30 protein-coding genes and 2 pseudogenes are annotated in these 42,733 nt (G+C 38.5%); 26 read left to right on the top strand and 6 right to left on the bottom strand.

The window, feature by feature from the left end:
* Positions 1-28 precede the first annotated feature (28 nt).
* Positions 29-277, bottom strand: a pseudogene (locus VB711_RS04675) (XisI protein); the annotation flags it as partial.
* A gap of 347 nt (positions 278-624) precedes the next feature.
* Here VB711_RS04675 and rnc point away from each other — a divergent pair.
* A complete protein-coding gene (rnc, locus tag VB711_RS04670; protein ID WP_323284569.1) occupies positions 625-1,311 on the top strand; it encodes a ribonuclease III in 687 nt (228 codons plus the stop codon).
* Between the two features lie 187 nt (positions 1,312-1,498).
* Here rnc and VB711_RS04665 read toward each other — a convergent pair whose 3' ends face one another.
* A complete protein-coding gene (locus VB711_RS04665) occupies positions 1,499-1,894 on the bottom strand; it encodes an IS1634 family transposase (protein WP_416233560.1) in 396 nt (131 codons plus the stop codon).
* 190 nt (positions 1,895-2,084) lie between these two features.
* Between VB711_RS04665 and VB711_RS04660 the strand changes: the two genes are divergently transcribed.
* The 18 genes and pseudogenes from VB711_RS04660 (at position 2,085) to VB711_RS04575 (ending at position 28,214) form a co-directional block, all read left to right on the top strand.
* Positions 2,085-4,643, top strand: a complete 2,559-nt coding sequence (locus VB711_RS04660) for a TonB-dependent siderophore receptor (protein WP_323284568.1) — start codon at positions 2,085-2,087, stop codon at positions 4,641-4,643.
* Positions 4,644-4,729: 86 nt separating this feature from the next.
* The gene (locus tag VB711_RS04655) at positions 4,730-5,683 is read left to right on the top strand and encodes a sucrase ferredoxin (protein WP_323284567.1); all 954 of its coding nucleotides are present in this window, start codon (positions 4,730-4,732) and stop codon (positions 5,681-5,683) included.
* Entirely contained in the window at positions 5,684-6,667 is a 984-nt protein-coding gene (locus tag VB711_RS04650) for an iron-siderophore ABC transporter substrate-binding protein (RefSeq protein ID WP_323284566.1), read from the top strand.
* A gap of 64 nt (positions 6,668-6,731) precedes the next feature.
* Positions 6,732-7,580, top strand: a complete 849-nt coding sequence (locus VB711_RS04645) for an Rpn family recombination-promoting nuclease/putative transposase (protein ID WP_323284565.1) — start codon at positions 6,732-6,734, stop codon at positions 7,578-7,580.
* Positions 7,581-7,957: 377 nt separating this feature from the next.
* Positions 7,958-8,953: an AraC family transcriptional regulator gene (locus VB711_RS04640; RefSeq protein ID WP_323284564.1), complete on the top strand. Its 996-nt coding sequence runs from the start codon at positions 7,958-7,960 to the stop codon at positions 8,951-8,953.
* 135 nt (positions 8,954-9,088) lie between these two features.
* Positions 9,089-11,593 carry a TonB-dependent receptor domain-containing protein gene (locus tag VB711_RS04635; protein WP_323284563.1) on the top strand — a complete coding sequence of 835 codons (2,505 nt, stop codon included), beginning with the start codon at positions 9,089-9,091 and terminating at the stop codon, positions 11,591-11,593.
* Positions 11,594-11,640: 47 nt separating this feature from the next.
* Positions 11,641-12,849, top strand: a complete 1,209-nt coding sequence (locus VB711_RS04630; protein ID WP_323284562.1) for an MFS transporter — start codon at positions 11,641-11,643, stop codon at positions 12,847-12,849.
* A 117-nt stretch (positions 12,850-12,966) separates the two neighbouring features.
* Positions 12,967-13,779: a class I SAM-dependent methyltransferase gene (locus VB711_RS04625; RefSeq protein WP_416233559.1), complete on the top strand. Its 813-nt coding sequence runs from the start codon at positions 12,967-12,969 to the stop codon at positions 13,777-13,779.
* Positions 13,780-13,972: 193 nt separating this feature from the next.
* Positions 13,973-15,760 carry an ABC transporter ATP-binding protein gene (locus VB711_RS04620; protein WP_323284559.1) on the top strand — a complete coding sequence of 596 codons (1,788 nt, stop codon included), beginning with the start codon at positions 13,973-13,975 and terminating at the stop codon, positions 15,758-15,760.
* A 204-nt stretch (positions 15,761-15,964) separates the two neighbouring features.
* A complete protein-coding gene (locus VB711_RS04615) occupies positions 15,965-17,701 on the top strand; it encodes an ABC transporter ATP-binding protein (protein ID WP_323284557.1) in 1,737 nt (578 codons plus the stop codon).
* Positions 17,700-17,777, top strand: a pseudogene (locus tag VB711_RS04610) (DUF4351 domain-containing protein); the annotation flags it as partial. The gene VB711_RS04615 and the pseudogene VB711_RS04610, both read left to right, overlap by 2 nt.
* 522 nt (positions 17,778-18,299) lie before the next feature.
* Positions 18,300-20,048, top strand: a complete 1,749-nt coding sequence (locus tag VB711_RS04605; RefSeq protein ID WP_323284556.1) for an ABC transporter ATP-binding protein — start codon at positions 18,300-18,302, stop codon at positions 20,046-20,048.
* A gap of 341 nt (positions 20,049-20,389) precedes the next feature.
* A complete protein-coding gene (locus VB711_RS04600) occupies positions 20,390-22,186 on the top strand; it encodes an ABC transporter ATP-binding protein (RefSeq protein WP_323284555.1) in 1,797 nt (598 codons plus the stop codon).
* A gap of 61 nt (positions 22,187-22,247) precedes the next feature.
* Positions 22,248-22,442, top strand: coding sequence for a hypothetical protein (locus tag VB711_RS04595; RefSeq protein ID WP_323284553.1), 195 nt, complete (start codon positions 22,248-22,250; stop codon positions 22,440-22,442).
* Positions 22,443-22,492: 50 nt separating this feature from the next.
* Complete coding sequence (locus VB711_RS04590; RefSeq protein ID WP_323284552.1) at positions 22,493-23,467, top strand: AraC family transcriptional regulator; 975 nt, start codon at positions 22,493-22,495, stop codon at positions 23,465-23,467.
* 159 nt (positions 23,468-23,626) lie between these two features.
* Positions 23,627-26,203 (top strand): TonB-dependent siderophore receptor, encoded by a 2,577-nt coding sequence (locus VB711_RS04585; RefSeq protein WP_416233558.1) that lies wholly within the window; start codon positions 23,627-23,629, stop codon positions 26,201-26,203.
* A gap of 41 nt (positions 26,204-26,244) precedes the next feature.
* Positions 26,245-27,210, top strand: a complete 966-nt coding sequence (locus VB711_RS04580) for an ABC transporter substrate-binding protein (RefSeq protein WP_323284550.1) — start codon at positions 26,245-26,247, stop codon at positions 27,208-27,210.
* An 8-nt stretch (positions 27,211-27,218) separates the two neighbouring features.
* Positions 27,219-28,214: a sucrase ferredoxin gene (locus VB711_RS04575; protein ID WP_323284549.1), complete on the top strand. Its 996-nt coding sequence runs from the start codon at positions 27,219-27,221 to the stop codon at positions 28,212-28,214.
* Here VB711_RS04575 and VB711_RS04570 read toward each other — a convergent pair.
* Together VB711_RS04570 and VB711_RS04565 are read right to left on the bottom strand one after the other, a co-directional pair.
* Entirely contained in the window at positions 28,197-28,400 is a 204-nt protein-coding gene (locus VB711_RS04570; RefSeq protein WP_323284548.1) for a hypothetical protein, read from the bottom strand. The genes VB711_RS04575 and VB711_RS04570 overlap by 18 nt on opposite strands.
* A 19-nt stretch (positions 28,401-28,419) precedes the next feature.
* Positions 28,420-29,286, bottom strand: coding sequence for an Rpn family recombination-promoting nuclease/putative transposase (locus VB711_RS04565; protein WP_323284547.1), 867 nt, complete (start codon positions 29,284-29,286; stop codon positions 28,420-28,422).
* 84 nt (positions 29,287-29,370) lie between these two features.
* Between VB711_RS04565 and VB711_RS04560 the strand changes: the two genes are divergently transcribed.
* The 5 genes from VB711_RS04560 to VB711_RS04540 all read left to right on the top strand — a co-directional run bounded on the left by VB711_RS04560 (position 29,371) and on the right by VB711_RS04540 (position 35,834).
* Positions 29,371-29,568: a hypothetical protein gene (locus VB711_RS04560; RefSeq protein WP_323284546.1), complete on the top strand. Its 198-nt coding sequence runs from the start codon at positions 29,371-29,373 to the stop codon at positions 29,566-29,568.
* A gap of 189 nt (positions 29,569-29,757) precedes the next feature.
* Positions 29,758-30,744: an AraC family transcriptional regulator gene (locus tag VB711_RS04555; protein ID WP_323284545.1), complete on the top strand. Its 987-nt coding sequence runs from the start codon at positions 29,758-29,760 to the stop codon at positions 30,742-30,744.
* A gap of 321 nt (positions 30,745-31,065) precedes the next feature.
* Complete coding sequence (locus tag VB711_RS04550) at positions 31,066-33,663, top strand: TonB-dependent siderophore receptor (protein WP_323284544.1); 2,598 nt, start codon at positions 31,066-31,068, stop codon at positions 33,661-33,663.
* Positions 33,664-33,876: 213 nt separating this feature from the next.
* On the top strand, positions 33,877-34,845 hold the full coding sequence (locus VB711_RS04545; RefSeq protein ID WP_323284543.1) for a sucrase ferredoxin: 969 nt from the start codon (positions 33,877-33,879) through the stop codon (positions 34,843-34,845).
* A gap of 41 nt (positions 34,846-34,886) precedes the next feature.
* The gene (locus VB711_RS04540) at positions 34,887-35,834 is read left to right on the top strand and encodes an iron-siderophore ABC transporter substrate-binding protein (RefSeq protein WP_323284542.1); all 948 of its coding nucleotides are present in this window, start codon (positions 34,887-34,889) and stop codon (positions 35,832-35,834) included.
* A 302-nt stretch (positions 35,835-36,136) separates the two neighbouring features.
* Here VB711_RS04540 and VB711_RS04535 read toward each other — a convergent pair whose 3' ends face one another.
* Together VB711_RS04535 and VB711_RS04530 are read right to left on the bottom strand one after the other, a co-directional pair.
* Positions 36,137-37,180 (bottom strand): 3-deoxy-7-phosphoheptulonate synthase, encoded by a 1,044-nt coding sequence (locus VB711_RS04535; RefSeq protein WP_323284541.1) that lies wholly within the window; start codon positions 37,178-37,180, stop codon positions 36,137-36,139.
* Positions 37,181-37,603: 423 nt separating this feature from the next.
* Positions 37,604-38,434: a phytoene/squalene synthase family protein gene (locus VB711_RS04530; RefSeq protein WP_323284540.1), complete on the bottom strand. Its 831-nt coding sequence runs from the start codon at positions 38,432-38,434 to the stop codon at positions 37,604-37,606.
* A gap of 635 nt (positions 38,435-39,069) precedes the next feature.
* On the opposite strand from VB711_RS04530, the gene VB711_RS04525 reads away from it, so the two are divergent.
* Positions 39,070-42,552, top strand: coding sequence for an ATP-binding protein (locus VB711_RS04525; protein ID WP_323284539.1), 3,483 nt, complete (start codon positions 39,070-39,072; stop codon positions 42,550-42,552).
* The coding region (locus VB711_RS04520) for a hypothetical protein (protein WP_323284538.1) at positions 42,545-42,733 on the top strand (189 nt) is incomplete at its 3' end. The genes VB711_RS04525 and VB711_RS04520, both read left to right, overlap by 8 nt.

Raw genomic sequence — 42,733 nt, 5'->3', positions numbered from 1 at the left:
CCGATAAGTATTGACTAGCAACTTACGTTAATTCATTTGCTATACCAATCTCAGTTCCATCGTACTGTATCCAAATCTTACCATTTTTGATATCAAGATGTAAAACACAACCATGCTGTCGTCGTCTATTTTTCCAACCAACATACATCAATTGATAATGATCACTAATCGTATCAAAAATAAGTTGTTTTTCAATATCATCATCCCTTGAACCTATTTGTGAGTGTTCTGTGATCACTTGTTGGACATAATTTCGATATTGCTTTAATTTTTCCATTCTACAATTACCTCCTGAATCGGATCATAAACGATAATTTTTAGTTGAGAACGTTGAACCCAATTAGTCGAGGAAAAATTCCCACCTAGATTATTAACGTCAGTTTGTTAAATTAAGTAAGGTGCGTCAGAATGTTAAATTTAGCGATTTTAGCCTAAATTATTCTGTCTGACGCACCCTACAGACTACAAAATATCCGAAAATTAATAACTGGTGTGGATTACTTAGGATAGACAAACTTAGTTTTGAAAGCGTTGGGTTGCATTTCATTTAACCCAACCTACAATACCAAATGCTGCGGGTTTATCATTTTTTAATACAGTTAACTAGAAAAGGAAAATATCAAAATGCACAAACTTCTCATATTTCATAACGAGAAACTTCTCCGTCAAGCACTAACCCACCGTTCTTATGTGAACGAACACCCAGGAGAACCTGAACAAAATGAACGTCTAGAATTTCTTGGTGATGCTATTCTTAATTTTTTGAGTGGTGAATATCTTTATAAACGTTATCCAGAACAAGAAGAAGATGAATTAACCCGTCGTCGTTCTGCATTGGTAGATGAAAAACAATTAGCAAAATTTGCTCTGGAAGTGGGTTTAGATTTTAGAATGCGCTTAGGACAAGGTGCAATTAGAGACGGAGGATATCAAAATCCGAATTTATTAAGTAGTACCTTTGAAGCAGTTCTTGGTGCTTACTATTTGGATAATGATTCTAATATTGAAGTAGTTCGCACAATTATAGAACCACTATTTGATTCTGTTTCAGAAAAGATTGTGGTATCTCGTTCTAATGTAGATTCAAAAAACCGTTTTCAGGAATGGGTACAACGTGAAGTTACTCAAAATCCCCCAAAATACACGACAGAACAAATAGGTGGACTTTCTCATGCACCAGAATTTTTAGCTAAAGTATTAGTAGAAGGAAAAGAGTATGGTGAAGGGAAAGGACGCAATAAAAAAGATGCGGAAAAAGCTGCTGCTGAAGATGCTTTAGCTAAATTGAAAAAAAAAGGATTATTGGAATAAGTCCTCAATGTCAATCACGACAAAATCTATGAACAAATACGCTTCAGTAATTTTAGGGCTAAACCTGCGTGTCATACTAAATAATTCCGCAACAATCCATAGAATTTTGGCTTCCCCCTAACTGAACCGTATTGGAATATAAAAATATGGAATAGGTGTATTTTTGTGGCGAGACAGTCTCAGATATTTAGGAAACCATGAGAGCTAATGTCATAATCATTGCCAGTGCCATGATTCTTTTAGTGTTTTTTAGAAAAACTCGTGAGGCAAAAAATAGAGGATCTTTGATAAAGCGAAATCCCCTTTTCGTAGTTTGTTGTTCCTTGTATTCGTGTAAAATCATATCATTAGTCCACTTTTCTTCATCTAACAAATTAGTGGCTAAAATAAAACGTCCTGCTTGATTACGATGGATATTAATAACGGTTTCATTTTCTACTAAATTTCCTTGAATATGATAAGTATAGTAACTAACTTCATCTCCTAATTTAGGTTTTCCCCGGCGTTGATAATGGGGTTTAGCTAAAATTTCTAGCTCGTCCAATAGATGATAATCGAGGGTTTTCTCAAAATCTTTTGCGATTAAAATACTTTTTTTCTGATTTTACCTGCTGAATGTGGGGTAAACACTGAGCATAACTAATAACTACCAGTATTCAAAAAAATCCGTCAACCGCCGAAAAAAATCCGTCTTGCGACTGAACAGGTATTTTAAATTATAGGCAAATTATTGTAGTCTTCTTGAGATAGATTTTTAATTTATGTGAGAAGTGATGTCAACAAAACTACAGTTATTTACAGGTTTATGGTTAGCTGGGGTAGTGGTTACGGCTAAACCTGTTTGGGCAATCCCTATGGTAAGTCAGTTAGGAACACCTACAACTACAGTCAAAGAATTAGTGTCACAAGCTGCAACTCCCCAATCTCTAATTATTATTAATAGAGTGCAAGCCAATCCCACTGACAAAGGTGTAGAGCTAATTTTACAGACTACTGCTGGTGAGCAACTGCAAATTACCGATCGCAGAGCTGAGAATAGTTTTATCGCTGATATTCCTAACGCTCAACTACGTTTAGCCAACGGTGATGATTTTAGATTCAGTTCCCAAAACCCAGTTCAGGGGATTACTGAAATAACGGTAACAAATTTTGATGCCAAGACTATTCGGGTGACAATCGCAGGTGCGGCGAGTATACCAATTGTGGAGTTACTTGATAGTCCCCAAGAGGGTTTAATTTTCTCGATAGCGGGTGCAGTAGCTTCTACACCATCACTACAACCGCAAGCAGAAGATCCTCAGCGTGAAATTCAAGCAGAACAACCATCAACACAAGGTGATCAGCCAATTGAATTAGTAGTGACAGGTCAGCAAGATAGCTATAGTGTACAGAACGCTGCGACTGCCACTAGGACTGATACACCCTTGCGGGACATTCCCCAATCAATTCAAGTCATTCCGCGTCAGGTGATTGAGGATCAACGCGCTACCCAGTTGAATGAAGCATTACGGAATGTCAGTGGTGTACAGCCATCCAACAGTGCAGGGAGAACACGCGATCGCTTCGTCATTCGTGGATTTGATGACTTCAATTCAGTAATTCGGGATGGTTTCAAAGAAAACACTTCTGCATATAGAGAAACTGCCAATATTGAACGCATAGAAGTGTTAAAAGGCCCTGCTTCTGTATTATTTGGACAACTAGAACCAGGGGGAGTAATTAATATCATTACCAAGCAACCCCAAGCAGAACCCTTTTTAACTATGGGTTTAGAGGCGGGAAGTTATGGCTTTTTCCGTCCGACAGTTGATTTTAACAGTCCTCTCAACGACTCTAAAACCTTGCGTTTGCGAGTTAACGCATCTGTAGAAGTTTCTGAGTCCTTCCGCGACTTCGACAAAGAGACTAGCCGCTTTTTTATTGCGCCTGTATTAGCGTGGGACATTGGCGATCGCACAAATTTAGTGTTTGACCTAGAATATTTAAAAGATTCTCGACCATTTGATCGGGGTTTAGTAGCATTAGGCGATCGCGTTGCTGACATTCCCTTCAATCGCATCTTAGGCGAACCCTTTGACTCTAAAGAAGTAGAAGACTTACGGATTGGTACTCGTTTAGAGCATGGCTTCAATGATAACTGGAAACTCCGCTCTGCTTTGCGAATTGTCTCCACACAAACATCTAGTTTTGTAACTGAACCCGATAGTTTGGATGAAGCCACAGGTTTACTATCTCGTGGTTTTGGTGTAGATCGACCAACACCTGATGAAACCTACGCTTTTCAAACTGATCTGATCGGTAAATTTAAAACTGGTGCAATTGAACACGAACTTGTAATTGGCTTTGACTTTAACCGCCAAACTAACTTCGTTGATGATCGCCGCAGCGCACCCGCACCCGCTATTGATATTTTCAACCCAGTCTATTTGACTGCTAAACCCAATATAGAATCAGATCCGTTTCGGGGTTTATTCGCAGCAGATAACATTGGTATCTATATCCAAGACCAAATTAAACTGGCAGAAAATCTCAAACTCTTGATTGGTGGACGTTACGATTTTGCCGAGCAGAGTTTCCTGAGTATTGTCGATGGCGTGAAATTCTTTGATATATCCGATCAAGCATTTAGCCCCCGTATAGGAATAGTATATCAACCAATTACTCCCCTCTCTATTTACACCAGTTATAGCCGTTCCTTCGCACAAAACTTTGGCATTCAACGGGACAATTCACGTATAGAACCAGAACGGGGGACACAATACGAAGTTGGTGTGAGAGGAGAATTTTTAGATGGTAAATTAATTACGAGTTTAGCGGGTTATCAGATTACTAAAACTAATGTTGCCACCCCAGATCCCGCAGATTTAAACTTCTCTATTCCCGTTGGCGAAGTGCGAAGTCGAGGGATTGAATTTGATATTGCTGGAGAACTGGCTAAAGGCTGGAACATTATTGCTTCCTACGCCTATACAGATGCCAAAATTACAGAAGATAATACTGATATCAACGGCAATCGTGTCAATCGAGTGCCAGAAAATAGTGCTAGTATTTGGACAACCTATGAATTGCAAAGTGGGGCTTTGCAAGGTTTGGGTATGGGTGCGGGATTATTTTTCGTAGGTGAACGTCAAGGAGACTTAAGTAATTCCTTTACCGTTCCCGGCTACACCCGCACTGATGCTGCTTTGTTCTATCGTCGAGACAACTGGAATCTAGGTCTCAATTTTAAAAACATTTTTGATGTTAACTATATTGAGTCCACCACATCCCGCACATCAATTGATGCTGGTATTCCTTTTACGGTTATTGGTTCGTTGTCTGTAAAATTTTAATTGGGGATGAAAGGCTAGAGACTAGAAGAGAAAATGTGTTGTTCACTTTTTCTCTCAGATTCCCTATTCCCTATTCCGTAATGAAAATGAATCACTTTTTTTGTGCTGATGAATCTCGACAAGTTAACGAGGATCCGATTGGTAGTGGTTGCAGACGACAGTGCTATGTGTTGATTGAATGTCCGCCCCCTTGGATGACTCATGAATTTGATTCTAAAGCTGTACCTGAAAATTTGCGATCGCTAGAAGCTGAATTTTACGAAGTCGAACCTGATGGAATTTTACTATTTATCTACAGCGAAGAATTACGGCAAAATTATCTAACCCGTATCCTCATTTTTCGCCCCATGATGGGTTATTCCGGAGGATATACCAAGCAAGAAATTCATGTTTCTAGTCTTGAGGATGTGGCAAATGTTCTCAAAGATTGGTTAGCAGGTAAAGATATTGGTGGTACAGATATCAATCCTCACACTAGAGATATCTTAGTTTGTACTCACGGCACTCATGATAAATGTTGTGCTAAATATGGTATCCCTTTTTATCGTCAGGCTAAAAAGATAGTAGCTGATTTAGCTGTAGAATCTGTACGAATTTGGCAATCTAGCCATTTTAGTGGTCATCGCTTTGCCCCTACTATTTTGGATTTGTCTCAAGGTAGATACTACGGTAAATTAGACTCACAAAGTCTTACAAATATTCTCACCTATACAGGGGATATTCACTGTTTAAAATCCATCTATCGCGGTTGGGGAATCCTCCCGTTTCCGGCGCAAGTCATGGAGAGAGAATTGATTTTTAGGCATGGTTGGCAATGGTTTAATTACAAAGTTAGCTGTTGTTTCATAGAACAAAGTGAAGATGAGTGCTTTAATTACATAGAAATTAGTACCATGCTTCCTAATGGTGATATTAAAACTTATCAAGCGGATGTGGTGGAAGATGAGAGCAAATCTCTTTATCTAATTGGAGATTGTAACGGGACTGAAGCAGAACGAATTTCAAAATACACAGTGAGTAATCTTATCCGAGTAAAATAAATGAAGTATTGGTTCAGAGGTATTAAACTGTTGCTACTATCATTATGTACATTGATTTTAGTTGTAGCTTGTAATAGTAGCACCCCTCAATTACAAAGTAGTGAAACTCCCGAAAATGTTGCATCAAATTGTCGTGTAATTCAACATGACGGTGGTGAAATTAATATTTGTGGACAGCCGCAAAAAGTTGTGGCTCTGAGTCCACCATTATTAGATATTCTGCTGTCTTTAGGGGTACAACCGGCTGGTTATGCAGAAGTGGATTTGTTAAACAGTAAAGTATTTGATAATCCCAGTCAGCAGATACCTTTTTTGGGCGATCGCGTCACAAGTAAACCTGTAAATTTAGGCGATCGCCATAATCCCTCTATAGAAACATTAGTGCAACTCAAGCCAGATTTAATTTTGGGTGAAAAATTCCAATTAGAGTCAAAATACAGGTTATTCTCTAGCATTGCACCAACAGCATTTTTTGACACTGGGGGCAAAACAGGATGGAAATCGGCGATGGAAGCGATCGCCCAGGGACTAAATCGAGAAGCACAGGCTAAACAGGCGATCGCATCTCATGATCAATTGCTGGAAACAGTCAAAAGCCAACTAGCACCAGTAATATCAGGGCAAACAATAATTGTGTTAGGCTGGCAAAAGGTTACTAATGAATCATTTATCTTCGCGCCTGATTTTGTTACCGGATTGTTAGAAGATTTAGGCTTTCAAGTGATTGTCGGAAAATCAAATAGACCAAGTGTTTCCATTGAAGCGATCGCAAATATTAAAGCTGATCACATTTTAGTGATGCCAAGTGGCGATAACACCATTGAGGATGCCAAACAACAATGGCAAAATCACCCCATCCTGCGTTTAATTCCCGCAGTCCAAGCTGAAAAGATTTACTTTATGGACTATCAACTAACTCGTATTCGCGGACCCATTGCGGCGGAGATATTTATCAATCAAATTCGGCAATTGTTGCAGTCTTAGATATCAGATTTTTCATTCTACATGAGATAATAACAATGCTTAATAAAATAGCCATGTATCATCCATGTCTTTCGACAATCTCTGCAAACTGCTATCAGAAAAACATCCAGAAAAATTCGCCAGTTGGGTATTAGGCACACCGCAAACAGGTGTCACAGTCCTGAAAACCGAATTGAGTATTGAACCCATCCGCGCCGATTATGTCACCTTTTTACAACTAGAAGGTAGGATTTTACACTTAGAGTTTCAAACCAAATTGGAATCCTCACCACCCCTACCTCTGCGAATGTTGGATTATTGGGTGCGGTTGTATCGGTTGTATCGCTTACCCATCACCCAAGTAGTAGTATTATTGCTTCCTCCCAAAGATGACATTGAAATTCCTACAGCCTTTACACTGGAAAACACTAGACACGAATATCGGGTAATTAAGATGTGGGAGGAAAACCCGGAACCGTTTCTTCAAGACTCGGCATTATTACCCCTAGCACCATTAACAGCCACCAATCAACCCCCAGTCTTGCTAGAAAAAATTGTGCAGCGAGTCAACCAAGTAGAGACAGCACAACGACCGGAAATTTCCGCCTACACCCAAATCTTAGCGGGGTTAAAATTTAAGCAGGATTTAATTAGAAGATTATTTCGGGAGGGTATGATGCGCGAGTCAGTAATTTACCAAGAAATTCTCGAAGAAGGCGAACAACGAGGGCGACAAGAAGGACGACAAGAAGGACGACAAGAAGGGGAAAGAAGTCTGGTTTTGCGTCAACTCACTCGCAAGTTAGGAGAATTACCCCCAGGGATGCGTGAACAACTGGAAATTCTGTCGTTGGAACAATTAGAAAATCTGGGTGAGGCTTTATTGGACTTTACCACTTTGTTGGATTTGGAGGTATGGTTAACCAATAAGTAGAAACTCAACCCCAAGCAAACTAGGGATTCTTGGGGTTCACTCAGTAACATCCGATAACTGAGGAATCAGGTAAATGATTCACTGGGGTTTAATATTGTTAACCATTATTGATTTAACTTAGGTTTATTAGTATAATTTCTCATTAAGCTAATGGTATTTTATAATGTAACAGAACTTACGCAAAATTATGAGAAAACGTAAAGCCTTCGGCATAGCTTCCGCTTAACCCATAGCGCATACCACAAAGGACACGTAAAGCCTTCGGCATAGCTAGAGCTTTCGGCACGCTACCGCCTTAGCGTCTCCCTTTGGCAGAAGTAAAGAAGGTTTCAGAGAGTTCTTGCGTAAGTCCTAATGTAAGAATAAATGAGGTGAAGGTGAAAGTAACAATAACTTTAAATGATATTCAAGAATTTTTTCCAGAAATTCAGCGCAAAACTGGATGTGACTATCAATCAATAGCGAGCGAAAAAATCTTAAAATTTCCTGAAAAGCTAGGTAAAGGACATATCCATAATTTGCATTTGCGTAACGGGATTGAACTATATTTTCAAAATTTACACTTAGAAGAAGATTTAATTATCCAAGCAAATACTAAATATTCATCTTTAGGGTTAGGTTTTTGTATTTCAGGTAATCTTGGGGCTGAGGTTGTTGGTTCCAAAATCGATCTGAGTGTAACAGCTGGACGTAATTTATTACTTCATAGTAATGCTTATAAAACAATTATGGAAATTCCGGCTAGACAAAATTTATTTTTAGTAGAGATGAGTATTGATCTCAAAATCATCCAATCTCTTGTAGAAGATGAATACGAGCGACTCTCTCCTGTTCTTAGAAGTGTGATTTCAGGTAAAGATTCTGGGCTACATTCTTGGTCAGGAATCACAAATCCGGCTATGGAAATTGCTCTGCATCAAATTATTAATTGTCCTTATAAAGATTTGACAAAAAAACTTTACCTAGAAAGTAAAACCCTAGAATTAATATCCTTAAAGTTAGCTGAGTTAACTGATAGTAAAACAGAAAGTAAAATTTATAAAAAATTACGAGCAGATGAAATTGAGAGGATTTATTTTGCCAGAGATGTTCTCATTAGCAATTTAGAAAATCCGCCATCATTGTTATCTCTAGCTCAGGCTGTGGGGTTGAACGACCATAAACTAAAATTGGGATTTCGTCAAGTATTTGGCACTACAGCATTCGGTTATTTACATCAATATAAAATGGAGCGATCGCGTTTTTTACTAGAATCAGGTTTAATGAATGTCACAGAAGTTGCATCTGCCGTTGGCTACTCTAACTTTAGCCATTTTACTGCTGCCTTTAAGAGAAAGTTTGGCATTAAGCCTAGTGCCTTAAAATCACGCTAAAGCAGAATTTCTGAATTTGTTCGTTTTGGGGTAATTTAAGATCCGTCTGCGGGTAGTAGCGATAATCATTGTCATCATAAACTCTCAACTATCTGAAATTGATGATTTCCAAAAAATGGAAGGGTGCAAAGAAATATGGACACTATACCTAAATCCTTGTGCATAGCAGGCTTGGGAACAATTATACCTGCTTTACTAGCGATCGCTTTCCCAGCCTATGCAGATATGACAGTGAATCGTGAACAAGTTACCACCCAAGCCGTAGAAAGTGAAATTATCTCCATCACCAACGTGAAAGTTAATTCCACAGATACAGGTATAGAAGTAATCTTAGAGACTTCCCAAGGACAAGCCCTAGAAGTATCGTTCGGTAATGATGGCAATAAATATATCGCAAATATTCCTAAAGCACAGCTAGCTTTGCCCAACAACAATACATTTACTCTCGATAATCCCACAGCGGGAATTACGCAAATTCAAGTTATAAATCAAGATAGTAACACTATTCGTGTGACAGTGACAGGCGATGAAAATTTACCCCAAGTCGAGTTATTTGACGATGATCAAGGTTTAATTTTCGGTGTTGTAGCCAGTACATTAGAAACCCAGCCACCAGAACAAGCTGAAAATGAAACCATTGAATTGACAGTGACAGCCCAAAAAACTGAACAAAATTTACAAGATACCCCCATCAGTATCACAGCAATTGGTGAACAAGAAATTGAAGATGCCGGAATTAGCAATATCCAATCAATTGCCAATAATACACCCAATTTTTCGGTATTTTCCTCATCAGGAGGTCGCAACTTTACTTTCTACAGTATTCGAGGTTTAAGTAATAGTAATTTTCTTTCTCGCGGTGATGTTGTTGGTTTTTATGTTGATGATGTTCCCTATGAATATGGCGGTTTTCTGGATCAAGAATTTCTGGATTTAGAACGAGTGGAAGTGCTGCGCGGCCCTCAAAGCACTCTCTACGGTAAAAATTCTCAAGGTGGTGTAGTTAATATCATTTCTAGAAAGCCAACTAACACCCCAGAAATTAAAACATCTGTTAGCTATGGTTCTTACAACTTACGCAATTTGCAACTTTCTCTCAGTGATGCAATTATTCCTGATAGACTATTTTTCCGGTTAGCAGGTGGTTATAAAGCACGAGATGGATATGGACAAAATATTTTAGATGGTAGCAATTTAGGTGAACAATCTTCTATAACTGGACGAGGACAAATCCTGTGGACTCCCTCGCCAGACTGGACTATTTCTTTGAATGCCACAGGTGCTTACAATAACGATAGTGGCTCTGCTCTTGCTGATCTCAATTCCCCAAACCGTTATGATACAGCTATCAATGATAATGGCTTTGTGCAACTGAGTACCAATTCCCAAGCATTGAGAATTGGCTATGATGGTGAAAGATTTCGCGCCACTGCAATCACAGTTCACCGAAAATTTAATCAAGATAGTGGTAGTGATGCTGACCTTTCACCTGTAGATTTAATTCGTAACATCAATAACTTTAGTTCTGATTTATGGAGTCAAGAAATTCGCTTCCAGTCACCTAGTAATGCCAATAAATTGCGCTGGTTGATTGGTGGTTATTATGAAACAACAACCTTTGATTATTTAGAAGCTTATAACTATACTCCCTTGGGTGCAGCTACCTTTGGTTTTCCCACAGTAGGTACTGATAGAATAGTTGCTAATTCCTCCTCTGATACTGTTGCCGCATTTACTCAAATTGACTATAAACCAATTGAACCGCTAACTTTAACAGCAGGATTACGTTATGAATCAGCTAATAGTAAAATTAGCCGTAATCGCAACTTTGAAGTAAATGGTATTTCTGCTTTCTCTACGGGAGCAAATTTTACTGATGAAAAAGTTTCTGGTAGTGAATTATTACCTAAAATTGGGGTGGAATATCGTTTTAATCCTAATCTTTTAGCCTATGCCAGTGCTACTAGAAGCTATAAACCAGGGGGTGTAAATTATCGCGCCGAAGTTGCAGATTCATTGCGATTTAATGCCGAAACTGGTTGGAATTATGAAGTTGGTTTGAAGTCTTCTTGGCTGGATGATAGTTTAATTGCTAATTTGGCAGTCTTTACCACTCAAATCAATAACTATCAAGTTGCACTGCCAGATCAGACAGGTTTTTTCAGAAATGTTGCTAATGCAGGTGTTAGTATTTCTGGGGCTGAGTTTGAGGTAAAAGCCAAACCGATACAAGGACTAGAATTAAGTCTTGGATTTGGTTATACAGATGGTAAATATACAGAATATACTAATCCCTTAACAGGTCAAGACTTTAGTGGTAATCGCCTAGCATACTCACCAGAATATACTTACAACTTAGCGGCACAATACCGCAGTTTAGGAGGAATTTTTGCCCGTTTGGAGTTACAAGGATTTGGCAGTTATGTATTTGATGAAGCTGCGACATTAAAGCAAAAACCCTTCGCTTTAGTTAATGCTCGTATTGGTTATGAAAAAGATAGTTATGGTATTTATTTGTTTGCCAATAATTTGTTTGATACTCGTTATTTAACATCTGCTTTTATTTTCCCCCCACCCAATGTTATCGGCAGATTTGGTGATCCAACTACCATCGGAGTACAGTTGAAAGTAAATTTTTAACTAATTTTTCCTAGTATCTGTGTAGATAACTGATATTAACTCATAACATGAAAACACAACAAAATTTCGGTTTATTGGGCAGTTTATATGTTGCTCAATACCTACCCATCGCTTTCTTTTTTCAAGCCTTACCTGTGTTCTTTCGTCAGCAGGGCGTTTCTCTAGACGCAATCGGTTTAATAATGTTTTTAGCTCTGCCTTGGATGCTAAAATTCCTTTGGTCGCCACTGGTTGATAGATATGGTTGGACGAAATGGGGACATTATCGCTCCTGGATTATTGCCATGCAAAGCCTTTTAGTATTGACCCTGATAACTTGTGCAGTATTTGACATTAAAGAAAATTTGTCAATGGTATTGATTGGCTTATTCTTGGTTTGTTTATTTGCTTCTACGCAAGATATCGCCACGGATGCCTTAGCAATTGGATTTCTCGACCCCAGCGAACGGGGATTTGCTAATGGTATCCAAAGTGGAGGTAACTACTTGGGTGGAATTATTGGCGGTGGTGGTTTGCTCATTTTACTAAATCTCTGGGGTTGGACTAATAGCTTACTGGTAATGGCGTTTTTGATTTTGTTGTTGATGATACCAGTTTTATTACACCAAGAACATCCTATCATCCGTACTACAGAAAGAAGGCCAAACTTTATGACTTTAGTGAATTTTTGTCGCCGTCCCAGAATGGGAACTTGGTTGTTAGTATTGCTACTATACATGATGGGAAGTAATAGCACTAATGTGATGTTTCGTTCTTTGTTGGTTGATATTGGGTTGTCGTTATCGGATATTGGACTATTAACCGGTGTAGTGGGATATAGTGCAGGCTTAGTGGGGGCAATTTTTGCGGGTTTTTTAATTAAGCCGTTGGGAAGAAAGCGGTCGTTGATTATATTTGGATTATTGCAAACAATGTCCGTGGCATCTCTGCTTTTACCTGCCGTGGGTTTTACTGCTTTGCCGGTTTTGTATTTAGTGGCGATCGCATTTCAACTAATTGTGAGTATGGCATATACTATTGTCAGCACAATCATGATGGATAACAGTAGCCAAAATACTCCAGGAACTGACTACACCCTGCAAGTAGCAGTTCTTTATATCGGTAGTTTGGCGATGTCTGGTATTAGCGGTTTTATTGCTGAAGCTATTGGTTACACAGGTTTATTTGCTGTAAGTACAGTAATTTGTTTGGTAAGTGTGGTAGTTACTGCCAAAATTTTTACTACTTTCCCTACTGAAAAGCTAGAAACTATTTAACTTGTCAACTTTAGAAAATACGTTTTGGGGTAAAAAAAATCCGTCTTGGGGTAGTGAGCAGAGTTTTAGCTATTTAAACTTGTAAACAATACAGCTTATCTGTGTATCGAGGTATCCATAATGAAAACTAAAGTCAACCTCGGAATTATCCAAGAAACATTATTAATTCCCCTCTGGGCGAGAGCCGCAGAACTACAACAACAAAACCCCATTATTATAGATCCTAAATCGGCGGAAATTCTCGAATCAATTGATTACAACTTTGATAAATTTGCGACTTCTCAAGATAGTCAAGTTGGCTGTTGCATTCGAGGGATGATCCTTGATAATTGGGTACGCAACTATCTAGAAAAATATCCCCAATGTACTGTAATCGAAATCGGAGCAGGATTAAATACTCGCTTTGAGAGGGTAGATAACGGTAAAGTGCGCTGGTTTGATTTAGATTTACCAGACTCAATGGCAGTCAGAAAACAGTTTTTTACAGAAACAGAACGCCGTCGGTTTATTACAGCTTCTGCCTTAGATACAGATTGGATTGCCGAGGTTAAATCTGTTAGTAATGAACCTTGTTTATTTGTAGCGGAAGGTGTGCTGATGTATCTTTCTGAAGTGCAAGTTAAGGAGTTATTTGCTAATCTTTTAGAACATTTTCCTAGTTCTTCGTTCGTATTTGATTCCATGTCACCGTTCATGGTAAAAAATCAAAAACATCATGACTCGATTAAATATACATCAGCTAAGTTTGATTGGGGAATTGCTGATATTCACTTGATTGAAAAGTGGAATCCTCGTTATCAAGTCGCTGAGGTTTTCAGATTTACGAATTTGTCATCTCAGTATTTGCAGCGTTTTTCTTTGAAAACTCGTTTCTTTTGTTATGTGCCTTTTTTACAAGATTTTTATCGTTTGGCTTTAGTGCAATTTTAGATTTTTTGGCAGGAAGTGAAATTTCTAAATTACACAATTCTATCCCAATTTAACCAGAATTTACGCAAGTACCGCAATTTTTTTTACTTGTAATAAGGGCTTCAGTCCTCACTACAAACTTAAAATAATATGCCGGAATTTACTCTGGATTTTTTATATTCTACCAACGCATAAATTCTTAATATAAAATCAAATGGAATCTACAAAAAATAATCAAAAAGAAACTGGTTTATGGGAAACTGTGAAGCCAGTGCAAGGGCGAATAATTGCAGCTATGTCACTGTCAGTTTTGAATACAATCACAACTTTAGTTGCATTATTAACAATTCCTGTGATTGTGCGGGAGTTATTATCTACTAATATCAATACCCAGTTTCTTTGGTTGTTAATTACAGCATCAGCTATTGCTACTGTGATTACTTTTATTTCCCGGACTTGGGCATTTCGGATTTCGCATATAGCGGCTTTCAAATTAGAAGAAATTATCCGCACGCAAATTGCCGAACATCTAGCGCGTCTACCCCTGGGTTATGTGGTGACAACTGGTTCTGGCACAATTAAAAAGATTGTTCAAGATGATGTTAAAGAACTCCACGCTTTTGTGGCTGATAGTACGCCCTTTATTGCTCGTGCTTATAGCGCCCCTTTAATAACTTTAATTGTCTTGTTTGTTGTAGATTGGCGCATGACATTGGCTACCCTTGCACCTGCGCCCATTGGATTAATATTTATGCGTTTAGCAATGCGAGATCATGCTAAAGAACGCCAAGCGTATGATGAGGCGAATGAGAAAATTAACGGTACGGTAATTGAGTTTGTTCAAGGGATGCAAGTTGTCCGCACTTTTGATGATGGCACAACTTCTTTTATTCGTTACAGTAAATCTTTAGATGATTTTACCCAACGTGTCAAAGCATGGACAGATAAAACTCAACTTGCTGGCCGTCTAGGTTTTTTAATTATGGCATCCTTACCCACTTTACTTGCTGTGGTGACAGTGGGGACTTGGCTAATGATTCAGGGAACATTGGATTTTCCGACTTTCATATTATTTTTGCTCCTTTCTTCAGGAGTGATGGAAGCTTTATTACCCATCATGTGGTTGTCTCAGTTTATCAATAAATCCGCCGCCGCCGCCAAGCGCATTGCTAAAGTGCTTGCAGAAACTCCGCTACCTGAACCAGAACATCCCCAGCAACCATCAGATACATCTGTTCGCTTTCGTAATGTGACGTTTTCCTATGGTGAAACTCATCGTCTAGCTTTAAAGGATGTCAATCTCTGCATCAAAGCAGGTACTGTCACCGCCTTGGTAGGTCCATCGGGTGCAGGTAAAAGTACCGTTGCTAAGTTAATTCCCCGCTTTTGGGATGTGGATGCAGGAACAGTAGAAATTGGTGGTGTAGATGTCCGAAAAATGACTACTGATACATTGATGTCCCAGGTATCTTTTGTCTTTCAAGATACTTTTTTGCTCTATGACACTATAGCAGCAAATATTCGTTTAGGGCGTTCTGATGCCACAGATGCTGAGGTGGAAGCGGCAGCGAAGGCCGCACAGGCACACGATTTTATTTTAGAATTGCCCCAAGGTTACGACACCATTGCCGGTGAACGTGGTACTCGTTTATCTGGGGGACAAAAACAAAGAATTACCATTGCCAGAGCAATTTTACAGGATAACCCCATTGTTATTCTCGACGAAGCCACAGCTTTTGCTGATCCAGAAAATGAAGCCTTAATTCAACAGGCGATCGCATCTCTGACTGTTGGTAAAACCCTAGTTATTATAGCTCACCGTCTCTCCACAATTATCAATGCTGACCAAATTCTCGTCCTCGATGGTGGACGCATTGTCGAAAGCGGTACACATCAAGAACTTGTGAATGCTAATGGACTCTATACCCGTTTGTGGGATAACCATCGCAATGCCCAAAATTGGGGACTGAGAAATTCACAACTGCAAATTACTTCTAAGTAGAGCGACAAATCCCACCCCGGAAATTTAGATTAAATCTGAGTTTTTGAATCACAAATTACGAATTACGAATTACGAATTACGAATCACAAATTACGAATTACGAATCACAAATTACGAACTACGAACTACGAATCACAAATTACGAACTACGAACTACGAATTACGAACTACGAATTACGAATTACGAATTACGAATTACGAATTATGATTAACAGCTTTCGGCGGATGATTGTAGCATCAGGTTCCTACGCCTCAAATTTACAAGAATCTCTCACCCTTTCTGTCATCGCTTCCATGATCCAAGGCATCATTTTTGCCCTTTTCTTTCCCCTCCTCACAGCCCTGATTGCGAATCCCATCGACACTAACCGGGTTTGGACATTAGTTGCTGTCATGGCATTTCTCGTCATCATCGAATTTGCTTTACGTTGGCATGAACTGCGTTTTGGCTGGATAGTTTCCCTTGATGCTGCCCATGAAATGCGATTGAAATTAGGGGAACAATTACGCCAAATGCCTCTAGAACAACTTAACCGCCGCCGTTCTGGTGATTTGAATGTAGTTCTAAGCGGTAATGTCACCGATTCTCTACTTTCTATCGGGAATATGGCAACCATGATCATCAAAACAATGGTTGTCCCCATAGTTATTATCTTTGTTACCTACTTCATTGACTGGCGATTAGCAACTGCTATGCTGGTTACATTTCCTTTAGCAGTTCCCATCTATCAACGCCAACGGGCTATTGCTGGTTCAGAGTTGCGAGAGATAGCCGTTGCTGATGCTAATAGCGCTTCCCGCATCATCGAATATGCTCAAGGTTTACCAGTGCTACGAGCTACCAAACAAATAGGCAAACAATCCCAGCGATTGCGTGAGGCCATTTCTACCCAACGTCAAACTCAAGTTCGCGCCCAGCGTCTGGGTACCATGCCCGCACTGCTGATGTCAACTGTGGTACAAGTGGGGATTATTTTATTACTAGCTTTGGGCGTATTGTACATTCTTCAAGACAGTATTGAGATTCCACAAGTCTTTGCCTTGATTGTAATTGCTACACGTTTTAGTGAACCTGTTGCTATCTTTGGCAATCTCACTACTATCTTTGACTTAATGGAAACCTCTTTGGAAAGAATTGAGGCGTTGATGGCAATTCCACCGTTGCCCATTGCTCAACCACCAACTACCCTAGATAAATTTGATATTGCCTTTGATGATGTCACTTTTGCTTATGCCGATCAAGATGAATCAGTATTACATGGTGTTTCCTTCCATTTACCAGAACGCAGCTTGACAGCATTGGTGGGTAGTTCCGGCAGTGGTAAGACAACTATTACCAAACTGATTGGTAGATATGCTGATGTCAAAAGTGGAACTATCAAAATTGGTGGTGTTGATATCTGCAATGTTGATGTCACTGAGTTAATGAGACATATTTCCGTAGTCTTTCAAGATGTCTACTTATTTGATGACAGCATCTTAAATAATATTCGCCTCGCCAAACCTGACGCAACTGACGCAGAGGTGGAAGCAGCAGCACGGGCGGCTAACTGTCATGAGTTCGTTTCTCGTCTACCCAATGGGTATAATACCAAAGTTGGTGAAGTGGGTGGGGCGCTTTCTGGTGGTGAGAAACAGCGAATTTCTATAGCTCGTGCTATTCTCAAGGATGCGCCGATTGTTCTACTAGATGAACCAACGTCAGCATTAGATACTGAAAGTGAGGTAGCAGTACAAAGGGCAATTGACCAACTTGTGGAGAATAAGACGGTAATTGTCATTGCTCACCGACTTTCCACTGTGACTGGTGCAGATCAGATTTTGGTGTTAGAAGCCGGAAAAATAGTTGAGAATGGCAATCATCAGGAATTGATTTCGAGTTGTGGGCGTTATGCACAACTTTGGCAGGCGCAGCAACAATCTCGGAGATGGAAAGTTTAGTTTGGAACAATTAGAAAATCTGGGTGAGGCTTTATTGGACTTTACCACTTTGTTGGATTTGGGGGCATGGTTAACCATTTGGTATAAATACAGATGGTACGACCCACGGTCACCATTGAAACCTTATCTCAACTGGATGCAGATATTATCATTGTCTCTACTTGGCTTGATCATTGGGATGGAACATATTATGACTAAACACACTTTATTTATTTGCACATCTTGCCAACGTTCATCAGAAGAAATGCCAGAACAAACACTCAGCGATGGTAAACGTTGTACAATACGATAATTACCTGATACAGCGTATTTCGTTCAAATGAGGTACAAGCTGGAATAATAAAACTCTTGTGGTGCAGGCATCTTGCCTGCTAAGTGTGTGCCTCATCACATGGGAAAGTGCTGTAAATATACTAAACACGGCTTAATCATTTGATTCTGTGGGTAAGGGTTTAGCAATGCTAAACCCCTACAAATCTGGGTTTTTCGTCATTTTGTAAAAGTCCATGTCCTAACCGTTTTTAGTATATTCTTTTTTGCCCTCTACTCTCATCTGAAATCAGCCTTCAGAATAGGGCTGGTTGACTGCTAAAACTTTATGAAAATTGGACTACGGCAATATTGGAACTTACTTGTAGAATATCTCAAACCCCAAAAAGCAAGGGTTTTCAAATTTGCGATCGCTCTCCTAGCCAGCATCGGACTACAATTAGTCAACCCCCAAATTCTCCGCTATTTCATAGACACAGCCGTAGCTGGTGGTTCAGGACAAAACTTACTCATATCAGCTATACTATTTTTAAGTGTAGCTTTAGTCACTCAACTCATTACAATTGCTGCTACTTATTACGGTGAAAATGTCGCCTGGAGAGCTACCAACGCCTTACGTGCCGACCTAGTTGAACATTGCTTAAAACTAGATTTATCCTTTCATAAATTCTCCACACCAGGTGAACTATTGGAAAGGGTAGACGGTGATGTTCACACACTTTCGCAATTTTTCTCAAGATTCACCGTTTACATCTTAGGCAATTTACTACTCATGTTAGGAGTAATTGTAGTATTATTTGTCGAAGATTGGCGGGCTGGGATAGCGATCGCCTTTTTTAGTCTCACAGCATTAGGAACTTTAATCCGTCTGCGTTCCATAGCCGTTCCCTACTGGAAAACCTATCGCCAAATTAGTGCTGATTTTTTTGGTTTCGTAGGTGAACAACTTGCTGGGATGGACGACATCCGCGCCAATGGTGCTAAAAGCTATGTGATGCAACGCTTCCACAAAATTTTACAAAGTTGGCTACCCATCTTTCATCAAGCCCGCTTTGCCAGTACAATTCTTTGGGGTACAACCAACGGAATCTTTACATTAGGAACAGCGATCGCTCTCAGCGTCGGCGCGTACCTTTGGAGTCAAAATATTATTACCATTGGCGCAGTATATCTACTCTACTACTACACCAACTTACTCAGCGAACCAATAGAGCAAATTCGCAACCAATTTGAAGAACTCCAACAAGCAGAAGCCAGTATAGATCGCATTCAAAATCTACTCCAAATCAAATCCCAACTTAGTCAAGGAGGCGAAACACAACTTCCTCACGGCGCACTTTCAGTCACCTTTGATCACCTTTCCTTTAGCTACAACGATGAAGGAGATGGGGACTTGGTACTGCAAGATATCTCCTTTCATTTACCTGCTGGACAACTATTAGGTTTACTGGGGCGGACAGGTAGCGGTAAATCTTCCCTAGCGCGGTTATTACTAAGATTATATGACCCAAAATCAGGCTCAATTCACTTAGGAGGCTTACCAATAAACCAAACTCGTTTAACAGATTTACCTCAAAAAATTGGATTAGTCACCCAGGATGTACAACTGTTTCAAACTACAGTTAGGAATAATCTCACCTTTTTCAACCAAAACATTAGCGACGAACGCATTTATGAAACCTTAGAAATATTAGGATTATCACAATGGTTGCATTCATTACCCCAGGGCTTAGATACAAATTTAGGTCCAGATAGTAGCGGTTTATCGGCAGGACAAGCGCAGTTACTCGCCTTTACGCGCGTATTTCTCAAAAATCCAGGTTTAGTGATCTTAGATGAAGCCTCCTCACGCCTTGACCCCATTAGCGAGAAACTGATAGAAACAGCCGTTGAAAAATTACTAACTGGACGTACAGGCATTATTATTGCTCACCGTTTAGCCACCGTCCAAAAAGCCAATCAAATCCTAATTTTAGAACAAGGTCGAATTAGAGAATATGGTCAACGCGAAGAATTAATTAAAAATCCCCAATCTCGTTTTAATCAATTATTACAAACTGGTTTAACTGATTTATAGCCTTTCCTGGCGTTGCTGATTTGAGGTATGACAATGATTTTTGATGATTTAAAAACCCTTCTCGAAACGTTCCATGGAACGTCTCTACACTTACAGCAATTTCCAATTCCAAAAGGTACATCTTAGCCCCCTCCTCGCTTGCGGGGAGGGGGTTGGGGGTGGGGTTCTTGTTCCAGGTTTGATGACAATTTGCTGTAAATTCATACTTGGTTTCAGCAACGCTATAGCCTTTCCTAATCCATCAAGGTACAAAATCATCTGCGTTTTCTTCTTTTTTACTCCTTTTGTACCAGAAGAGGATAGGTAATCTTATACTAATAAGGCAGTAACTACAAATGATTATGGTATCAACAAAAAAGCGTAAACATTGGGAATTGTTATGGCAACTAATTTGCTATAAACCAAAACTATATATCCTGGATAGTATTTACTGGATTTTAATTATGGGTTTGCCAGCCTTACCAGGTTTAATTATCCGGGAATTTTTCAATAGTTTAACAAACAAAACAAAATTGGAATTATCGCCTATAACTTTAATTGCCTTATTACTAGCTTTGAATTTAGGGCATATAGTAGTTATATTTGCCGGGCGAGTTACCAAAACACAGCACCGTTTTCTCATGCGTTCATTACTGCGACATAATTTATTAGACCGACTTTTTCAAAATCCCACAGCCCAGCCTATTGTTGTTAATCAAAACTCGGAAAAATCTGTGTCTCAAGGGGAAATAATTAGCTATTTTCGTGATGATGCCGAACAAATAGAAGATAACGTAGCATGGATATCCGAACTTTCAGGAGAAGGAATATTTGGTATTTTTTGTTTAGTGGTTTTATTAAGTATCAATGTACAGATGACACTGTTTGTATTTCTGCCATTAGTAGGAATGATAGCAATTATTCAACAAGCACAAAATCGAATTAAAAAATATAGAAAAGCCAGCCGACAAGCCACCGAAAAAGTTACAGGAATTTTAGGCGAAATATTTAGTTCAGTACAAGCGATTAAGGTAGCTGGTGCAGAAAAAAATGTATTGGATTATTTTCGGACTTTAAATGACCAACGCCGCCAAACTATGATTAAGGATAGTCTGTTTAATGCTATTCTCAAATCTTCTTTTCAAAATATGGTGAATTTGGGAACAGGAATAATTTTGCTTCTCGCTTCTCAATTAATGCAGAGTGGGGTTAATCAGTTAACAGTAGGTGACTTTGCTTTATTTGTTTATAATCTCTCATTTGTAACTGGCTTTTTTACTTCTGTTGGTGGTTTTATGGCATTGTCTAAACACACAGAAGTTTCTTTTGATCGGATGGCTAGTTTACTATCTGGTGCATCGGCTGATACATTGGTAGCCCCCAATCAACTTTATTTAAAGGATTTGAATAATTATCAGAAAGATTTACCAAAAATAGAACAACCATTGCGGAATGAAAAAGATCATCTTCAAACTTTAAAAGTTTCTCATTTAACTTACATTTATCCTGGTACAAACCAAGGAATTACAGATATCAGCTTTGAAATTCAGCGTGGTAGTTTGACTGTAATTACTGGTCAAATTGGTTCTGGAAAAACTACATTACTGCGTTTATTGTTAGGATTATTACCTATACAAAGTGGGGAAATTTACTGGAATGGAAATATAGTTGAAAACCCCTCCAGTTTCTTTGTTCCTCCTCGTAGTGCTTATACTCCCCAAATTCCCCAACTTTTTAGTTATACCCTGCGCGAAAATATTTTGTTAGGGTTATCTAAAGATGATTCTGACATAGCCACAGCTTTAAACATGGCTGTATTTGAACAAGATTTAGCAACGATGAATGAAAGTTTAGAAACTTTAGTTGGTTCTAAAGGTGTGCGCCTTTCTGGTGGACAAATGCAACGAGTCGCAGCCGCAAGAATGTTTATCCGTCAACCCGAATTAATGGTATTTGATGACCTGTCCAGTGCCTTGGATGTAGACACAGAATTAACATTATGGTCACGGATATTTACTAATAGCAATGAAGAAAACTCTTGGACACCAACTTGTTTAGTTGTGTCTCATCGTCCTTCTGTGTTGCGTCGCGCTGACCAGATTATTGTGATGAATGCAGGTAGAGTGGAAACCCAAGGGAGGTTTGAGGAAATTTTTTAGTAGAAAGGCGATCGCACAGGATACGAAACATCAGGGTTTGAGATTGGGGGCTGACCTCGCAATGACGACAATACGTTCATCTTGCGTAAGTCCTAGTAGAAAGGCGATCGCTATTCATGATCATCTCTCCACAGTTATTAATAATATTTTTTATTTACTCGCCTTTAAGTTTCCGACTATTATTTGGAAAATTGTACATTCTATCACGTTTGTAGTTCTACACATCATCATGTTCTTTTTGAGAAATATTCTCTAAACTTTGCTAATCTAGTTATAAATATTACCTTTAAAAGCGTACAACTAGAGATGAGTGATATCTTATCAATCAAAAATATGGATGAAATGTTTGAAGAAACAGCTATCAATAGTAATTTGCATCATTCATCTGACAATGACATAGTTTTGAACTATTCTGAATCTATTGGTCAAGGATATTGGCAGCGAACTTTCCTGCCTGATGGTATTTCCATAGATATTGAAAATAATCAATTCCTCAACCATATTATCTTGAAAGAACCAGCCGGTGAGGGATGGCCGGAAATAGGTTTTCGTTTATCAGGAAACCGTAAATTGTATACAGGTGAGGTGATGCAAGGTGGTCAAAACTTCTTGCACTTGTCGGATGTTAGTCGCGGAGGGATAACAGAGTGGGGAGGTAATCAAAAACATCTGAAAGTTGATATCAACCTCACGCCGGAAATATGGGCAATGTTGATGAATCAACACTCACAATACTTATCTCCACACCAGCAACTTCCGCTTTTCGGGGCTAAAAATGCACCATACTACGAATTACGAACCACTACACCTGTAATGCAGTCAGTGTTATATCAAATTCTCAATTGTCCCTACCGAGATTTTATCCGAGAAATTTATCTCCAAAGTAAAGCACTGGAACTTGTGGCATTGTGGCTGGCGCAGGAACTAGACTATCAACAGGTTAGCCAATCTACAGTCAAACTTTCCCCAGACGATATAGAACGTATTTACTATGCCAGAGATATTCTGATTACTAACTTACAACATCCGCCAACATTGCTAGAACTATCACGTCGAGTTGCGGTGAATGAACGAAAACTAAAGCAGGGTTTTCGGCAAATATTTGGGACTACAGTTTTTGGCTACCTGCATGATCATCGCATGGAACAAGCTAAACAAATGTTGGCAGAACAAAAATTGACTGTTGCCCAAGTAGCCCATGCTGTAGGCTATTCTCACCTGAGTCACTTTGCTGCTGCATTCAGAAAAAAAATTGGCGTAAATCCCAGTGCTTACCGATAAAAATAGTCCGTTTATGGATAAATAAAATCCGTCTATGGATAGACTCAGTACCCACATAACCATCAAAATACTTTCAGGATAGTTGAAAAATATTCCTAATTAGTAGGTGAAAATTTAGTTTTAATCTGCTTTTTAATGTGATGTAACTGTGGTTTGAGGGTGAGTACGGTGAATCAACAAATTTTGTATAGTCTTTGCTTAACAGGTATTTTATCTACATTGATTGTTCCTTCTGCCTCTGCTGAGGTGGTTCAGACAAAATCGAGCCTTTCGCAAGATACGCACAGAGCATTACGGGAACCTGTTGTTAATGCTAAATTACTTTCTCAAGTACCTAATTCCCCCACATTGGTGGAAGTGACAGGAGTGAAAGCTACTCCCACAGATAAAGGGGTGGAGTTGATTTTACAAACAACTCAAGGACAACAGTTACAAATCACTAATCGCAGTGCCGATAATAACTTTATCACAGATATTACTAATGCTCAATTGCGTTTACCCAGTAGTGATGGGTTTATTTTCCGTTCGGAAAAGCCAACTGAGGGAATTACTGAGATAACAGTAACAAACTTGGATGCAAATACTATCCGAGTCACAGTTATAGGAGAGGCGGGATTACCTACTGCGGAGTTATTTGACAGTGATGAAGGTCTGATTTTTGGCTTGACACCAGTTGTAACTTCTGCCCAGACTCCACAATTACCAGCAGCAGAAACAGAAACTCAAACAGAACAACCATCAACTCCAGACCAGCCGATTGAATTGGTGGTAACGGGTGAGCAAGATAGATACATTGTATCCAATGCTACAACTGCGACGCGAACAGATACACCCCTACGGGACATTCCCCAATCAATTCAAGTCGTTCCCCGACAGGTGTTAGAGGACAGACAGGTGATTCGCGCCTCCGAAGCATTGCGTAATGTTAGTGGTGTGCAGCGAGGAAATACAGTTGGTGGCATATCTGAGGTATTTAATATTCGTGGATTTCAACAATTTGGAGGGAGTCTCCGCGATGGCTTTAACTTTAGAAGTAATTTCTCTATTGCAGAAACGGCAAATTTAGAACGAATCGAAGTCCTCAAAGGACCTGCTTCTGTACTCTACGGAAACTTAGATCCTGGTGGTGTGATTAACTATGTTACCAAAAAACCGCTTTCAGAACCTTTTTATGCTGCGGGATTGCAGGTTGGAAGTTTTGGTTTACTGCGACCAACCATTGATTTATCAGGCCCCTTAAACCCAGAGCGGACACTGCTTTATCGGTTAAATACGGCTTATGAAAAAGGAGGAAATTTTCGGGATTTTGACACAGAAGTTGAGAGATTTTTCATTTCACCTGTAGTTACTTGGAAGATTAGCGATCGCACTGACCTCAGACTTGAATTAGAGTATGTAAATGATCAGCGTCCATACGATCGGGGATTAGTTGCTTTTGGTACAGGCATTGCTGATATTCCCTTTGACCGAGTTTTGGGTGAACCAGACGACTTCAGTGAAAGAACAACTTTTTTAGCAGGATATCAATTAGAGCATCGCTTCAACGGGAATTTGACGCTCCGCAATCGCTTTAGATATTCTTTTCTTGACCAAACCTCTAATCAAACCGAATTACTCAGACTCAACGAAACTACTGGGGAACTGAGTAGAGAATTTTCTCGTAATGAACAGCAAATAACAAATTATGAATTACAAACCGATTTAGTAGGAAAGTTTGCGACCGGATCAATCCAGCATACCCTATTATTTGGTGTTGATCTATCTTGGTTAAGAGACCCTTTCACATTTCGTGGAGAATCTGATTCTTCTTCTAGCATTAATATTTTCAATCCTGTTTATGGAACTGTTTCCAGACCTAGTAGAGATGAATTTCCAGTTATATTTCCTTTTGAAACTCAAACAAATACTCTTGGCTTTTTTCTGCAAGATCAACTTACACTAGCTGAAAACTTAAAACTCCTAATAGGTGGACGCTTTGACACTATCGATCAAAACTCTACTGATAGTGAACGAGAAGACCAGGCATTTAGTCCACGAGTGGGTATCGTTTATCAACCAATTCAGCCAATTTCCCTGTATGCCAGTTTTAGTCGATCATTTCAACCTAACTTTGGAACTCGTGCAGATGGTTCCCTGCTTGAACCAGTGCGCGGTACACAGTATGAAACGGGCGTTAGAGGCGAGTTTCTTAACGGTAGGTTAATTACAAATCTAGCTGCTTATGAAATCACCAGGAGTAATCTTGCAGTTACTGATCCAGATAATCCAAATTTCTCCATTCCATCAGGAGAGCAAAGAAGCCGGGGTATTGAGTTAGATGTTACAGGACAAATTCTGCCGGGATGGAATTTGATTGCTTCCTACGCTTACACCGATGCCAGAGTTACCAAAGATGACAATCTACAGCCCGGTAATTTGCTAGATGGTGTGCCGTTTAATTCAGCCAGTTTGTGGTCAACTTATGAGATTCAAACAGGTGATTTTCAAGGCTTAGGATTTGGCTTGGGTTTATTTTATGTGGGTGAACGCCAAGGTGATTTGAATAACTCTTTTCAAGTACCTAGTTATGTGCGTACTGATGCCAGTATATTCTATCGCCAAAATAACTGGCGGGCTGGTATTAACATTAACAACCTTTTCAATGTAGATTACATCGAAGCTACTGGCCAGCGTCGGGATCGCATTCATCCTGGTGCGCCGTTCACAGTCAGAGGAACGCTGTCAGTGGAATTTTAGATTGTCCTGCACTTCGAGTATAACTAAATCAAGATTTCAAAATGTATAAAATTCGTCGTGGGCTTAGGTTATTTGGGTTAACACTTCTGGCAATTGTGCTGTTTTCTGCTTGTGTTAATAATGTCTCACAAAACTTAACTAGCTCTAATGAGTTATTGCCTTCACAGTGCAGAATAGTCAAACATCTCATGGGTGAAACCTGTGTTCCTAATGACCCACAACGGATAGTAGTGCTAGATGAACCAAGCTTAGAGATTGCATTGACTTTAGGTCTCAAACCTGTAGGTACTTCTGTCTTCTTTGGAGATGTATCTGCTGGAAATATACCTGCTTACTTGCGGAAAAAAGTGCAAGAAGTGGCGATGGTTGGTGAGTCTGGAAAACCGAATTTAGAAAAGATTTTAACGCTCAAGCCAGACGTAATTCTTTCTGTTTCTAATTTCACACAAAAAGGAAGTTTATATAATCAGCTATCGCAAATTGCACCGACAGTTACTTGTGAATGGTGGAATGGTAAAATTGTTCGTTGGCAAGAATGTTTTAAATACTTCGCTGAAACATTGGGTAAATCATCTGAGGCAGATATTGTCGTCAATGATTATCAGCAACGGGTAACAAAGTTACAACAGAGATTAGGCAATTCTCTCAACACCACAGAGGTTTCACTCGTCAGAATTTACGCAGATAGGATTCGCCTGCGGGGAGAAGGACAAGGTATATCTAGCATGATCATTCAGGATGTGGGCTTACCTCGTTCTCCCATTCAAAAAGAGGGAATTGATATGTCGATGGAGAGTATTAAATATGCAGATGGGGATGTGATGTTTCTGCAACGGCATCCACAAGCAGATAAATATCAATACATTCTTAACCATCCTTTGTGGCTTCAATTAAATGCAGTTAAGTCAGGCAAAGTCTATGAGGTAGGTGATGATTATTGGCACGGTGGCAGCTACATCGCCGCCAATCTCATTCTTGATGATTTGTTTAAATATTTAGTGAAGTAATCATCAATATGTCAGCCAATAAAACTCAAAACAATTGTCGTTTTTGCTCCGAGATTTCCCAAGCTAACGGTGAAGACACCATTGGTTCTGCTATAGCAGTAACACAATACTTAATTGTTGAAGCTGCACAACCTTGGCCAGATAACTTCTGGATTGAACCTGACCCTATGCGACAGGGGTTATTAGCAGCATTAAATTTTGTTTGCGAAGATAGTAGAAAAATTCGAGTAATAGCGATCGCACCAGACAAAGAATACTCCAATCCAGGTTATACTCGTTTATTATACTATCGCCGACCAGCCAAATTTTTTGCCCAATTTGAGAAACATGAGTTTATCCTACCTCATGCTTTAGTGGGTTCTTTAGCATTAGCTTTACTCAAAACTCCAGGAGAACTAGCAAACTTTGACCAATATCGCCAACAAACAAATCACATTCGAGAAATACTCGTTTGCAACCACGGCAATGTGGATGTGGCTTGTAGTAGATTTGGTTATCCCATTTATCAAAAATTACGTTCTGAATACGCGACTGCAAATAATAATAACTTACGTTTTTGGCGATGTAGTCATTTTGGTGGACACGAATTTGCACCTACCTTAGTTGACTTACCCCAAGGACAGTATTGGGGTCATTTAAAACCAGAAATTTTAGATTTATTAGTCCGACGTAATGGGTCAGTTAAAGAACTATATCCCTACTATCGAGGTTGGGGTGGTTTATCCTTCTTTGAACAAATTGCCGAACGAGAAATTTGGATGCTTGAAGGTTGGAAATGGCTGGAATATCACAAAGTCGGTCAAGTTTTAGCCAGTGATGAAATTAACGAAGAATGGGCTGATGTTCGCATTGATTTTACCACAGCCGATGGAAACATTAGCAGTGCATATCAAGCGAGGGTGGAGATGAAAGGCTCAGTTATGACAGCCTGGAACTCAGGAGAACAGCCATCTTTAGAGGAAGTCAAGCAGTATCAAGTCCGTAATTTAGTGAAATTGGCATGATAAAAAATGGACACGCGCAGCTTTTCTAACTTCTGCAATGTCTAATTCCAGTGCTTCTGCTACCTGTTCTAAAGTCAAACCCAACTTCAATAACCCAGGTACTGCTTCGAGTTTACCCTTACGCTCTCCGTCTTCCAAGCCTTCTTGGTAAACCCTGGTTTGTTTCAAATCACCTAATCCTAACATTGCCTGAATCTGATAATTACTACTTTTGTTGCTCAGTTGATTTTCGTGCAGCTTTCCTAACTTCTGTAATCTCTAATTCCAGTGCTTGTGCTACCTGCTCCAAAGTTAAACCCAACTTCAATAACCGAGGTACTGCTTCGAGTTTACCCTCAAGTTTACCCTCAAGTTTACCCTCAAGTTTACCCTCAAGTTTACCCTCAAGTTTACCCTCAACGCGCCCCTTACGCTCTCCGTCTTCCAAGCCTTCTTGGTAAACCTTAGTTTGTTTCAAATCGCCTAATCCTAACATTGCCTGAATCTCCGCTTGACTTTTATGAGGAAACTTATAAACAATGATTGTCTCTATTAATTCTACTAATTTTCTCCTGACTTGTTGATCAGGAACTTGTCTACTCCTCTCAATTAAACTTCGCGCTTTTACACTGGCTTGTTCTGGTGGTTCAACTACCAAGGTGAGAGTTCCTAAACCAATTGATTGATTAGTTAAGTCTCTCAACTCATCTAGGTAAATTACTTGCACTCGTTGACTTTCAAAAAACTCCCAATAGCGTATCGGGATACCAGGATCGAGGCGGCGACTCATCCAAATCACAGTTCCTCGCCAATCATTCCGTATTTCCGTCTTATCCAGATACATAAAAATTTCCGTGAGAAGACGAGAATACAGTCCGGTATCAGGTTGAAACTGAAATTCACTGAAATGAATGGGACGTTCTAAGTCTGGCTGTTTTGGTAAAAATGCTCCATCAATCCGAAAAGCTGTTTGCTTGACTTCTACTGATAAAAATTCATAAGCTTCTGCTTCCATTGGAGATTGACCGAGCAATTCAAAGAAAACCCCAGGAAATGTTTTGAATAGTCGGTAAAGAATTGAATCAGTTTTCACACATTCACAAAAACTACATAGCTAAATCAATATATCAAAATATATTCGCACTAAATAGGCATAATTAAGCGGAAAATATGAAAATTGGACTACGACAATACTGGAATTTACTTGTTGATGATCTCAAACGCCAAAAAAGAAGAGTTTTCAAATTTGCGATCGCCCTCCTGGCCAGCATACGGACTACAATTAGTCACAGGAACAGCGATCGCTAATTCCAACTTAGTCAAGGAAGCCAACAATAATTTCCTCAAGCCACTAGACAACACTGTTATATTCTGATACACTTACTCTCAAAGCTATTTGATAAAATTTAGCTATAAGACTTCTTGCAAAAGTCGTGATTTTCAAATTCTTCTTTGCGTCTTTGCGTGAGCTTTTCAAGAATATTTTTGGCGACACCAAAGTATTTATGCAAGAGGTCTATAGCTTCCTCGGTTAATTGAGATAAGGTGTTTTTTAGGGTAGCGCATGACGAATATAATTTCACTCGTAGATTACCAAGAATTTTGGAGAGAACGCAATCAAAATACTCAACAACCAGACCCGTCAGACCCCTCTGATACCATTAATATATGTCCTCAACAATTTGGTACTGGATATGAACGTTGGATTGAACTGCGAGACATTAGTTTATTAATTATTGATGCAGAATTTCACCATGATTTAATGATAGAGAAAAACTATTCAGATAGTTTTATTGGTGGGTTAGAATTTGGATTTCATCTTTTAGGTACTTGGAATAATGTTCATGCTGGAAAAAACTTCTTTCAAAGTGGAAGTCTATACCAAAACAATACATCAGAATTATTGCGATCGCAGCGACTTTTAAAGGTCGATATCCATCCCGAATCCCCTAAATTACTCCAGAGTTTTATTACGAGTGGCTTAGATCTCAAATCTCCAGAAATCCTCAAAAATCTCATTGAACCAGACCAAAATCCACATTTTCAAATAGATTATACCACTCCAGAAATGCGATTTATCCTAGAACAAATTATCAGTTGTCCTTTTACTGGCTTAATAAAAAAAATTTACTTAGAAAGTAAATGTTTAGAAATAATTGCCTTAAAACTGGAACAATTAACAGCCAAAGAAAGTAGTTTCACAAAACCCACCACTTTAAAACGAGATGATATTGATAGAATCCATTATGCCAAGGAAATTTTAACAGAAAATTTAGAGAATCCCCCTTCTTTAATAGAACTAGCCAGACAAGTAGGATTAAACGACTATAAACTCAAGTTAGGCTTTCGCCAAATATTTGGTACAACTGCATTTAGCTACTTGTGCCAACAACGCATGGAAAAAGCACGGCAACTACTTTTAGAAGGTAAAATGAATGTCAAAGAAGTAGCACTTGCCGTTGGATATGCCAATCAAAGCCGTTTCGCCACAGCTTTCCGTAAGCAATTCGGCACTAATCCCAAATCCTATGATTTATTACTGAGAGCCTAGAAAACAACTAATATGCAGCTATCTGCTATCAATTTATAAAAATCCGTTTGAGGCGCAAAAAAATCCGTTTAAGGTTCAATCAGGTCTTCAAAGTGACATCAATTGTAGATTAAACTTCTTGAGAAAGATTCTTAGCTGCTAAAATTACATCCTCTGGAATAAGAAGCTGGTCTACATCAGAAGACCAGTGCAATTATTTGGCGATAAATATTCTGAAAAGAGTAATTATTATCAACAAAGTATTGGATCACAGTTTAGCTGTGAAGATTTCAAAAACTTAAAAAAACTATGTTTACAGGTGTAGGGGAAGGAGTCACAAAAATGAAGTTAGAGTTAATTAACCAGATAAGTTCGGCAGGATTAGCATTAGCTGTTATTGGCAGCTTAATCCAACCAGCCTATGCAGAAAAGCCAACACAAGAAATATCTAGCGTTGAAGATAAACAACATTATTCAACCAGTGCCGCGCAACTATTAACACAAAAGGTAGCACAAACTGGCAATACATCACCCACCAAAATCACAGGTGTTAAACTCAACACCACTAATAAAGGCATTGAATTAATTTTAGAAAGTCCTAATATAGAAGCAATTCGGCCAGTCAATAAAAGCCAAGACAATAACTTTATAGTAGAGATACCGAACACAGTCCTATCACTGGGTACACAAAACTTTTTTAACCAAACAAATCCAATTTCCGGTATTACCAATGTCAGCCTTACTCAAATTAAACCTAACACCGTTCAACTAACAATTACAGGTGAAAAAGGTGTACCAACAGCAGAATTATTTGATAGTGATGAAGGCTTAATTTTTGAAATTACACCCGTTGCAGAAACACCAACAACTCCCCAATCAGAAAATCAAACTCAACCAGAACAACCAACCGCTTCTCAAGAACCAATAGAACTAACAGTTATAGCCACACCAGAAGCAGGTTATTTAGTTCCCGAAGCCACAACAGGTACAAAAATAGAAGTTCCTTTACGAGATGTACCCGCATCTATCCAAGTTATACCCAAAGAAGTAATTCGCGATCGCCAAGTTGTCAGACTCAACGAACTAGCAGATAATGTTAGCGGTGTACGTCCTCAAGGTACTTTAGGTGGACTAGCATCCCAAGGTTATTTTATTCGGGGTTTTAGCACAGAGTTTGAAGCCCTGCGTGATGGTTTTAAAGATTTTGGTTTTACCAGTCCCCGTGATGTAGCCAGTGTTGAAAGAGTAGAATTTCTCAAAGGTCCTGCTTCCGTTTTATATGGAAGTGCTAACAATCCCGGTGGTGTAGTCAACACCATTACTAAAAAACCTCTATCAGATCCCTTCTATCAAATTGGTGGTACATTTGGGAGTTATGATTTTTATCGTGGCACAATTGATCTGACAGGTCCACTCACAGAAAATAGGGCAGCACTTTATCGACTCAACATAGCCTATGAAAATGCTAACAGTTTCCGGGATTTTATTGAAAACGAAAGTACATTTATTAATCCCGTTGTTAGCCTAAAAGTAGGAGAAAACACAGATCTCACCTTTGCTTATGAATATCAAAAATATAACTACACCTTTGATCGGGGTTTTCCTTCCAATAACACAGTAATTTTTGATCTTCCCATTAATCGCTCGTTAGATGAACCAAATATTCAAGATTCTGAATATAAATCCAATAACTTTACCTACGTTTTAGAAAGCCGATTTGGTGACAACAATAACTGGAAATTTCGCCAAGCCTTTAACGTCTTGAGTGTGACTGGTGCTTCCCAAGGTGTACAAGCTGATGCCGTCAATGAAGATGGGCAAACAGTACGCCGCAGATTCCGTCGTTCTGAAAGTGACCAAACAAACATTACTTTTCAAAATGAAATTAGTGGTAAATTTAATACAGGCACAATTCGCCATAATGTTTTAGTTGGATTAGAATTTGCTAATAATCAATTCCAAAGCAATTTTTTCCGGGGTAATATTGCCGACCTAAATATCTTTAACCCAGTCTATGGCGCACAACCAGAACGTATACGTCGGACATATATTGGGGAATATGGTGGGGAAAATGTCGCACTTTACCTACAAAATTTAATTGAACTCACACCCAATGTTAAATTCTTAACTGGTGGCCGTTTTGATTGGGTAAACTCCTACGACCTCTACGAAGATGCACCAGAATTTAACAATAGAAACTCAGATTCAGAATTTTCTCCCCGTTTAGGTATAGTTTATCAACCTACAGACACCACCTCAATTTATGCCAGTTGGACAAATGCTTTCAACCCGCAATATTTTGGCAGAAACCGCAATAATGAACAATTTAAACCAGAAACATCTGAACAATTTGAAATAGGAATTAAACAAAATTTTCTGGATAATCGCCTTTCTGCAACATTAGCCTTTTTTGATATTACCAAGAAGAATGTATTAACTACTGATCCGGTAGATACTGATTTTAGTGTCCAAACAGGTGAACAAAAAAGCCGGGGAGTTGAACTAGATATAGCGGGAGAAATTACACCCGGCTGGAAAATCATTGGTACTTATGCTTACATAGATGCTTATGTTAGCGAAAATAATGATTTAGTCCCCATAGATGATCCGTCAGCTTTATTAAATGATCAGTTACCTGGCGTACCTTATCATAGTGCTAGTTTATGGACTACTTATGAATTTCAACAAGGGAATTTACAAGGTTTGGGACTAGGATTAGGATTGGTTTACGGCGGTGAACGTGAAGCCTCTTTACCCAATCAAATTCAAATTCCTTCTTTTCTGAGAACAGATGCTAGTGTATTCTACAAACGAAAAAATTGGCGATTTGCTCTCAACTTTAAGAACCTTTTCGATACTAAATATTATGAATCTCAAAGAGTCTTTGTTGTTCCAGCCGCTCCTCTTACCGTAATTGGCAATATTACCTTTGAATTTTGATTTATGTAGAGTGGGTATTTCTAAGTCAGATTCTCTATCAAAGAGAATATACTCAAATGCCCACTCCACAGGAGCAGAAAATAATTAAAAATACAAAATTCTTCAGATAAAAATTAGTTCATGAGTAACTAAACTGTTTTAAGGATATAAACTAAGATGATAAAGATTTGCAAAAAGCCGATCGCCCTCAAATTTGATCTGTAAGGATTAACAATGGATACTTTTTTCTGTGCTCAACAATCCCGTCAATTTGGAGAAGACCCAATTGCTAATGCTGGTACTTGGCAAACCTATGTTTTTGTAGAATGTCCTACCCCTTGGCCTACAGAAGCATTGAATTCCAAACCTATTCCTGAAAACTTACGTACTCTCAGACAAGAATTACAAGAGAATGATGATTATATCGAATTTTTCCTCATTTATAATGAAGAAATAAAAAGAGATGATAGTACACGAGTGATCATTTATAGACAAGAAACAGGTTTTGCTCAAGGTTATTATCAATATGAATTTTCTGTAGTGAATATTGATGAAGTAGCCCCAGCTACCAAAACATATTTACTTGACAAATCTAGAGATATTTACTCTTTACGACCTGCAACTAGAGATATCTTTATCTGTACTCACGGTAGTCGAGATAAATGCTGTGCAAAATATGGTAATCCTTTCTACAGAAAAGCAAAAACTATAGTTAATGATTTATCACTATCTAATGTTCGTGTTTGGCAGTGTAGTCACTTTGGAGGACACAGATTTGCACCCACAGCCATAGATTTTCCTAGTGGTAGATATTACGCCAGATTAGATGAAACCTCATTCACATCAATCTTAAAATGTACAGGCAATCTTGATTTTCTTAAAAATGTTTATCGGGGTTGGGGAATTTTACCAATGACTGCACAAGTTTTAGAAAGGGAAATGATTTTTAGGTATGGTTGGGAATGGTTTAAGTATAAAGTCGCTTGTCGAGTCATAAATCAAAGTGATAATGAAGAATTTAGTCGGATAGAACTAAGTTTTATTAACCCAGATAGCAATCTGATGAGTGTAGAGGCTGATGTAGTAATTGATGATAGCAAAACATTAAATCTAATTGGCCACTGTGGTGGGGAAAAAGCAGAATTGGTATCACAGTTTCGGGTTGAAAATTTATCAATAAACACTAAATTAATTCATTGCTAACTATGATGAAAATTCGCTTCTACTTTATCAAACTATGCTTTGTGATAATTATATCAGCATTAATAGTCACTGCTTGTCATAGTGTTAAATATCAAGATTTAACTTTATTGCAACCAAGTTTATCAAATACCGAATGTAAATTAGTAAAACATGAATTAGGTGAAACTTGTGTTTCTCTAAATCCTCAACGTATTATTGTTACAGAACAAGTATCACTAGAAGCTTTAATTGCATTGGGTTTAAAACCAATAGCTACAGTAGATACGGCTTTTATAGCTAGTAAAACTAATTTTCTAAAAGGTCAAATGAATGATATACATTATATAGGTAAAGAGAATCAGTTTAATTTAGAAACTACATTGAAATTACATCCAGACTTAATTATTGGTACTTATGGTATTAATGCAAATAATTATAAATTATTTTCCCAAATAGCACCTACAGTTAAATTACAAAATGTCCATAGTCAATGGAAGGAAACTTTGATAAGTCTTGCTGATATAGTAAATAGAACTGCAACAGCTAAGACATTATTAGTCGAATATCAACAACGTCTAGAAAAATTACGCACAACTTTGGGAGAGAAAATCAATGCACTAGAGGTTTCTGTGGGTCGCTTTCACGGTGGTAATAAAGTTCCTGCATTTCGTTCACAATATTCTTTTCCTGGCAGTATTTTGACAGAGTTGGGAATTTCTATGCCAATTCATCAACGTCAATTAATTAAAAATCCTGATGATACTGTCGTAACACTTAGCTTAGAACGGATAGACTTATTGGATGCTGATGTTTTATTTGTAGCGGTAGATCCTGGTGCTAGAGAAGTATTTCATCAATATCAAAATAGTCGTATTTGGCAAACTATGAATGTGGTGCAGAATCAACAAGTTTATAGTGTGGATTCTAGTTATTGGATTTTTGGAAGTATTCTTTCAGCTAATGCAATATTAGATGATTTATTTAAATATCTTACTCAAGTCAAAATATAAGACCTCTTGCATAAATACTTTGGTGTCGTCAAGAATATTCTTGAAAAGCTCACGCAGAGGCGCAAAGAAAAATTTGAAAATCACGACTTTTGTAAGAAGTCTATAGATAATTAATACTTCTCGGTTAAGGAGTGTAGAGACGTTCCTCATGTAGGGATTCTCGGCTCTACAGGGGTTTTCGGTTCACAAATTTGCTTAACCGAGCAGTATTGTTTTGTATTGAATTTGAATGATTAGGACTGGCAAGGTTTTGACTCTATCCGAATGTGCAATTTAGAAGTTGTTTTGCTTAACACCTTCATTTACTGAATTTTGGCATGAGCCGCCAAAATAATTTTCTCTGTTTCCTCCCAGGAAATACATTTATCAGTTACCGAAACACCATATTGTAAATCCTCACGGTTTCCAGTAATTGGCTGACTACCTTCATATAAATGCGATTCAAGCATCATACCCACGATTGAAGTATTACCATCAATTATTTGCTGAATAATATTTTCAAAAACCTTTGGTTGTAATTTGTAATCTTTATTTGTATTGCCATGACTACAATCAATGACTATTCTTGGTGGTAAATTTGCCGCCTTTAATTGTTCTTCAACAAATTTAACATTCTCAACATCAAAATTAGGCTGATTGCCTCCACGTAAAATTACATGGCCATAGGCATTACCCCTAGTTTGAAAGACACTAACTTGTCCCTTTTGATTAATTCCCAAGAAATTATGGGGACTTTTAGCTGATTGCAGCGCATTTAATGCTACTTGAATATTACCATCAGTTCCGTTTTTAAAACCCACAGGCATAGAAAGACCACTAGCCATTTCTCGGTGAGTTTGTGATTCAGTTGTCCGCGCTCCAATTGCTGACCATGCAATCAATTCGCTAATATATTGAGGAATGATTGGATCAAGCGCTTCAGTAGCTGTTGGTAATCCTAATTCTGCAAATTTTAATAACAAACTACGAGCAATTAATATACCCCGTTCTACTTGAAAAGAATCATCCATATCTGGATCATTAATTAACCCTTTCCAACCTACAGTTGTTCTGGGTTTCTCGAAATAAACTCTCATAATTAGTAGGAGTTTATCCTTAACTTTCCCTGCTAAAGATTTTAATTTTTCAGCATATTCAATTGCAGCTTTAGGATCATGAATTGAACATGGACCAACTACGATAAATTTTCTGCTATCTTGAAAATCAAGAATGTGTTCTATTTCTTGTCGTGATTGTAAAATAGTCTGTTCAGCAGACTTAGTTAAGGGTAATTTTTCCTTAACTTGATTAGGAGTTAATAAGACATGAGAACTTTTAATGTTTGTGTTAATTAATTTGTTGATCATGGCGCAAATCTTTTGATTTGAGTTATTTTATTTTCAGGGTAGTCTATTAATATACACATTTTCGGAAAAATTTACAAGGGAGAAATTATATTTTTAGAACTTATGTAAGTATAACCATGATAGTTGTAGAGCAAGAATAAAATTTATGGTTGTTGCATAATGGTGGGATGAATTGAGATACTTCTAAATATACTTGTAGTAGAAATTGCTTTTGAGGCGGAAAAGAGGATAATAAAATTATGAAAAATACTCACGAGTAAAAATTCAGATTGTAGTTATACTCCGCAAGGGCATAAATTGAGCTTTTGCTTAAAAAGGATATGTGGATTAGGACTTACGCCAAAAACGTCTCAAATCAAACTCCCAATACTTTTTGGTTAAGTAGAGACGTTCCGTGGAACGTCTCCTTTCTCCCTACATCACCTAACTAGCTTTCATCTTCATACCAATCAAATTTTCTAACAGAGCAAAAACATCACTGCGACTAAGTTTTTCCTTACCATTAGCCAAAGCATCAAGAGTACCATGGGCTAAAGTTAAAGGAATTTGGCAAAAATGCAAAGCAGGCCCCTCTGGTAACGAGTTTGTATAAGCATCCGCTAAAGCCAGATTACGACGGGCATATTTTTGGAGATCAGCTTTACTCCATCCATCTGGATAAAAGTCTACACCACGGTTTAGATCCTCAGCATGGTTACGGAGGATATTAACAGCCTGTAAGCCCCGACCAAAGCCAATTGCTTGTGTGCGGTTGCTTTGAGTTCCATCATACCAAGCCCATAAATCAGAGAGTAATAACCCCACTGCACCAGCTACTCCAAAGGTATAACGATCTAAGTCAGACTCTGTTTCAATTTTCCAGTTTCTTTCGGACCAGTAAGCCATTCTATCTGCCATTGCAGCCGTCGCATCCCAAATCCGTGGAGCGATGCTTTCAGGTGCCAGGATAGACCAATCTCTAATGCGTAGACTAACTTCTTCTAAAGAGTTTTCATACCCACTAAAATTCATCAAAAAAGCATCAAGGGCAAAACCATCAACTCCTGCTTGTAATGTCAAGCTAATGGTTTGTAATAAATGCGTCTTCGTAACACGATCCAACTCTGGATGATCTTCTATTTCATCAATGGCGCGCATACACAGATATGCTGATGCAACAGCTTCCTGTAGTCCTGACGGTAGACCACTAATGGGTATATAAAAAGTTCTGCTAGTATCTTTGAGGATTTGCAAGGCATCTCGACGTAAATCCATTTATTCCACTCCTCTCTTAATTTTCACACCATGAGAAAGTTTGTAGTTTTTCGATGACACTGGATATAGTTTTTACAGAAAATTAAAAACTATAAATACCGTGTATTTCATCTAAAAATTAATAGTTTATGGTATCGCAAGTCACCACAATTTGAAATTTAACAAAATCTAGTCTAGTATATAAGCTTTTGGTTACAAGAAACAGACGGTAGAGTGAAAGCTCTCGGTCTTTAGACGAAGGTGTGCGGTCGTAGAGGTAACATTGTTGTCATTTCCATCTGGCAAAAAGCAGAAACTCTCGCAAAATCTATCTCTAGATAGATTACAAAATCAAGATTATGGCATGGTTGAGTTTTTTTCATTAAAGATATATATATAGATAGATTTAAATTTAGTGGCAATTTAGTAATCTCGAAACAGGTGTTGAATAATTGATCAAATTAGGTAGGGTGGGTATTGTCCACAATATGCTGTCCTTGGTATCTCATTTGTCTTTGTTCGTGTAAGTAAGCTCTTGTATCATGGCTAGGCCACACCAGCCAGTCAGCAGTGAACTAAAACCCTAGAAAATCTAATTTCCAGGTGTTTAGATAGGTATAAAACGGTTCGAGAACCTGAATTTAAGGATAAACCAGTTGCAGCCACAAGATTTACATAAAGTATTTGCCCAATCGGAGGTAGCACGAGTTACGAGAGCGTTACCTCAACTCACGGCGGGTATAATTATTTTTTTTGGTAGCTTGGTGCTGCTAGGTTGGGTTTATGAAATTGAATATCTCAAGACTCTTTACTTTAGTGCAATAACCATCAAAGCAAATACAGCCTTGTGTTTGATCCTGTCTGGTGCGTCTTTGTGGTTATTTAATATGGCTGTTAATCAAAGGGATAAAAAAAAACAGCCAAAATCTTTTTATTTATTGCTTTCCCGAATCTGTGCCTTAGTAGTAACAATTATTGGGTTACTTACAGCTACTCAGTATTTATTCGATTGGAATCTGGGTATTGACCAATTTTTTCTCCGTAAATCCTTGGATATAGATGGAACATCCTATTCAGGACGCATGGGATTTGATGTGGCTTGGAGTTTTATATTGATGGGCATAGCTTTAACAATACTGGCACAGAAAAAAATTCTGCAACACTATTGGTATGCCCAAATTTTAATTTTAATAGTCGCGTTGATTCAGTTACAGGGACTTATTGCCCACACTTACGCTGTAAATATTTTTGCTCAAACATTACCCAGTACAACATTTACAAGTTTAAAAACTACATTTTTACTGACAATACTGTGTATTGGGATTTTGTGGACTTATCCAAAACAGGGATTTATGAGGCTGGTGACAAGCGATCGCTATAGTGGTATATTATGCCGTCGCTTGTTATTGGGGGTAGTAGTATTACCTTTTATTCTAGGATCATTAATTATTAAAGGAAAACAAGCAAATCTTTATGATCCCTCCTTTGCTTTATCTCTGTTTACCATTCTGTTAATTGTAATTTTCTCCGCTTTAGTTTGGCAGAGTGTAGCTATGATTGAACACCTCAGCCAGCAACGCGATATCGCTGATAGACTATTGAGAATTAATGAAGAAAAACTCCGAAGTTTTGTTGATGCTAATGTCATCGGTATTGTTTTTTCGGATATTTATGGGACTATTGAGCAAGCTAACGATGAATTTCTGCGGATGATTGGTTACACCCAAGAAGATTTGCAAACAAAAAAGATCGGTTGGAAAGAGATTACACCACCAGAACTGCTTTATTTAGATGAACAAAGTATCACCCAAGCTAAAATTACAGGTGCTTGTGTACCCTACAAAAAAGAATTTATTCGTCAAGATGGAAGTCGTGTTCCGGTACTAATTGGTTATGTATTATTAGGAGAACAACGAGAAGAAGCAGTTTGTTTTATTCTTGATTTAACTGAACAACAGCAAGCCCAAGCAAAAATCCTCCAACTTAATAAAAATCTAGAACGTCGTGTGTCTGAGTTACAAACTTTGCTAGAAGTTATTCCTGTGGGAATTGCTATTGCTGAAGATCGAGAATGTCAAACTATTAAAGTTAATCGGACTTTTGCCAAACAATTGAAAATATCTCCCAATGGCAATGCTTCCCTGGGTGCGTCTGAACAAGAACGACCGAAAACATTTAAACTTTACCGTTATGGTAGAGAATTATCTGTGGAAGAAATGCCCATGCAATATTGTGCTGCTCATGGTGTGGAGGTTCTGGGTTTTGAACTTGATGTAGTTTTTAATGATGGCAAAATGGCTAATCTTTTGGAATATGTTGCACCTTTGTTTGATGAAGAAGGGAAAACTAGGGGAGCTATTGGTGCATTCTTAGATATTACAGAGCGGAAACAATCAGAGGAATTGTTGCGAAATCATCAACAGTGGCTAGAAGATGTATTGAATTTGATGCCGATGCCATTACTATTTATTGAACCAGGAACGGGACAGGTAAATTTTGCTAATCGAGCCGCTAATGAATTAAATGGAGGACATTTTCTTCAAGGTAAAGAGTCTGAAGTATATCCTAATTCTGACTATTTGACTGGTGCTGTAGGAAATCTTTTAACTGGATTAAAGCCAGGGATTTGTAACATACAAAGTCCTAGAATGCGGGTAGCTGCTGGGGAAGAACTGGCAGGATTGGAAGTTGATTTGCACACATCTCAAGGTAGTCGAACTTTACTTATCTTTGCTGATACTTTACCAGCGATGCATAGTTATCCAGCTACCTGTGTGATGGCTTTTCAAGATGTTACTAAACTCAAAGAAGTAGAAAAAGCCTTATCTTTGGGTTATAATCGGTTGCATTTGTTGTTTAACACTGCAAGTAGTCTTTTATCTTGCCAAAAACCAGAAGAATTAATTGATAGTGTATTTGAACAACTAGCTGCTCAAATTGGTTTAGATGCCTATTTTAATTTTTTGGTGGAAGAAAAAACCGGAGTTTTGCAGTTAGTTTCTTACAGAGGAATTGCTGAGGAATTAGCTCAACAAACTGAATGTTTAGAGTTTGGTCAAAGTTTATATGCTTCTCTAATGCAGGAGCGTCGAGCAATTTTGGTGGAGAATCTCCAGCAATCGAAGAAACCGCAAACAGAATTTTTGCAATCTATTGGGGTTACGGCTTATTATGGTTATCCGTTGATTAACCAGGACAAACTATTAAGAATAATAGCTTTTGTTAGCTGTAATCGGGTGTATTTTAGTGACAATCAACGGGGGATGATGCAGGCTGTGTGTGACCAAATAGCGATCGCTATGGAAAGGTCGAGTTTAATTGCTTCTTTACAGCGACAAACTGAACAATTACAAGAAGCCAACCGGATGAAGGACGAATTTCTAGGAATTTTGTCCCATGAATTGCGATCGCCCCTCAATGCTATCCTTGGATGGGCGCAGGTTTTACGCAGTCGTAAATTTAGTGAAGAAATGTTGGCTCAAGCCTTAGAAACTATTGAGCGTAACGCCAGAGGCCAAACCCAAGTAGTTGAAGATTTGCTAGATATTTCTCGAATTATTAGAGGTAAGTTGCAGCTTCAGGTGCGTAATTGGGATTTAGTTTCCATGATTAATGCAGTGATGGAAACTGTGAGTTTAGCTGCTCAATCTAAGGAAATTGGTTTGCGTTTTTCTCTCCCAAATCAAGGATCTTCCCCACCACCAATTAGTAATCCCTTATTTTTAGTTTCCGGCGATCGCGATCGGTTACAACAAATTATCTGGAATTTATTAACTAATGCGATTAAGTTCACCCCCAGAGGTGGTGATATAGAAATTAAACTAGCCAAAATCGCTATCCAAAGTCAAGACTTAATGGATAATCACAAAAAACAACTACTAATTACCAACTATGCCCAAATTCAAGTAATTGACACAGGTATCGGCATTAATCCTGATTTTCTCCCTTACGTTTTTGACCGCTTTCGTCAAGCTGATAGTTCTAACACTAGAACCTACGGTGGATTAGGATTAGGATTGGCACTGGTACGTTATTTAGTAGAATTACATGGTGGTACTGTTGAAGCCGAAAGTCCAGGCCACAATCAAGGGGCAACTTTTACCGTTAAACTTCCACTTTTGGAAATGGGTGATGGGTGATTGGGGATTGGGAACAGGGAACAGGGAACAGGGAACAGGGAACAGGGAACAGGGAACAGGGAACAGGGAACAAGGAACAGGGAACAGGGAACAGGGAACAGGGAACAGGGAACAGGGAACAGGGAACGAACGATTTTCCTGTGAAGATGAACAATTTTCCTGTGGAGATGAACAATTTTCC

It is taken from the genome of Cronbergia sp. UHCC 0137 (genome assembly GCF_034932285.1).
Taxonomy (GTDB): Bacteria; Cyanobacteriota; Cyanobacteriia; order Cyanobacteriales; family Nostocaceae; genus Cronbergia.
This window is presented reverse-complemented; position numbering and strand designations above follow the sequence as displayed.

What these genes read in the sequence shown, in the direction of transcription:
- rnc (WP_323284569.1), top strand. Translation starts at nt 625, where the DNA reads ATGCACAAACTTCTCATATTTCATAACGAGAAACTTCTCCGTCAAGCA.
- VB711_RS04660 (WP_323284568.1), top strand. Translation starts at nt 2,085, where the DNA reads ATGTCAACAAAACTACAGTTATTTACAGGTTTATGGTTAGCTGGGGTA.
- VB711_RS04655 (WP_323284567.1), top strand. Translation starts at nt 4,730, where the DNA reads ATGAATCACTTTTTTTGTGCTGATGAATCTCGACAAGTTAACGAGGAT.
- VB711_RS04650 (WP_323284566.1), top strand. Translation starts at nt 5,684, where the DNA reads ATGAAGTATTGGTTCAGAGGTATTAAACTGTTGCTACTATCATTATGT.
- VB711_RS04645 (WP_323284565.1), top strand. Translation starts at nt 6,732, where the DNA reads ATGTCTTTCGACAATCTCTGCAAACTGCTATCAGAAAAACATCCAGAA.
- VB711_RS04635 (WP_323284563.1), top strand. Translation starts at nt 9,089, where the DNA reads ATGGACACTATACCTAAATCCTTGTGCATAGCAGGCTTGGGAACAATT.
- VB711_RS04630 (WP_323284562.1), top strand. Translation starts at nt 11,641, where the DNA reads ATGAAAACACAACAAAATTTCGGTTTATTGGGCAGTTTATATGTTGCT.
- VB711_RS04620 (WP_323284559.1), top strand. Translation starts at nt 13,973, where the DNA reads ATGGAATCTACAAAAAATAATCAAAAAGAAACTGGTTTATGGGAAACT.
- VB711_RS04615 (WP_323284557.1), top strand. Translation starts at nt 15,965, where the DNA reads ATGATTAACAGCTTTCGGCGGATGATTGTAGCATCAGGTTCCTACGCC.
- VB711_RS04605 (WP_323284556.1), top strand. Translation starts at nt 18,300, where the DNA reads ATGAAAATTGGACTACGGCAATATTGGAACTTACTTGTAGAATATCTC.
- VB711_RS04600 (WP_323284555.1), top strand. Translation starts at nt 20,390, where the DNA reads ATGGTATCAACAAAAAAGCGTAAACATTGGGAATTGTTATGGCAACTA.
- VB711_RS04595 (WP_323284553.1), top strand. Translation starts at nt 22,248, where the DNA reads ATGACGACAATACGTTCATCTTGCGTAAGTCCTAGTAGAAAGGCGATC.
- VB711_RS04590 (WP_323284552.1), top strand. Translation starts at nt 22,493, where the DNA reads ATGAGTGATATCTTATCAATCAAAAATATGGATGAAATGTTTGAAGAA.
- VB711_RS04580 (WP_323284550.1), top strand. Translation starts at nt 26,245, where the DNA reads ATGTATAAAATTCGTCGTGGGCTTAGGTTATTTGGGTTAACACTTCTG.
- VB711_RS04575 (WP_323284549.1), top strand. Translation starts at nt 27,219, where the DNA reads ATGTCAGCCAATAAAACTCAAAACAATTGTCGTTTTTGCTCCGAGATT.
- VB711_RS04570 (WP_323284548.1), bottom strand. Translation starts at nt 28,400, where the DNA reads ATGTTAGGATTAGGTGATTTGAAACAAACCAGGGTTTACCAAGAAGGC.
- VB711_RS04555 (WP_323284545.1), top strand. Translation starts at nt 29,758, where the DNA reads ATGACGAATATAATTTCACTCGTAGATTACCAAGAATTTTGGAGAGAA.
- VB711_RS04550 (WP_323284544.1), top strand. Translation starts at nt 31,066, where the DNA reads ATGAAGTTAGAGTTAATTAACCAGATAAGTTCGGCAGGATTAGCATTA.
- VB711_RS04545 (WP_323284543.1), top strand. Translation starts at nt 33,877, where the DNA reads ATGGATACTTTTTTCTGTGCTCAACAATCCCGTCAATTTGGAGAAGAC.
- VB711_RS04535 (WP_323284541.1), bottom strand. Translation starts at nt 37,180, where the DNA reads ATGATCAACAAATTAATTAACACAAACATTAAAAGTTCTCATGTCTTA.
- VB711_RS04530 (WP_323284540.1), bottom strand. Translation starts at nt 38,434, where the DNA reads ATGGATTTACGTCGAGATGCCTTGCAAATCCTCAAAGATACTAGCAGA.